Origin of the sequence: Cytobacillus solani, from assembly GCF_001420595.1 — a bacterium.
Lineage (GTDB): Bacteria > Bacillota > Bacilli > Bacillales > Cytobacillaceae > Cytobacillus > Cytobacillus solani.
In genome coordinates this window covers 765731-806860 of sequence record NZ_LJIX01000006.1, presented here as the reverse complement: position 1 = coordinate 806860, position 41130 = coordinate 765731, and the positions used below count along the sequence as shown (strand labels likewise).

General features: G+C 40.3%; 42 protein-coding genes, 2 tRNA genes and 2 rRNA genes (2 of these 46 only partly in view). 12 read left to right on the top strand and 34 right to left on the bottom strand.

What is annotated here, in order from left to right:
- From AN957_RS05720 to AN957_RS05700, 5 genes are all read right to left on the bottom strand, one after another.
- Positions 1-881 (bottom strand): 23S ribosomal RNA (locus AN957_RS05720) (it extends 2052 nt beyond the left edge of the window).
- Between the two features lie 255 nt (positions 882-1136).
- A tRNA-Ala gene (locus AN957_RS05715) sits at positions 1137-1212 on the bottom strand.
- Positions 1213-1221: 9 nt separating this feature from the next.
- A tRNA-Ile gene (locus AN957_RS05710) sits at positions 1222-1298 on the bottom strand.
- 170 nt (positions 1299-1468) lie between these two features.
- A 16S ribosomal RNA gene (locus AN957_RS05705) occupies positions 1469-3019 on the bottom strand.
- The 16S and 23S rRNA genes sit together here with 2 tRNA genes alongside, the layout of an rRNA operon.
- Positions 3020-3266: 247 nt before the next feature.
- Entirely contained in the window at positions 3267-4142 is an 876-nt protein-coding gene (locus tag AN957_RS05700) for a nucleotidyltransferase-like protein (protein WP_053478869.1), read from the bottom strand.
- A 146-nt stretch (positions 4143-4288) separates the two neighbouring features.
- On the opposite strand from AN957_RS05700, the gene AN957_RS05695 reads away from it, so the two are divergent.
- Positions 4289-4642, top strand: coding sequence for a YgzB family protein (locus AN957_RS05695; RefSeq protein WP_053478870.1), 354 nt, complete (start codon positions 4289-4291; stop codon positions 4640-4642).
- Between the two features lie 97 nt (positions 4643-4739).
- On the opposite strand, the gene perR is transcribed toward AN957_RS05695, so the two are convergent.
- The 3 genes from perR to AN957_RS05680 all read right to left on the bottom strand — a co-directional run bounded on the left by perR (position 4740) and on the right by AN957_RS05680 (position 6501).
- Positions 4740-5177 carry a peroxide-responsive transcriptional repressor PerR gene (gene perR, locus AN957_RS05690; RefSeq protein ID WP_165571533.1) on the bottom strand — a complete coding sequence of 146 codons (438 nt, stop codon included), beginning with the start codon at positions 5175-5177 and terminating at the stop codon, positions 4740-4742.
- A 353-nt stretch (positions 5178-5530) separates the two neighbouring features.
- The gene (gene bcp / locus AN957_RS05685) at positions 5531-6001 is read right to left on the bottom strand and encodes a thioredoxin-dependent thiol peroxidase (protein ID WP_053478872.1); all 471 of its coding nucleotides are present in this window, start codon (positions 5999-6001) and stop codon (positions 5531-5533) included.
- 92 nt (positions 6002-6093) lie between these two features.
- Positions 6094-6501: a potassium channel family protein gene (locus AN957_RS05680; RefSeq protein WP_053478873.1), complete on the bottom strand. Its 408-nt coding sequence runs from the start codon at positions 6499-6501 to the stop codon at positions 6094-6096.
- Between the two features lie 185 nt (positions 6502-6686).
- Between AN957_RS05680 and AN957_RS05675 the strand changes: the two genes are divergently transcribed.
- Both AN957_RS05675 and AN957_RS05670 read left to right on the top strand, forming a co-directional pair.
- The gene (locus AN957_RS05675; protein ID WP_056682792.1) at positions 6687-7985 is read left to right on the top strand and encodes a glutamate-1-semialdehyde 2,1-aminomutase; all 1299 of its coding nucleotides are present in this window, start codon (positions 6687-6689) and stop codon (positions 7983-7985) included.
- Positions 7986-8232: 247 nt separating this feature from the next.
- On the top strand, positions 8233-9303 hold the full coding sequence (locus tag AN957_RS05670) for an FUSC family protein (protein WP_053478875.1): 1071 nt from the start codon (positions 8233-8235) through the stop codon (positions 9301-9303).
- A 41-nt stretch (positions 9304-9344) separates the two neighbouring features.
- Here the strand turns inward: AN957_RS05670 and AN957_RS05665 are convergent, their stop codons facing one another.
- The 10 genes from AN957_RS05665 to fabL all read right to left on the bottom strand — a co-directional run bounded on the left by AN957_RS05665 (position 9345) and on the right by fabL (position 20136).
- On the bottom strand, positions 9345-10244 hold the full coding sequence (locus tag AN957_RS05665) for an ABC transporter permease (RefSeq protein ID WP_056682789.1): 900 nt from the start codon (positions 10242-10244) through the stop codon (positions 9345-9347).
- A gap of 14 nt (positions 10245-10258) precedes the next feature.
- The gene (locus tag AN957_RS05660) at positions 10259-11263 is read right to left on the bottom strand and encodes an ABC transporter permease (protein ID WP_056687062.1); all 1005 of its coding nucleotides are present in this window, start codon (positions 11261-11263) and stop codon (positions 10259-10261) included.
- 87 nt (positions 11264-11350) lie between these two features.
- On the bottom strand, positions 11351-12976 hold the full coding sequence (locus AN957_RS05655) for an ABC transporter substrate-binding protein (RefSeq protein ID WP_056682786.1): 1626 nt from the start codon (positions 12974-12976) through the stop codon (positions 11351-11353).
- An 86-nt stretch (positions 12977-13062) separates the two neighbouring features.
- On the bottom strand, positions 13063-14037 hold the full coding sequence (locus AN957_RS05650) for an ABC transporter ATP-binding protein (RefSeq protein WP_056682783.1): 975 nt from the start codon (positions 14035-14037) through the stop codon (positions 13063-13065).
- Complete coding sequence (locus tag AN957_RS05645; RefSeq protein WP_056682780.1) at positions 14030-15028, bottom strand: ABC transporter ATP-binding protein; 999 nt, start codon at positions 15026-15028, stop codon at positions 14030-14032. The genes AN957_RS05650 and AN957_RS05645 overlap by 8 nt, the downstream gene beginning before the upstream one ends.
- Positions 15029-15312: 284 nt before the next feature.
- Entirely contained in the window at positions 15313-17061 is a 1749-nt protein-coding gene (locus AN957_RS05640) for an ABC transporter ATP-binding protein (RefSeq protein ID WP_053478881.1), read from the bottom strand.
- A 134-nt stretch (positions 17062-17195) separates the two neighbouring features.
- On the bottom strand, positions 17196-17726 hold the full coding sequence (gene ntdP / locus AN957_RS05635; protein ID WP_053478882.1) for a nucleoside tri-diphosphate phosphatase: 531 nt from the start codon (positions 17724-17726) through the stop codon (positions 17196-17198).
- Positions 17727-17933: 207 nt separating this feature from the next.
- On the bottom strand, positions 17934-18185 hold the full coding sequence (locus tag AN957_RS05630; protein WP_053479300.1) for a YgaB family protein: 252 nt from the start codon (positions 18183-18185) through the stop codon (positions 17934-17936).
- Between the two features lie 558 nt (positions 18186-18743).
- Positions 18744-18941, bottom strand: coding sequence for a gamma-type small acid-soluble spore protein (locus AN957_RS05625; protein ID WP_053478883.1), 198 nt, complete (start codon positions 18939-18941; stop codon positions 18744-18746).
- Positions 18942-19386: 445 nt separating this feature from the next.
- Entirely contained in the window at positions 19387-20136 is a 750-nt protein-coding gene (gene fabL, locus AN957_RS05615) for an enoyl-[acyl-carrier-protein] reductase FabL (protein ID WP_053479301.1), read from the bottom strand.
- Between the two features lie 135 nt (positions 20137-20271).
- On the opposite strand from fabL, the gene AN957_RS05610 reads away from it, so the two are divergent.
- Positions 20272-20466, top strand: coding sequence for a hypothetical protein (locus AN957_RS05610; protein ID WP_053478885.1), 195 nt, complete (start codon positions 20272-20274; stop codon positions 20464-20466).
- An 18-nt stretch (positions 20467-20484) separates the two neighbouring features.
- On the opposite strand, the gene mutY is transcribed toward AN957_RS05610, so the two are convergent.
- Entirely contained in the window at positions 20485-21606 is a 1122-nt protein-coding gene (mutY, locus tag AN957_RS05605; RefSeq protein WP_082446491.1) for an A/G-specific adenine glycosylase, read from the bottom strand.
- Between the two features lie 198 nt (positions 21607-21804).
- Here mutY and AN957_RS05600 point away from each other — a divergent pair, with 198 nt between their 5' ends.
- On the top strand, positions 21805-22785 hold the full coding sequence (locus AN957_RS05600) for a metal-dependent hydrolase (RefSeq protein ID WP_053478887.1): 981 nt from the start codon (positions 21805-21807) through the stop codon (positions 22783-22785).
- Positions 22786-22819: 34 nt separating this feature from the next.
- Here AN957_RS05600 and AN957_RS05595 read toward each other — a convergent pair whose 3' ends face one another.
- Complete coding sequence (locus AN957_RS05595) at positions 22820-23089, bottom strand: YfhJ family protein (RefSeq protein ID WP_053478888.1); 270 nt, start codon at positions 23087-23089, stop codon at positions 22820-22822.
- A 120-nt stretch (positions 23090-23209) separates the two neighbouring features.
- Between AN957_RS05595 and AN957_RS05590 the strand changes: the two genes are divergently transcribed.
- Complete coding sequence (locus AN957_RS05590) at positions 23210-23380, top strand: small, acid-soluble spore protein K (RefSeq protein WP_053478889.1); 171 nt, start codon at positions 23210-23212, stop codon at positions 23378-23380.
- 36 nt (positions 23381-23416) lie between these two features.
- Complete coding sequence (locus tag AN957_RS26660) at positions 23417-23560, top strand: YpzG family protein (RefSeq protein ID WP_075209089.1); 144 nt, start codon at positions 23417-23419, stop codon at positions 23558-23560.
- 186 nt (positions 23561-23746) lie between these two features.
- Here AN957_RS26660 and AN957_RS05585 read toward each other — a convergent pair whose 3' ends face one another.
- Positions 23747-24061: a YfhH family protein gene (locus tag AN957_RS05585; RefSeq protein ID WP_053478890.1), complete on the bottom strand. Its 315-nt coding sequence runs from the start codon at positions 24059-24061 to the stop codon at positions 23747-23749.
- A 141-nt stretch (positions 24062-24202) separates the two neighbouring features.
- Here AN957_RS05585 and AN957_RS05580 point away from each other — a divergent pair, with 141 nt between their 5' ends.
- Positions 24203-24877 carry an SDR family NAD(P)-dependent oxidoreductase gene (locus AN957_RS05580; protein ID WP_053478891.1) on the top strand — a complete coding sequence of 225 codons (675 nt, stop codon included), beginning with the start codon at positions 24203-24205 and terminating at the stop codon, positions 24875-24877.
- Between the two features lie 252 nt (positions 24878-25129).
- Here AN957_RS05580 and recX read toward each other — a convergent pair whose 3' ends face one another.
- Entirely contained in the window at positions 25130-25927 is a 798-nt protein-coding gene (recX, locus tag AN957_RS05570; protein WP_056682777.1) for a recombination regulator RecX, read from the bottom strand.
- Positions 25928-26032: 105 nt separating this feature from the next.
- Here recX and AN957_RS05565 point away from each other — a divergent pair, with 105 nt between their 5' ends.
- From AN957_RS05565 to AN957_RS05560, 3 genes are all read left to right on the top strand, one after another.
- On the top strand, positions 26033-26935 hold the full coding sequence (locus tag AN957_RS05565) for a TIGR01777 family oxidoreductase (protein WP_053478894.1): 903 nt from the start codon (positions 26033-26035) through the stop codon (positions 26933-26935).
- Positions 26936-27027: 92 nt separating this feature from the next.
- A complete protein-coding gene (locus AN957_RS26655; RefSeq protein WP_425388869.1) occupies positions 27028-27153 on the top strand; it encodes a YfhE family protein in 126 nt (41 codons plus the stop codon).
- 89 nt (positions 27154-27242) lie between these two features.
- Positions 27243-27434 carry a YfhD family protein gene (locus AN957_RS05560; RefSeq protein ID WP_053478895.1) on the top strand — a complete coding sequence of 64 codons (192 nt, stop codon included), beginning with the start codon at positions 27243-27245 and terminating at the stop codon, positions 27432-27434.
- A gap of 56 nt (positions 27435-27490) precedes the next feature.
- On the opposite strand, the gene AN957_RS05555 is transcribed toward AN957_RS05560, so the two are convergent.
- Complete coding sequence (locus tag AN957_RS05555) at positions 27491-27994, bottom strand: DoxX family protein (protein ID WP_056682773.1); 504 nt, start codon at positions 27992-27994, stop codon at positions 27491-27493.
- 432 nt (positions 27995-28426) lie between these two features.
- Between AN957_RS05555 and AN957_RS05550 the strand changes: the two genes are divergently transcribed.
- Positions 28427-29095, top strand: coding sequence for a vWA domain-containing protein (locus tag AN957_RS05550; protein ID WP_053478897.1), 669 nt, complete (start codon positions 28427-28429; stop codon positions 29093-29095).
- A 219-nt stretch (positions 29096-29314) separates the two neighbouring features.
- Here the strand turns inward: AN957_RS05550 and AN957_RS05545 are convergent, their stop codons facing one another.
- From AN957_RS05545 to AN957_RS05495, 11 genes are all read right to left on the bottom strand, one after another.
- On the bottom strand, positions 29315-31141 hold the full coding sequence (locus tag AN957_RS05545; RefSeq protein ID WP_053478898.1) for an ABC transporter ATP-binding protein: 1827 nt from the start codon (positions 31139-31141) through the stop codon (positions 29315-29317).
- Entirely contained in the window at positions 31134-32864 is a 1731-nt protein-coding gene (locus AN957_RS05540; RefSeq protein WP_056682771.1) for an ABC transporter ATP-binding protein, read from the bottom strand. Before AN957_RS05540 ends, AN957_RS05545 begins: the two co-directional genes overlap by 8 nt.
- Before the next feature lie 197 nt (positions 32865-33061).
- Positions 33062-33454, bottom strand: a complete 393-nt coding sequence (locus tag AN957_RS05535; protein ID WP_053478899.1) for a DUF2178 domain-containing protein — start codon at positions 33452-33454, stop codon at positions 33062-33064.
- Positions 33447-33662: a helix-turn-helix transcriptional regulator gene (locus tag AN957_RS05530; protein ID WP_053479302.1), complete on the bottom strand. Its 216-nt coding sequence runs from the start codon at positions 33660-33662 to the stop codon at positions 33447-33449. Before AN957_RS05530 ends, AN957_RS05535 begins: the two co-directional genes overlap by 8 nt.
- Positions 33663-33776: 114 nt before the next feature.
- Complete coding sequence (locus AN957_RS05525; protein ID WP_053478900.1) at positions 33777-34487, bottom strand: ABC transporter ATP-binding protein; 711 nt, start codon at positions 34485-34487, stop codon at positions 33777-33779.
- Complete coding sequence (locus tag AN957_RS05520) at positions 34480-35253, bottom strand: ABC transporter ATP-binding protein (protein ID WP_053478901.1); 774 nt, start codon at positions 35251-35253, stop codon at positions 34480-34482. The genes AN957_RS05525 and AN957_RS05520 overlap by 8 nt, the downstream gene beginning before the upstream one ends.
- On the bottom strand, positions 35225-36202 hold the full coding sequence (locus AN957_RS05515; protein ID WP_053478902.1) for a branched-chain amino acid ABC transporter permease: 978 nt from the start codon (positions 36200-36202) through the stop codon (positions 35225-35227). The genes AN957_RS05520 and AN957_RS05515 overlap by 29 nt, the downstream gene beginning before the upstream one ends.
- 12 nt (positions 36203-36214) lie before the next feature.
- A complete protein-coding gene (locus AN957_RS05510) occupies positions 36215-37090 on the bottom strand; it encodes a branched-chain amino acid ABC transporter permease (RefSeq protein WP_053478903.1) in 876 nt (291 codons plus the stop codon).
- Positions 37091-37196: 106 nt separating this feature from the next.
- Positions 37197-38354, bottom strand: coding sequence for an ABC transporter substrate-binding protein (locus tag AN957_RS05505; protein WP_053478904.1), 1158 nt, complete (start codon positions 38352-38354; stop codon positions 37197-37199).
- Positions 38355-38602: 248 nt separating this feature from the next.
- Positions 38603-40054 (bottom strand): PstS family phosphate ABC transporter substrate-binding protein, encoded by a 1452-nt coding sequence (locus tag AN957_RS05500; RefSeq protein ID WP_053478905.1) that lies wholly within the window; start codon positions 40052-40054, stop codon positions 38603-38605.
- A gap of 158 nt (positions 40055-40212) precedes the next feature.
- A protein-coding gene (locus AN957_RS05495) for a diaminopimelate dehydrogenase (protein WP_056682768.1) crosses the window boundary here: on the bottom strand, positions 40213-41130 show its 3' portion. The gene runs 69 nt beyond the window's last position; only the last 918 of its 987 coding nucleotides appear in the window; the start codon falls outside the window, past its right edge; the stop codon is at positions 40213-40215.

Genomic DNA, 41130 nt, shown 5'->3' with positions numbered 1-41130 from the left:
TAGCCCTAAAGCTATTTCGGAGAGAACCAGCTATCTCCAAGTTCGATTGGAATTTCTCCGCTACCCACACCTCATCCCCGCACTTTTCAACGTGCGTGGGTTCGGTCCTCCATTCAGTGTTACCTGAACTTCAACCTGGACATGGGTAGATCACCTGGTTTCGGGTCTACGACCACATACTCATTCGCCCTATTCAGACTCGCTTTCGCTGCGGCTCCGTCTATTCAACTTAACCTCGCATGTAATCGTAACTCGCCGGTTCATTCTACAAAAGGCACGCCATCACCCATAAACGGGCTCTGACTACTTGTAGGCACACGGTTTCAGGATCTCTTTCACTCCCCTTCCGGGGTGCTTTTCACCTTTCCCTCACGGTACTGGTTCACTATCGGTCACTAGGGAGTATTTAGCCTTGGGAGATGGTCCTCCCTGCTTCCGACGGGATTTCTCGTGTCCCGCCGTACTCAGGATCCACTCTGGAGGGAACGAAGTTTCAACTACAGGGCTTTTACCTTCTCTGGCCGGCCTTTCCAGACCTGTTCATTTACCTCGTTCCTTTGTAACTCCGTGTAGAGTGTCCTACAACCCCAAGAGGCAAGCCTCTTGGTTTGGGCTAATCCCGTTTCGCTCGCCGCTACTCAGGGAATCGCGTTTGCTTTCTCTTCCTCCGGGTACTTAGATGTTTCAGTTCCCCGGGTCTGCCTTCAATACCCTATGTATTCAGGTAAAGATTCTATCCCATTACGGATAGAGGGTTCCCCCATTCGGAAATCTCCGGATCAAAGCTTACTTACAGCTCCCCGAAGCATATCGGTGTTAGTCCCGTCCTTCATCGGCTCCTAGTGCCTAGGCATTCACCGTGCGCCCTTTCTAACTTAACCTACTTCGGTCAATGATCAACTGCGCATCTCGGCGTCAGCTCTCTCGCTGTGCTCCTCACGTACTGAGTACGTTCCGGTGCTCGCTCGGTCGCTTCCTTGATCTGCTTGTTGCTCATTGCCCTCATGGTTTACACTCTTATTTTGTTTCTAAAACATTATAAGAGAAAAAACTAAGATGGCGATTACTCGGTTATCTTCTTTAATTGCATTATCTAGTTTTCAAGGAACAAAAAATAACGAACGGATTCGTTATGTTGGTGGAGCCTAGCGGGATCGAACCGCTGACCTCCTGCGTGCAAGGCAGGCGCTCTCCCAGCTGAGCTAAGGCCCCGTTATGAAATGGTGGGCCTAAATGGACTCGAACCATCGACCTCACGCTTATCAGGCGTGCGCTCTAACCAGCTGAGCTATAGGCCCATATAACGGAATTCGGTAAATGATAAGCGATGATTATTCGGTCACTATCTTGACCTGTTTGCTTCTCATTTCCCTCATTTTGATATTAAGTTAATAAAGAGATTGCTCTCTCAAAACTGAACGAACAATGAAACGTCTTTTAATGAAGTTAGACTTCATTTCATCCTTAGAAAGGAGGTGATCCAGCCGCACCTTCCGATACGGCTACCTTGTTACGACTTCACCCCAATCATCTGTCCCACCTTAGGCGGCTGGCTCCTTGCGGTTACCCCACCGACTTCGGGTGTTACAAACTCTCGTGGTGTGACGGGCGGTGTGTACAAGGCCCGGGAACGTATTCACCGCGGCATGCTGATCCGCGATTACTAGCGATTCCGGCTTCATGCAGGCGAGTTGCAGCCTGCAATCCGAACTGAGAATGGTTTTATGGGATTGGCTAAACCTCGCGGTCTTGCAGCCCTTTGTACCATCCATTGTAGCACGTGTGTAGCCCAGGTCATAAGGGGCATGATGATTTGACGTCATCCCCACCTTCCTCCGGTTTGTCACCGGCAGTCACCTTAGAGTGCCCAACTGAATGCTGGCAACTAAGATCAAGGGTTGCGCTCGTTGCGGGACTTAACCCAACATCTCACGACACGAGCTGACGACAACCATGCACCACCTGTCACTCTGTCCCCCGAAGGGGAACGTCCTATCTCTAGGATTGTCAGAGGATGTCAAGACCTGGTAAGGTTCTTCGCGTTGCTTCGAATTAAACCACATGCTCCACCGCTTGTGCGGGCCCCCGTCAATTCCTTTGAGTTTCAGCCTTGCGGCCGTACTCCCCAGGCGGAGTGCTTAATGCGTTTGCTGCAGCACTAAAGGGCGGAAACCCTCTAACACTTAGCACTCATCGTTTACGGCGTGGACTACCAGGGTATCTAATCCTGTTCGCTCCCCACGCTTTCGCGCCTCAGTGTCAGTTACAGACCAGAAAGTCGCCTTCGCCACTGGTGTTCCTCCAAATCTCTACGCATTTCACCGCTACACTTGGAATTCCACTTTCCTCTTCTGCACTCAAGTCTCCCAGTTTCCAATGACCCTCCCCGGTTGAGCCGGGGGCTTTCACATCAGACTTAAGAAACCACCTGCGCGCGCTTTACGCCCAATAATTCCGGACAACGCTTGCCACCTACGTATTACCGCGGCTGCTGGCACGTAGTTAGCCGTGGCTTTCTGGTTAGGTACCGTCAAGGTACCGCCCTATTCGAACGGTACTTGTTCTTCCCTAACAACAGAGTTTTACGATCCGAAAACCTTCATCACTCACGCGGCGTTGCTCCGTCAGACTTTCGTCCATTGCGGAAGATTCCCTACTGCTGCCTCCCGTAGGAGTCTGGGCCGTGTCTCAGTCCCAGTGTGGCCGATCACCCTCTCAGGTCGGCTACGCATCGTCGCCTTGGTGAGCCGTTACCTCACCAACTAGCTAATGCGCCGCGGGCCCATCTGTAAGTGATAGCCGAAGCCATCTTTCAGCTTTTCTACATGAGTAGAAAAGGATTATCCGGTATTAGCTCCGGTTTCCCGAAGTTATCCCAGTCTTACAGGCAGGTTGCCCACGTGTTACTCACCCGTCCGCCGCTAATCTTTAGGAGCAAGCTCCCTCAGATTCGCTCGACTTGCATGTATTAGGCACGCCGCCAGCGTTCGTCCTGAGCCAGGATCAAACTCTCCAATAAAGAGTAAGATTAGCTCTTAAGTTTTAAAACTCGAATTAACGTTGACGTTTTTTGTTCGTTCAGTTTTCAAAGAGCAATTTGTTTATGCCGCCCGGAAGCGACTTTTTAAATATATCATGTGTTAACTTTCAAGTCAATGCTTTTTTGAAAATATCCGTCTCTGTGAAAATGTTTTTCTCACACATCGCAGCGACGGATATTAATATACCAAGTATTATTATAAAGGTCAATAACTTTTATTATTTTTTTAAGATAATTTTTTCCCAAGCTTATAGTACCGATGAAAGACACCTTGCCCTTTTGTCTCCTTCATAACTACTTCAATGATGCCTTTATCAATTAAATACTCAAGAAGCATCGTGAGATCTACACTATATAGCTGGACTTCCTTATGACAAATCATTTCATTAATGGTCCAATACTCTTTTTCAGCTAGCACATCGATTAAATGCTGAATCCCGCTTTTCATTTTGGAATGGATCAAAAACTCACTTGCTAAGAATAGCAGCTCGAGCCTTTTATCCAGCGGCTCATGACTCGTAACCAGTTCTTCATATAACTTAGTTATTTCTGGATCTATTTGCTTCACCTGCTGCCAAACAGTCACTTCAGGATGAAATCCCTGCTCAATCACTGCTAGTCTTGCCAGATGATGAAGTGAATGGACAATATGATTATAGGCATCAAGATATTGGTCATTTTCAAAAAAAGCCTTGCCATTCATATAGCGGCGAATAAGCTTGGCAAATTCCAGTCCCATCTTCAGCTTTCTCCCATAGAACGGAAACTCCATTAATTCAGTTTTAATGTTCTGGATATATTCATTGCGGTCAAACAGAATCTTTCCTTCGTAAAGCCAATCAAAGATTTTCTTATTTGAGCCAAGTAAAAGCCATTCATTCAACTGGTTTTCAGTCACAATATACAAGGCGGCTTTTTTATCATGGTACGTATAATGCTTAATTGACACAGGTGAATCGGCTTCAGTTACTAAAACAAGCAAAACTGCATCAAATGTGTCTGTAACGGGAATATCCTTTAGTCGTTTCTTTATCATTAGTACCCCAAGCGTATTCGCCTGACTTGCACGTTCTTGATAAATAGGACGGAGAATGTCTTCCATCATCATTCCTCCAAATTTATTAATAGAATATATCTTCGACAATTTTTTATTATTTTCCTCCCTCTAGTAACTTAAAATCTCTCGCTTTCTTTTTATTTATCTTCTATTAAGCAATATGATATAGTTATTCTTTAGGAGGGACATGGATGGCTAAATATACAATGTATTCAAGTAAAATTAATAAGATCCGTACATTTGCCCTGGCATTGATATTTGTTGGATTTATCGTCATGTACATAGGCATTTTCTTTAAAAATTCCCCTCTACTCATGACAATCTTTATGTTTTTAGGTTTCGTATTCATGATTGCAAGTGTCGTAGTATATTTTTGGATTGGGATGCTCTCAACAAAAACAGTCCAGGTAGTTTGTCCGAATTGCGGAAAACATACCAAAATACTTGGACGCGTAGACATGTGCATGTATTGCAATGAACCATTAACACTTGATCCAAATCTTGAGGGCAAAGAGTTCGACGAAAAATATAACAAGAAAAGGTAAAAGCTTGGCATTCACGCCAAGCTTTTCCTTTTTTCAAACGGCAAATAGAAAAGCTGACAGCCCTTTTCGGCTAGCAGCTTCATTGCGGCAATATTTATTAATGGGCTTCTTTACTAGCACAATCCGGACAAGTACCGTATATCTCCATCCGATGGTGACTGATTTTAAAACCTGTCACATGTGATGCTAAATGCTCTACTTCATCAAGTCCAGGATAATGAAAGTCAACAATTTTTCCACACTGTTCACAAATTACATGATAGTGGTGGGTTGTGACAAAATCAAAACGGCTTGATGCATCCCCATAGGTTAACTCCTTTACAAGTCCAACCTCACGGAATACTCTCAAATTATTGTAAACAGTTGCAACACTCATATTTGGGAATTTTCCTTCAAGAGCTTTATAAATATCGTCGGCAGTTGGGTGTGACATTGAGTTAATTAAATACTCAAGTATCGCATGACGCTGTGGTGTTATGCGCACTCCAGTATCCTTTAAGGTATCTAATGCTTCCTTTAATTCAATATGTGCCACCGCCATGCACCTCTTTTCTAAAAAGAATTCTTATTTTATAATCTTTATAAATAGTGTACTAATTTATTATCACTTTTGTCAACATAACAAACCAGCTAACAGCAAGTTTATTCCATTACTAACTTTTACACTCACATCCCTTTACCTATTCATTCTTCTTATTAATATATGTATGTGGTTAATGTTTAAAAACCACTTTCTTTTTTTAGCAAAAAAAAAGCAAATCTGTGAAGATTCGCTTTAAAAGTATCTGAGGAGGTATGCCCTAATAAAATGATATTCAAAAACCACTTAAACGCATGGACATACGCCTTGAAACCAAAAAATAGGCTGGAATCGAGGACTTCTTCTTATTAGGAAAGGTTGTCTTCGATAAATTGAAGGGCTTCTTCCACATGCCCCTTCACCTTTACTTTTCTCCATTCCTTTACCAATTTACCCTCTTTATTAATAATAAAAGTCGCTCGTTCAATTCCCATATATTCTTTTCCAAAGTTCTTCTTCAATTTCCAAACATCGTAAGCCTCGGCTACCTGATGATCTTCATCTGCCAACAAAACAAAAGGCAGATCGTATTTCTCAATAAATTTCTCATGGCGGTTAAGCGGATCAGGGCTTACGCCTAAAATAACAGCATTTAGACCAGAAAAACTTTCATATTGATCTCTAAAGTCACAAGCTTCGGTTGTACATCCCGGCGTCATATCCTTAGGATAGAAATAAAGGACCACGTTTTTGCCACGATAATTGGATAATTTAACGATTTCCCCGTTGCTTCCTGCTAATGTAAAATCTGGAGCAAGCTCTCCTACTACAGCTGTCATTCTTTATTCCCTCCTTATTCTTTGCGATAGCTGCTTATTATGCTACTGCTTTTTTATAAGCCTATCCAATTTCTAAAATAAAAACAACTAATCTACTTTGTCTCCAAATCAAATACGGCTTTAAAAACAAAAGCAGCTGGGATTGTATAGCCGATTAACGCTTCAAGAACAGCGATCATTCTTCCAATTCCAACGGGAGAAATATCCCCATACCCAACCGAAAACAAAGTGACTGCACTAAAATAAAAGCCCGTTTCAAGACGATTAAAAAAATTTTCATACCACGCATCCGTCTCTTCTAAAAACACATTAAACCCATTCAATTCCAGAAGTATATATATGAGACCGAACCCGAGCATCACAGTTATATAAATACAAGCCAAATACAAAAAGTTTTCAAAGGATACTTTCTTCCCTTTTATTTTATGCGGCAAGAATAAAGTGCGCAAACTCATAACCATGCAAAATACTATTAAAACCAGGGACAAATAAAACACCATATGGCTCCCTCTTTTCCCTTATGTTCTATCTATTTATACGCGCTTTCATTATTTTGTATGACAAGCTAGATGGAAGGAAAAAAAATTGTCACAATTATAAGTTACAGCATTCTTAACTTGAAAAATGGTAAGATAATAAAGGCGAAAGACTTATTGTGATTTTTCATTTTGTAAGGAGGATTTATATGCAATTCACAAATTCAGAACGCATACATAAAAAAGCACTTGAACATATCGTAGGAGGAGTAAACAGTCCTTCCCGCTCCTATAAAGCAGTTGGCGGTGGCGCACCAGTTGTAATGGAGAGAGCAAAAGGCGCTTACTTCTGGGATGTGGACGGCAATCAATATATCGATTATTTAGCTGCTTATGGACCAATCATAACTGGACATGCTCATCCGCATATTACAGAAGCTATCAAAAAAGCGGCAGAAACAGGTGTCCTTTACGGAACACCTACCCCACATGAAGTAAGGTTTGCGGAAATGTTAAAGGAAGCCATGCCAAATCTTGAAAAGGTTCGATTCGTTAATTCAGGAACGGAGGCAGTAATGACAACCATCCGTGTCGCACGGGCTTACACAGGCAGAGATAAAATCATTAAATTTGCAGGCTGTTACCATGGTCACTCTGATCTTGTGCTCGTTGCAGCGGGTTCAGGCCCATCTACACTTGGCACACCTGATTCAGCAGGCGTACCAAAAAGCATCGCTCAGGAAGTCATTACCGTTCCATTCAATGACATCGAACCATATAAAGAAGCATTAGAAAAATGGGGCGACCAAATTGCTGCCGTTCTAGTTGAGCCGATTGTTGGAAACTTCGGGATTGTTGAACCAAATCCTGGCTTTTTGGAGCAAGTGAATGAGTTTACACATCAAGCAGGTGCACTTGTTATTTATGATGAAGTGATTACCGCGTTCCGATTCATGTATGGAGGAGCACAGGATCTGCTAGGAGTTACTCCTGATTTAACAGCGATGGGGAAAATTATTGGCGGTGGCCTGCCAATTGGTGCTTATGGCGGCAAGAAGGAAATTATGGAGACTGTTGCCCCATTAGGACCAGCGTACCAGGCAGGAACAATGGCAGGGAACCCAGCATCCATTCTTTCAGGAATTGCTTGTCTTGAAGTATTAAAACAAAAAGGCGTGTATGAATACCTTGATCAATTAGGTGCGATGCTAGAAGAAGGAATTACAGCGGCAGCGAAGGAATTCAATATTCCAATAACGATCAACCGCTTAAAGGGCGCATTAACCGTTTACTTCACAGATGAAAAAGTTGTTAATTATGAGCAAGCTGAGAATACGGATGGCGAAATGTTTGCCAAGTTCTTTAAACTCATGCTGATGCAAGGCATCAATCTTGCCCCTTCCAAATATGAAGCCTGGTTCGTTACAATCGCTCATACTGAAGAAGATATCCAAGCAACCCTTCATGCAGTCAATCAAGCATTTGAAGCATTGCAAAACGAAAGATAAATGTAATCCTATTTTAGAAATATTAGTCAGCAAAGGAGCGATATATCGCTCCTTTTTCCTATGTCTTTAAACTTAAAATCCATCTTCAATGAAAAGTTCAAAAAAATGCCCATTGTGCTTCTTCGGATATCCATGTATAGTACATTAATGTCATAGACTTAACAAAAGCTAGAGGCACAATCAAAAAACTTTATTCGATTCTGTCGGATAGGGTAGTATTATTTAAAAAGAAAGGAAATATGTACGTATGAAGCTTGGCGCCCGCATATTAAAAACGGGAATCGCAATCATTTTATCATTATTATTATCGGAATTATTTCAGCTGCCTTCCCCTGTCTTTGCAGCAATTGCAGCGATTTTCGCTGTGCAGCCGACCATTTACCGGTCATTTTTGTCCATAATTGAGCAAATTCAAGGGAATTTTATTGGTGCAATCATTGCTGTAATTTTCGTTTTATTACTAGGAAATCATATCGTCATTATTGGGCTTGCGGCGATTATTGTGATTACGATTAACCTGAAGCTGAAAATCGAAAATACAATCTCACTCTCTCTCGTTACCATGATTGTTATTATGGAAACACCAGGTGATGAGTTTATCCAGTTTGCACTTATTCGTTTTTCAACCATCATGCTTGGGGTATTATCTGCTTTTATCGTTAATTTAGTTTTCTTGCCTCCAAAGTATGAAAAGAAACTATACTATAAGATTTCTGATGTAACAGAAGAAACGACCAAATGGATTCGCCTCACGATTAGGCATGCATCAGAACACCGTCTGCTTAAGAACGATATTGGAAAAATGAAGGAATCCGTTCGAAGCCTCGATCATTTATATGTGATGTATAAGGAAGAACGCAACTACTTCAAAAAAAATACATTAGTGAAATCTCGGAAGCTTGTCATCTACAGGCAGATGATTTCTACTGTAAAAAGATCGCTAGAAATGCTGAGGAGATTGCATCGATTTGAAAATGATCTTCAAGAGATGCCCGCAGAATTCCAGCATGCGGTTCAGCAGCAATTAGATTGTCTTATCCATTATCATGAACATGTCATGCTTAAATTCATAGGAAAAGTAAAGCCTAACGTGACCTTTGAAGAGGGAGACATCATTCTAAACAGCAAGGAACTGCTCAATCTCTTTTTTGCCAATCAAAAGGAAGCAAAAATTGAAGATGAAGCGACACTTTCACATACAGTGCAAATTCTATCAGCAATTATCAATTATGATGAACAAGTCGTCCATCTCGATAAGCTAATCACGAGTTTCCAAACCTATCATAAGAAGACGAGTGAAATTATGATAGAAGAGTAAAAGCAGCTGATTTTCAGCTGCTTTTTCTTTTTTCATGCCTATTAATTTTTCATCCTAGGGTCAAGCGCATCTCTCAGACCATCCCCCATTAAGTTAAAGCCTAATACGGTCAGCATAATCGCAATTCCAGGGAAGAACATCGTCCAAGGAGCTTGCATTAATAGCGGCCTTGCGTCTGAAAGCATTTTCCCCCACTCTGGATTAGGTGCAGTCGCGCCTAATCCAAGAAAGCCTAGTGCAGCTGCTTCAATAATCGCTGTCGCAATAGCCAATGTCCCTTGTACTATAATTGGAGCCATGCTATTTGGAAGCACATGCCGGAATAAAATCCGGCTATCTTTCATTCCGACAGCTTTAGCAGCCATAATATACTCTTCCTGCTTTACACTTAGCACACGGGATCGGATTAACCTTCCAAAATTCGGAATATTAATGACAGCAATCGCTATTAGGGCATTTTTCAAAGATGGGCCTAATACAGCAACAATCGCAATTGCTAATAGAATACTCGGAAATGCAAGCATAATATCAAATAGACGTGAAATAATAGTATCTACCCATTTACCATAATAACCGGCCACGATTCCTAGAAAACAGCCAACGATAATCGATCCCATAACAGCAAGAAAGCCTACCCATAATGAGATTCTTGTCCCATAAATAACCCTCGAAAAAATATCTCTTCCAAAGTCATCCGTACCAAACCAATGCTCACCTGATGGAGCCTGCAATCGTTTTGAAAGCATTTGCTCATTAATTCCTTGGGGAGCAATCACCGGTGCAAATACCGCAATGACGATAAAAAATAGAACAATTAATGTGCCAATCAGTGCTAATTTATTCTTTCGAAAGCTTCTCCATGCCTCAAGCCAAGGGGAAACAACCTTGTCTTCTTCAGGTACAAGCTGTGGCTGTAAGTCTTTTTGAGTTGAAAGTTCCAAGTGTGTTCCCCCCCCTAATTATATTTAATCCGTGGATCAATTACTGCATAGAGCAAGTCCACAACTAAGTTAATCATGACGAAAATAAAGGCAATGATTAATATCCCAGATTGAATAACTGGATAGTCACGGGCATTAATCGCATCATAAATATAGCGTCCCATCCCCGGCCAGCTAAAGATCGTTTCTGTTAGGATTGCTCCTCCCAGCAATAGACCGGTTTGAAGACCGATAATCGTAAGAACTGGAATAATCGCATTTTTTAATGAATGCTTATAAACGACCCAGAACATCCGTAATCCCTTCGCTCTTGCTGTACGAATGAAATCAGATCTCATCACTTCAAGCATGGACGATCGTGTAATCCTTGCAATAATGGCCATTGGAATGGTCGCTAATGCAAATGCTGGGAGAATCAAATGTTTCACAACGTCCCAAAATTGATCCATTCTCCCTTGCAGCAATGTATCAACCATATAAATATTCGTGATGGATGTGACAGGATTTCTAACTTCTTCTCTTCCCGATGTAGGAAGCCAGTCAAGATTAATCGCAAACACCCATTGTTCCATTAATCCAAGCCAAAAGATTGGCATAGAAACCCCAATTAGTGCAAGTACCATCGCAATATAGTCAAACCATGAGTTCTGGTACCATGCACTTATGATGCCGGCATTTACGCCAATAACAATTGCGATCACAATCGCACAAAAGGATAGCTCGATTGTCGCTGCTAAATACGGCCAGACTTCTTGGCTGATCGCAGTCTTCGTCTTTATCGATTCACCTAAATCCCCGGTTAATAATCCCCCGAGATATGTAAAGTACTGAATATACCAAGGCTGATCAAGCCCCAGCTGCTTTGTTAAATCTGCTACTGCCTCTTTTGTTGCTAATTGTCCAAGGATAATCTGTGCTGGATCTCCAGGTATAGCCCGAATCATAAAAAAGACAATCAAGGATAGACCTAGCAAAACTGGCACTAAGGACAATACTCGTTTTATCGTATAGGAAAACATCTTTTTCACCTCACTGGAAGGTTGTCCAATATTCAATGGAGTTGGAATAGAAAAGGGAGTCACTGCTGAACTCCCTTTTCATAAGGCTTATTTTAATTCAACATGAGAAAGTAAGTCAGAGCCTGTTGGATGTGGCTTAAAGTTAGAAATACCAGCTTTACCCGCTAGGATTGGTCTTGAGTGAACAAGCGGAATCCATGGAGCATCATCTTTAATAATGACTTGTGCTTGTTTATAAAGCTCTTCACGTTCTGCTTGATCAGAACTAGCTTGAGCCTTTAATAATAACTCATGAACCTCTGGATTTTTGTAGTACGTATAGTTATTTGAGCCAATTGCATCTTCATCTAGAAGAACATAAAGGAAGTTGTCGGCATCCCCGTTGTCACCAGTCCAGCCAAGCAAGAACGAATCTGCTTCCCCTTTATTTGCCTTTTCTAAATACGTACCCCACTCATAGGAAACGATTTTTGCTTTTACCCCAATGGCTTCAAAGTTTGCTTGTAATGCTTCAGCTACCTTCTGGCCATCAGGCATATACGGACGAGCAACAGGCATAGCCCATAGTTCCATTTCAAAACCGTTTTCATAGCCAGCTTCTTTTAATAATTCCTTCGCTTTTTCTGGATCATACGGATAATCTTCCACTGCATCATTATAGCCTGCTACAACTGGAGGCATTGGGTTAATAGCCGGATCAGCTGCTCCAGCATAGAACGCTTCGATTAACGCTTTTTTGTCTACTGCATGATTAAGTGCTTGACGGACAAGCTTATCCTTAAGCGGTCCGCGCGTATTTGTTAAACCAAGGTAAGCCACGTTCAGTGTTGGACGCTCGAAAACTTGTAAATCTGGATTTCCTTCGATTGTCTCTACATCGCTGAAGTTCACGCCATCGATTAAATCAACCTCGCCTGAAGCTAATGCATTTAGACGAGCAGAGTTTTCTGGAATCGCACGGAAAATGACTTGATCTAACTTTGGAAGACCTTCTTGCCAATAATCAGCATACTTTTCAATCGTAATCCGGTCATTTCGCTTCCACTCTTTAAATACGAATGGACCTGTTCCAACTGGATTTTCCATAAACTTTTCCCCATGCTTTTCAATCGCAGCAGGGCTGGCAATACCGAACGGTGACATCGCTAGGTTTTTGAAGAATGGTGCAATTGGTTTATTTAAAGTAAATTCGACTGTATATGCATCTACCGCCTTTACACTATCAATTTTATCGCCGAATTGAGAATTATAGTAATAGAACTGCTCCGCATTCCCTGCTTTCCAGCGCTCAAAGTTAAAAACGACAGCTTCTGCATTAAAGTCAGTTCCATCATGGAATTTAACGCCTTCACGAAGCTTTAATGTATGTTTTAACCCATCTTCACTTGTGGTCCATTCTGTCGCAAGTCCTGGTTCAATTTCAGTATCTTGCTCCCCAAAGTTAATTAATGTTTCAAATAAATTATCTGTAACCTTAAATGCTTCCCCTTCGGTTGTAATTGCTGGGTCAAGAGAAGTGGAATCTCCGCCGCGGCCAAATACTAATGTACCGCCACCTGCTCCTTCTTCCGTATCTTTTGTTCCTTCTGTCCCAGTATCTTTCTCTCCCTCTTCCTTCGTACCCCCAGTTGAGCTGTTACCGCTGCAGCCAACCAATGCGAGAGATAGAAGCAAAGCAAAAACTAGAAATAAAATCCCTTTGCGCTTATTCATTGTTTTCCCCCTTTTTCATTTGCCAAAGGCATAATACATTTCTTACTTGCTATCTATCATTCATGCAGCATCACCAAAAGAATCGTTTATTTCTTCTTATACAAATGGCATGCCGCAAAATGACCCGGTTCAATTTCCTCTAATTGAGGCCTTTCTGTTTTACAAATGTCCATACATTCCCTGCATCTCGTATGAAATGCACACCCAGACGGCGGATTTGAAGGACTCGGAATATCACCTGTTAAAAGCTCCCTCTCCTTTTTCAATGTAGGATCAGGAACTGGAACAGCACCTAATAAAGCCTTTGTATATGGATGGAGCGGATTCTCGTATAATTTCTCAGCTTCAGTAATTTCTACTAATCTTCCAAGATACATCACACCCACCCGATCGCTAATATGCTTAACAACCCCTAGATCATGGGCAATAAATATATAGGTGAGCTGGAATTCCTCTTGCAGATCTTCAAGCAGATTCAACACTTGCGATTGAATAGAAACATCCAATGCAGATACAGGCTCATCAGCAATAATGAGCTTTGGCTTTGTCATTAAGGCACGCGCTATTCCTATCCGCTGTCTTTGTCCTCCGCTGAATTGATGCGGATAGCGTTTCGCATGGTAACTGCTTAGACCTACAACCTCCAGCATTTCTTTTACTCTTTTTTTCCGCTCCACTTTATCACCAATCCCGTGGACAATGAGCGGTTCTTCCAAAATCTTTTCTACTGTATGGCGGGGATTTAAGGAGGCAAAGGGATCTTGAAAAACCATTTGCATTTCCTTGCGCATTTTTCTCATATCCCCGTCCGATAGGTTTGTTAACTCTTTTCCTTCAAAGAGCACTTTCCCTTCCGTTGGTTCGATCAAGCGCATTAACATTCGGCCTGTCGTTGATTTTCCGCAGCCCGACTCACCAACAATACCGAGCGTCTCCCCTTTGTTAACAAAGAAGCTAATGTCGTCTACCGCCTTTACTTCTCCAACCCTTTTACCAAATATTCCCCCATTTATTGGAAAGTACTTCTTTAATTGATTGACTTCTAATAAGATCTCAGCCACTTATCGCACCTCCTGATTCATGCAGGAAACATCTTACCGTATGCTGATCAGCACCTTCTACCTTGTACAATGGAGGGGTATCTGAAAGACAACGTTCATGAACGAATTCACATCTGGCAGCAAAACGGCAGCCCTTCCTTATGGACCCCGGTTTTGGAACATTGCCAGGAATCGAATAGAGGCGTTCTTTTTTTTCTCGGACATCAGGCACCGACTGCAGCAATCCAAGTGTATATGGATGCTTCGGATTTTTAAAAATTTCCATTACTGGCGCCTCTTCCACGACCTTCCCTGCATACATAACAATCACACGTTCACAAACTTCGGCTACTACACCTAAATCGTGGGTAATTAATACGATGGCTGTATCCAGCTTTTCATTCAAATCTTTCATTAAGGCTAGAATTTGAGCTTGAATGGTTACATCTAATGCAGTGGTAGGCTCATCTGCAATAAGCAGCTTCGGATGACAGGAAAGCGCCATGGCAATCATGACCCTTTGCCTCATTCCTCCAGAAAGCTGATGAGGATATTCATGCATAATTTGTTCTGCACGCGGCAGCCCAACTAGCTTTAGCATTTCAACTGCTCGCTGAAAGGCCTCTTTCTTTCCAGCTTTTGTATGTATTTTGATGCCTTCAATCAGCTGATTGCCGATTGTAAACAGCGGGTTTAATGAAGTCATTGGTTCCTGAAAAATCATTGCTACTTCATTACCCCTAATTTCACGCATTCTTTTCTCTGAGGAATAGACGATATTCTCGCCATTAAGCAAGATTTCACCACCGACAATTTTCCCTGGCGGCTGAGGGATCAGCTTCATGATTGATAATGAAGTGACACTTTTTCCACAGCCAGACTCTCCTACAATTCCCAGAATTTCTCCTTTATTTACCGAAAAACTCACTTCATCAACTGCAGGTATTTCTCCATCCGCTGAAAAAAAAGATGTCTTTAACTGCTTTACATCTAATACTGGAGCTTGTGTCACAGTGATACTCCTTTCTAGGTGTCCACCCATTATTAAATTCCGAAAAATCGGAATTCGTTTATCGCTTGCTTTTTATTCTATTAAAAAAGTTTCTCTAAGTCTACTGATTTATTTAAATTATATGAATATATCAATAATTTTATATTTTTCGACAAAAATGAATAAAAATAGACATGTTTACTTCATCATCTCTATTATCTTATGTAGGAGTTAGGCAATAATGACTATTCGTTTCACTACTGGACAAAAAGAAAACTGACCCTATTCATAGGGTCAGCTCAAAGTTAATGCTCTAATTGCTGTACTTGGAAAAGCTTATAATAATTTCCTTGCTTTTTCATTAATTCATCATGGCTGCCGATTTCTACAATTTCGCCATGCTCTATGAGGATGATGCGATCCGCATGTGTGATGGTCGATAAGCGGTGAGCAACAATAAAGGTTGTCCGATCTTTAGCCAATTGCTCAAGTGCCTCCTGAATCAAATGCTCACTTTCTAAATCTAGTGCAGATGTCGCTTCATCCAAAACCAGGATAGGCGGATTCTTTAAAAAGATCCTGGCAATCGCTACCCGCTGCTTTTGCCCACCTGAAAGTTTCACACCCCGTTCTCCTACTTTCGTCTCATAGCCATCTGGCAAATTCATAATAAATTCATGAGCATTGGCAGCCTTTGCAGCTTCAATAACCTCTTCATCCGTTGCATCCGGTTTGCCTAATAAAATATTTGTTTTCACCGATTCACTAAATAAAATATTATCCTGCAGTACCATTCCAATTTTATCTCTTAATGAGCGGACCTTAAATGAGCGAATGTCTTCCCCATCGAGAAGAATCCTTCCGTCTGTGACATCATAAAATCGGGGAATAAGTCCGACTAATGAGGATTTTCCACCTCCACTCATGCCAACTAGAGCGATTGTCTCTCCCTTTTGCACATGGAGTGAAATATTTTTTAAGACATGCTCTTCCTTTTCACTGTAGGAAAAGCTTACCTGTTCAAAATCGATATCTCCCTTCACATGATTACATTCAATCGCATTTGGCGAATCATCGATATCGTATTTCTCATCGATTAAATCGAAAACCCTGTCCATGGATGCAATCGCCTGTGTCATCGTTGTTGAGGAATTCACAAGCCTTCTAAGCGGATTGTATAATCGATCTATATAGGCAATAAACGCCATCATCGTCCCAATCGACAGGTCTCCTTGTATCACCTGGTACCCTGAATAACCGATGACGATTAATGGGGCGATATCTGTAATCGTATTCACAACAGCAAAGGCTTTCGCATTCCATTTCGTATGGTCAATTGCCTTTGTTAAGAAGTTACTGTTTTGCTTATCAAATTGTGTTTGTTCATAATCCTCGATCGCAAAGCTTTTAATCACAGCCATCCCTTGTACTCGTTCATGGAGATAGCCTTGCACCTCAGCGAGTGCCTGTGACCGTCTTCTTGTAAGCTTTCTTAAATTGCCGAAGAAATATTTCACTGAAAATCCGTAGAAAGGGAATAAAATTAATGAAACAATTGTCAGAGTTACATCCATCTGCATCATAATGACCACTGCGATAATGATTGTTGCGATATCCAGCCAAAGGTTCATTAATCCTGTGATGACAAATGTTTTTGTTTGCTCAACATCATTGATGACTCTTGAAATAACTTCCCCTGCTCTTATATTTGCGTAATATTTAAAGCTCAGCTTCTGAATATGCGTAAAAAGCCTATCCCGAATATCGTATAAAATTTTACTTGCAACCCATTGAGCATAGTATTGACGGTAATATTCAATGGGCGGCCGAACGACAACAAATATAATAATCATAATGCCCATAATCATAAACAGCTTGCTCGTTTGTTCCGCACTGCTTAAAGCAGTATTGCCTGCTATATCATCAATCACATATTTGATTAAAAGCGGAATCATCAGCGGGATGGCAAACTTAATAATTCCAATGATGATGGTTACAATAATTTGAAGTCGATATGGTTTCACAAACTGCATGTAACGCTTGATGCTATCCAACTTTTTCCCCCTCTTATCCGTAACTGGCCCCATGGAATCTTGTTAATAGATGCGCATAATTACTATTATTTTCCCACATAAAAACCTGTTGATCTAAGGCTCAACAGGCGTTACGTTTTCGCACATTCATCCATTTAGCGTCTGTATGTTAAATATCTTTCATACCACGTATCAATAAAATCAGGAGCAAATGGGCCTTTTCTTTGTCTAATCCAATGAATCAATTGGTCCACATTATACTTCAGAATCCGGTCGATTGGCTCTGGATAATTCATTTCTTGGCGATGACGTTCATACTCATCTTCATCTAGCAGATTGAAGGTCATGTCTGGAAACACTTTAATATCAAGATCATAATCAATATACTTTACAGCCTCTCCGTCAAAAATAAATGGAGAGCTAAGATTGCAATAATAATAAATGCCATCTTCACGAATCATGCCAATTACATTAAACCAATACTGCGAATGAAAATAACAAATAGCTGGCTCTCTAGTAACCCATGTCCTGCCATCTGATTCCGTAACAATCGTCCGATCATTTCCACCAATTACTAGATTTTGCGTTCCTTTTAATATGGTTGTTTCATCCCAGACGCGATGGATGTGCCCATTGTGTTTATAACTATGAATTTGAATCGGTTCTCCTTCTATGGGTACGGCCATTCTTTCTCCCCTACTTTCATATACCCGGGCTTTGAAACCTAACTGAAATGCTTCTACTCTTAAAAATTTCTAAATCAACTGAAGGCAACAAAGTACGAATCCTTTTTCTATTTATTATAACGGTTTCAGTAGAAATTTAAAACAAAGAGCCATTGAAAATCCTCAATGGCTAATAGAAAAAATATAAACAGTTTCGAAACGAACCTTTTATACCGAAACTTTCACCTCTTGATAAGAACGAATGACTTCCTCTGTTTGGCATTCAAATACACGATGAATCTCTCTTAACTCTTTTTTCATATGAGCAATTTCAGTTTGAAGACTTTCTAGCTCTGTCTCCTGCTGAAGCGATTTTAGCTCTTCTTCAATTTCTTCACAACGCTCAAGCTCACTTTGAAGATATAATAGTTTTTCCATTGTTTGCATTTGTTCTGTTACTAAAAGATCAAAGTTTTTCATCATTCGAGTATCACCGTCCTGTTTGTTTTTTCTGTATTATGTATTCTCTCATTCCTCCGCGATTCCTTTGACTACTTCTGTTGAGCCGAGGGAAGTTTTGTCGAAAGGAACGTGGATTTTTCACATACTCATTATTGCCTTAATTGATAAAACTAAACTAAGAAAAGTACAAGCTCCTTGATTACCACTGATAAGCACAAGAATAGACTCACTGCATCCTTTTTGGGAAGGCTTGATTGAATTGCGGAGGCGACTGTTCAGAGACGACTGCATATGGCAAGACCTGTAAGCAGGTGTATTTTGCCTTCTGAAATGGATTGGCTTATGACACGAGTCAGTGGGTGCCGCAACTAGACAAGCTTGTGACCTCGAGGTCGACAAAAACGCGACGTCCTCCTAAAAGCTTCACTTTTAGTCGTGCGATGCGTTACTGACGAAGCTTTCCTTGTCCTGTCGTATTGTCAACACTAGTACGTCCTGTCAGACAGGGATGGGCCGCTTGCGCTAGACAAAAAAGAAAAAGGCACCCTTCCGAATGAAGAGCGCCTTTCTTTGCTATTACTGACCTTGAGAGCCTGAGTTTTTCGCTTTACGAGCTTCTGCTTGTTGGTTTTGTTGTCTTACTTCTTGTGCATTTGTTTCGCTAGCAAATTCTGTTCCGAATTGACCAGCACCTGCACCAGCTGATTGAGCATTTTGTTGTCTTACTTCTTGAATGTTCGTTCCAGCTTGAGATTGATTTGGTTGTTTTGCCATAGTTATCACCTCCACGCCTATTAATTTGTCCAAGCGCAGAGGAAATATCCACATATTTTTAAAAATAAATTTCGGATGGGTAGTATCAATTTATGCTAGGCAGTGGTTCTTCTATTTCTCTTGAATTTTTTAAAATAACTACTCTGAAGTCGGTTCAGGTTCAGACTCCTTCGCTCTGGATATCGACCTTCTTGTCCGAAATTGGTCCTGGTTCGGACTCCTTTTCTACAGAATCCGAATTTCTTGTCTGAAGTCACCACTGGTTCGGACTCCTTTGCTCTGGAAACCGGCTTTCTTGTCCGAAGTCGCCTCTGGTTCGGACTCCTTTGCTCTGGAAACCTGATTTCTTGTCTGAAGTCGCCTCTGGTTCGGACTCCTTTGCTACAGAACCCGATTTTCTCGTCCAAAGTCCCCCTCTAACTAGAACTCCTTTGCTTTGGGAAGCTTAAACGAGCAGTGATATTCCCCCATCAACAATGATCGTCTGGCCGCGAATCATGCTTGACTCATCTGCTAATAGGAACATGACTGCATTGACCATATCATCAATTTCAACCATTCGTCCTGCTGGTGTTTTCTGTCTTGCCTCAGCAAGCAATTCTTCACGATTAGGGAAATGCTTTAGGGCTTCAGTATCAACCGCTCCCCCTGAAACTGCATTAACTATTATGTTCTTAGGAGCTAGTTCCACAGCTAAATATCTTGTTAATGCTTCTAACGCTGCTTTTGAAACCCCAACAACTGTGTAATTTTCTAAATATCTGATCGAACCTAAAGAGCTGATGCTGACAATTTTCCCGCCATTATTTTTTTCCATTAGCTTTGCCGCTTCCTGCGCACAAAATAATAATGCTTTGCTGTTAATATTCATTGTCCAGTTCCAGTGAGATTCTTCAAGCTCCATCACAGGTCTTTGGACTCCTGATGCGGCGTTATTAACAAATACATCAAGTCTGCCAAACTCATGATCAATTTCCTCAAATAAGTATTTAATTTTTTCCACATCGCCCACATTCGCTTTTACTGGTAAAGCTTTTCTGCCGAGTGCTTCAATTTCTGCAGCTGTTTCTAACGCTGCCGTTTTGCTTCTAGCATAATTAATAACGATGTCATAGCCTTCTTTTGCCAGCCTTAATGCTGTTGCTTTTCCAATACCTCTGCTGCTGCCTGTTACTAATGCTACTTTTTGTGTCATTTGAAAAATCCTTTCTTTTATAGCGATCTCAGTATTTAAATTCTTTCTTGTGCCCATTTTAACTTTTCCATGTATATCAAGCAATCCAGTTCATAACAATAAAGATACTACTATGATTTTGAAAGGAAGTTGCTTATGTATGATGGGCGAGATATGACTGAATTATCGATGATGGCAAAGACAGATTGGAAAAATGATGAACTTGCTTTCTTTCATCACTCTTTCCAGCAAATTGTCCCCTATTTGAATGCAGAAGGTCAAGTGATTCAAAAAGAAATCGTTGAAGAGATCCAAAATCGGGGAGGATTAAAAAATCTTAAGACCGAATGAAAAGGGACACCCCCCTTTTCATTCTTCTTCACTTTCAATAAACTGCTGAAGTATTTTTTGATGTGATACCGAAAAGGAAAATTCCTTCATTTCCTCCGCAGTTACTAACCTTAAGTCCTCCGCTTCCTTTTCCATAAAGTGAACTTGTCCTTTATATGCATTTATATTCCACGTTAAATGTGAGAACACATGCTCAATTTGGCCAATCATTTCATCAATCTCTATATCTGTTTTGAATAATTCTTTTACTGCATCCTTTAATTGTTCTTTTTCATTTATGTGAGGCAGAAGCACCTCTACATTTGGAAATTCCCACAGGTTTGCTAGCAGCCCTTTACTCGGTCTTTTATGAATAAGAAATTTTCCTTCATTATTTCTGAGCACAGCCGCTACAATCTGAACATGCCGATGCTTTTTCGTTTTTGTCTTAATAGGCAAATCTTTTTCGGTTCCTTCATGAAAAGCATGGCAATGTTCCCGAACTGGACATAGTAAGCAGCTAGGTGATGTAGGAGTACAAATTAATGCCCCTAACTCCATTAATGCCTGATTAAAAAAGGAAGGATTGCTGTGAGAAATCAGCTTTCTTACTGCCTCTTCAAATACCTTTCTTGAGGATGCTTTTGCAATATCCTCCCAAATGGATAAAATTCTTGAAAGAACACGCATCACATTTCCATCAACGGCTGGTTCGGGAATGCCGTATGCAATGCTTAAAATAGCCCCTGCAGTATAAGGACCCACACCTTTTAAAGATGAAATCTCCTTGGGATCATTCGGCACTTTTCCATCATATTTCTCATGAACTTCTCTTACGGCTGATTGAAGATTTCGAGCCCTTGAATAATAGCCAAGTCCTTCCCAAGCCTTCAATACTTTCTCTTCATCTGCATTCGAAAGGGCTTCAATCGTTGGAAATTGTTCAATAAAATTGTGAAAATAGGGTATAACAGTATCAACACGTGTTTGCTGCAGCATGATTTCAGATACCCATACTTTATAGGGGTCCTGATCCTTTCTCCATGGAAGATCCCTTTGTTCAGCTTCAAACCAGCCGATTAAGTCTTGCTGAAATTTTGCTGCATCTATCTTGTTCAACTGGCTTATTTCATTATTTATCAAGATTTGTTCCTCCATCATCCTTTGGATATCAAAATGGTTTATTGGGAAAATAACTACAGTTCCTTTTTCAGTTTTTCTTTAAAAATTACTCTTTTCTTCACTAGTGTTTCAAGAGCAATAAGGCTAAAATTATAAATGAAGGCTTTGCAATTTAATATCACAAATAATTTTTCGGTCCCTTTTAGAACATCCTCTAAATGAAGGAGGTCATTCCCCTTGGACACAGGTACACATATCGTTATGGGACTTGCACTAGCAGGCATTGCAACGTTAGATCCGGTTGTTACAGAAAGCACTGCTGCAACAACTAGCGTCATGATTGGAACGATTATCGGTTCACAAATACCCGATATTGATACGGTTTTAAAATTAAAGAGTAATGCGGTTTATATTCGAAATCATCGTGGGATTACCCACTCCATACCCGCTGTTTTACTTTGGCCAATTGCCTTAACAGCGGTCATATATCCGTTTTTCCCTGAGACAAATGTACTTCATCTATGGATATGGACCTTTATTGCGGTTTTTCTTCATGTATTTGTTGATATCTTTAATGCTTATGGAACACAGGCGTTACGGCCTTTTTCTTCCAAATGGGTCGCACTAGGCGTCATTAACACATTTGATCCGTATATTTTCGGGATTCATATTGTCGGTCTTCTAATATGGGCACTTGGTGCAAATCCCGGATATACATTTATTTCAATTTACGCCATTTTATTCATCTACTATATCCTGCGTTTTGTCGCACAGCGTAAAGTAATGAAGGAAGTCAAAACGATGATTCCTGATGCAACTGAAATCATTATTGCTCCGACAATGAAATTTAAGCAGTGGCGTATTGCTGTGATGAATAAGCATCAATTTTTTGTCGGACGTGCGATCGATAGCAAGGTTTGTATTTTAGATCAATTTAATCGCGTACCCATACCGGAGACACCCGTATTAGAGGCTGCCAAAAAAGACAAAAACTTATCTGCCTTTTTATCATTTTCACCAGTCTATCGCTGGGAAATTGACGAATATGATGATTATTATGAAGTTCGTTTCATTGATCTTCGCTATCGAAGCAATGATTATTACCCATTTGTTGCGGTTGTCCAATTAAATCATCAATTAGACATTTTAACATCATATACTGGATGGATTTTTAGTGAAGAAAAGCTGCGGAAAAAACTAGAAATCATTCCGGGTTAAATTGAGCAGGCCGTCTCGCATGAGACAGCCTGTTTTAATGCAGCTTGCTTTGATCCTCAGTAAGCAAATGCTTATACTTCGGATTGTGGGCCACAAATTCATGGAGCTTGTCCCCATAATACTCAATCCATTGACTGACTACCTTTTCAGTCATCTCGCTCCCTTTATACTCTCTGCCTGCTTTTGCATAAGTCGCTTCGAAATCCTCCCATAATAGCTCAACCCAAGTTTGTGCTTGATTTGCTGAGAGCTGATCGTTTAATTCAAGCAATCGTTCAAATAATCTTTTCTGGTTGTCATTCATTTCTTTCACCCCATTTCCATTAACTATCCATCATACCTTTTTTAAGAATAACAAATACTAAATTTACGTGAGATGCATGAATGCTTTCACGGTTTTAAATGAGGGTCTAGGAGGCTGTACATGCGAAACAAAGCAAAGAACTTCCCAAACCAAAACAATAATAAATTCGAGGGCGAGCCTCGTGCAAAGGCTGAGTACAACTCCCTGAGGGCAAATGGAACAATCAATACCCATCCTCAGGAAAGAATGCAGGCTTCATCTAACCGCGACAGTGATACACCTGATTTTTAGTACATGATACATGCTTAAAACGAGGAGGGCTTGATAATGGGAAAACCAAAAAACTTCTTCCATACGAAATTCAACGCACCAAATTTTAGGCCAAAGCATGCACATTCACAGATTAATGGAGAAACACAGCTATCCCAAAATCTTGTGATATTAGAAGCACAAACGAGAAAAAGATCGTAAGAAAAGCGGAAGCGCCTTGGTCATCGCCGCACAAACTGGAGGGGCTCCGACAGAGATAAAGGAAACAAGGTGAGCGTGAGCGAACCGATGTTGACTTATCGTAGGGAGGAGACCTGAAGTTTGATAGGCGATAGGCGCTGGAGCTAGACATTTCCGGAAGAAAGAGGAATTCCCCCCCTCTTTCTTCTATTTTTTCAACATCGAAATCGGTATTGCCTCTTCCGCTTTATCCCCGTTTAAGCGGAATCCCCATGCAAATACTCCATTCATATAATCAATCTTAAAGTATGAGCCCGGATCGCCTTCAATTTCATAAAGCTCTCCTGGTTGGTAATCATCTGGATCTAATAAATAGGATTTTGCCATGACTGCCTTTCTTTCCATAACACCAAACTCATTAACCATCCCCATTTGTTCTGCTTTCCTCGCCTTTTCATTTAAACGGGAAATCTCCTGCTGCAGCTCATATTTTGACATTTCACTATATCTTTTTTCTGGCATGATCCTTCACCCTTCCCATCTTTTCCTTATAGGTGTAACATTAGAAGTAAACACTCACTATAGACTTTAAATGGACATATTAAGTATATTGAATTGTGAGCGCTTAGAAAAGCCTAAAGATTTTACATAAGGAGCAAACATATGAAATCGATTATCATCACAGGTGCAGGATCTGGATTAGGAAAAGAGCTTGCCATCCGTTATAGCAGGCAGGGTTATCATTTGCTTTTGATTGGGAGAACTTTTGAAAAGCTGAAGGAAGTTGAAGAACAAATCCAGGCTGAAAATGGACATGCCGATTCCTTTGCTGTAGATATTAGCAGCCCATCAGAAATCCAAGCATTCATAAGCCAAGCTGCAAAACAATTCACCATTTACGGTCTAATCAACAATGCTGGAATCGGTCATTTTGGACCTTTTGAACAAATGCCTCATGCTGAAATAGAAGAAATGCTTCACGTAAATGTACTAGGAACCATCTATATATCACAAGCAGTCCTGCCATATCTTGTTGAAAAAAATGAAGGATTAGTAATGAATATTATTTCAACTGCTGGCCTTAGAGGAAAGATAAATGAATCCGGTTATGCTGCAAGTAAATTTGCTGTTCGAGGATTTACAGAAAGCTTACAGATCGAGTATGGGCATACAGGTATAATGATAAAAGCGGTCTACATGGGTGGAATGGACACTCCATTTTGGGACCATAACCATTTTATAAAGGACAAATCCAGACTTCGTTCCCCTGCTGAAATTGCAGATAAGATTTTGGCGAATATCGAAAAAGATGCAATTATTATTGAATCAGAAAAGTAGTTTATTTAAAATATAAAAATCACATGGTGGCCATGTGATTTTTAAGTTTCCCTATATTCGGATAAAGTGAAACTTCCATCAGTAGAGGTTTTCTGACCATAGGACGTGCTAGTACCGACGTTGCCACAGGAAGTAGCGTTCTAAGTCGGCTATCATCCCCACTGATGGCTAGTTGAACCAATCGGGCATTTACGGGCAGTTGATCCCCCACTTACAATTTTTCGTTTCCTCGACTTCCTTGAATTGGGGGTCTTACTGCTCGTTAATCTGCGATAAAACCTGTTCAATCAATTCAAAGGCAAAGCCTTTTCGGAAAAGTGCCTGTTTCATTTTCTTTTCATACTCGAAGCCTTCAAGCTTTTCATATTTCCTATGCGCTTTTTCCGCGTGTATTCTCAATGCTGCCATTTCCTCATCCTCAGCTTTTTCCATCTCCATTTCTGATAGAGCAGTCTGAATGATACCTAAAGAATATCCCTTTCGGAAAAGCATTTGTTCAAGCTTTTGTTTCATGACCCTTGAGGAATCTCGTGTGTTTTTTTGGACAAACTTCTCGCAAAGCTTAATCGCTGTATCTAGTTCCTGTTCAAACGGATATTCTTTCAGAGCACGTTCTAAGATATTATCCGAAATCCCCTTTTCCTTTAATTCCCTGCGAATCACATCTGTACCTTTATCAGTCGTATTCATTGCTGTTCGTACAAAGGCAATCGCAAATTCCTCGTCATTTAAAAAGCTGTACTCGTATAATCGATGAATCACCTCTTGAACGATGCTTTCATCGACTTCTTTATCCTTGAGAGCTTTTCGAACCTCAGCTTCAGAGCGCATTCTTCTTGCTAAATACTGAATCGCTAAGTTGTATGATTTTCTAATATCGTCTTGATAGGCAATTTCAGAAAGTGAAAATTCATCCAGCTCCATTCCTTTTTTGAGCTGATGCTTAATCAACACATCCTCATCCACACTAAATGCATATTTTTCATCTAAAAAAATATTATATCGGTCCGTCTTTTTCTGCTGCACTGTAATTCTTGTTATCGTAGGCATTTTCTTCACCTCCCTTTTAATGTATCACATTTGAAAAAGGGTTTCTGACTAATCTATCGAAAATATATAAACAAATTAGCCAAAAAGCAGCTAGGGGGAATGGGCATGAAAATAGCAGTGACTGGTGGTACCGGTTTTGTCGGTCATGCGTTGACAAAGGAATTTGTACAAAAGGGACATGAGGTATTTATTTTAACGAGAAAAATGGATGTAAAGGAAAATAAAAAACAAGTTACCTATGTTCAATGGCTAAATGAAGGAGACCGACCATGGGAAATCTTAGAAGATGTAGATGTATTCATTAATCTTGCAGGCGAATCGATTAATAGCGGCAGATGGTCGAAAAATCGAAAGAAAAGAATTTTGAAGAGCAGGATTTCAGCAACTAACGAAGTTGAGAAAATACTTAGCAGGCTTCAAAAAAAGCCTGAAGTACTCATACAGGCAAGTGCTGTCGGATTTTACGGCATATCAGATTCGGAAACCTTCACAGAAGACTCAAGGGAAGCAGGTGATGATTTTCTTGCAAGAACGGTTCAGCAATGGGAAGCAACTGCTCATAATGCTGAAGATTTAGGCATTCGAACCGTTTATTGCCGATTTGGCATTATTCTCGATGACACAGATGGTGCCTTACCGCGAATAGCCCTGCCTTATAAAGCTTTTGCTGGCGGCACAGTCGGATCCGGAGATCAATGGGTTTCATGGATTCATCTCAAGGATGTCGTCAATGGCATTCTGTTTGTTGCTGCAAATAAACATGTAAAAGGACCTGTTAACTTCACGGCGCCGAATCCAGTGAAGATGAAAGAGTTTGGACAGACACTCGGAAAGGTTTTACATCGGCCACATTGGATCCCAGCACCTCGGTTTGCTTTAAAAATCGCACTAGGGGAAATGAGTATTCTTGTACTTGAAGGACAAAAAGTGCTGCCTCAAAAGCTTCTAGCACATGGATACACTTTTTTATATAGAGACTTAAAAAATGCCTTAGAAGATATATATTAGTTCAAAAATTTCAATTGGCTGTATCAATCCTATTTGATAAGGGAAAAATAAGGAAGATGTGAAAATGACCTTATGTGGAAAGGATGATCGCAGTGGATAAAAAAACAAAGAATAAAAAGAAACGAACATTATCAAGCATGCAAGAGGTGCTTTATGTACGTGAATTTCAGCGGGCGGATCGTGCAGGCGGTTATGTCGACAATAAATCAAAACATTAATTTCCATTCATAGAGAGATTATTAATGGCAAAAATAAAAGTACGGAACCATGGTGTTCCGTACTTTTATTTTTGAAAGGAGTTTTTATTATGGGTCGTTCACGCGGACAAAGATCTCGAGATAAAAACAAAGCATCACTTCCACAAGTTCCACAAAATATGAAATCTGATGGAATTGACGAAGAGTATTCAGCAGAGCTAGCAGACCAAGCTGATCTAGAAGCACAAGCTCGTGCAAATGCTGCCAATCAAAGAGTTAAAGGAAAGCAAAGAAAAAGTTAGATATATGAATAAAAAAGAAGCAAGCTTCCCATGTCAGGAGCTTGCTTCCTATATTATTAGTGATTATGTGCTGTATTGTTTTCTTCATTTCCTCGTTTTCCAATGAGGTTCTTTACATATGGGATGGCAAAGCGGTCAACGCCCCAGAAGTATGCTCCGCTACCTGTAAAGAGTAAGATAATGGCTGCTGTATAAAGGATTGGATTAGTGCTGACAGTTCCTGCTAATAAGAAGTTAAGGTTCATAAATGCACCTGCAATTAATGCTGGGATTGTTGCTGCTCCAAGAATTAAACCAAGTCCAACAAGAACTTCACCGTATGCAACTAATGTGCTAAATAGATCAGCATTCGGTAATGCGAAGTTTTCTAGAAAGCCTGCATACCAACCTTGCACTGCGGGATTTTCACCAGATGCCTTCGCAATCGCTCCTTGCATAAATCCACTGGCATCAAATCCATCAACGACCTTATGCCATCCGCCTTGGATCCATTGAATCCCTAGCCAAATTCGTAAAATTGTCCATGCTACCGCTGCTTGAGGAGTTTTCCACCATTTCATAGTAATCATCTCCAATAAATTGATTATATTGTGATCTTATTCACAATATGATGTAAATTTTTTTACCCTCTAAGGGTTCAAGCCGGCCAGCTTATTTTGTAGAAAGGTCTGATTCAGCTTACTTCTTTGTGAAGTGTTTCACTTTCTTTCTACACCTTTAATATACGCTATTCTTACACAATTAACAATCCACTTCACCAATTCTTCACAAAACATCATACGAATTTGTATAACTTGTGAACACAAGGTTATTAACATCTTGTGGGTAACCTAACCAACTGCTGATTAAAACGCCATTTTTAATGTTCATAACTTTGTGGATAACAGACACTCGCATACCTATCATCCTTCTTTAATTTTCATAATACTTATTATCAGCATTATGGTACATTTAAAGCAGTACTTGTCCAAAACTAATCAAGGAGGAAGCTTATGAGCACAATCAGCCTATTAAAAAAATCGGCACGTATCGTTCTTGAGAAAAGGAATTTAACAAATGTAACAGCAAGAGTCGCACTCGTATTAGATATTTCTGGATCCATGCGGCGTTTATATAAAAACGGAACTGTTCAGAAGGTAGTCGAGCGGATTCTTGCTGTCGCAAGCCAATTTGATGATGATGGATCATTAGATGTGTGGGTATATGATAATGAGTTTTCTAGATTGAAACCTGTTACAGAAATTGACTTTGAAGGATATGTGGATCAATATATTTTGAACAACTCTTTAATCCATAAGTTTGGCAGAAATGATGAGCCGCCGGTTATGGAGGATGTCATTCATAAATATACGGTAGAAGACCCAAGTTCAGATCCTGCATTTATTGTATTTATTAATGATGGAGGCTGTAAAAGCACGATCAAAAAGCCAGTTGTTTCTTCCTCTGATAAACCGCTCTTCTGGCAGTTTGTTGGCATTGGAGATTCTAATTTTGATGTCCTTAAAAAACTAGATGAAATGGATGGGCGCTTCATCGATAATGCAAACTTCTTCCATATTCAAAATATTGAAACCATTTCTGATGAGGAATTATACAATCTGCTTCTAAATGAGTTTCCAGAATGGCTAAAAGAAGCGAAAGCTAAAAGAGTGATTCAATAGAAATAGAAAAACCTGTGAAAACGATCAATTTCACAGGTTTTTCTATTTCTATCGGAATGCTCTGCATTTTTTTAGCAACTTTTATAATATTTCAAGCATTTGTTTCCTTTTATCTAGCAATTGCAGCTATTTATCTAGCAGTTCAATCAATATATCTAGCATTCTAACTATTTTATCTAGCAATTGTAGCAGTTTATCTAGCATTCCAGAAACATTAGATTATATCCCTGAAGCAGCTGCCTTCCCATGCAATTGATAGTAAAACCCTTTTTTCTTCAGCAAGGTATCATGATTGCCTTCCTCTATAATTCTTCCTTCATCAAGGACAAATATCCGATCTGCGTTTTGAATCGTATTTAACCGATGGGCAATTACAAAGCTTGTTCTTCCGTTCATTAATTTCTGCAATGCCGCTTGTATCTTCAATTCTGTGACTGTGTCAATACTGCTTGTTGCTTCATCTAATATTAAGATGGATGGATTGGCAAGAAATGCCCTCGCTATTGATAACAGCTGCTTTTGTCCTTGGCTAATACCGCTACCCTCCTGACTCAAAACGGTGTCATAGCCATCCGGAAGCTTTACAATAAAGGAATGGGCATTGGCCAGCTTAGCTGCTTCAACCACTGCATCATCGCTTGCCGCAAGTCTTCCATAGCGAATATTTTCGCGAACCGTTCCTTGAAACATGAACGAATCCTGTAATACAAAGCCCATATACTTACGTAAGCTTTCTTTTTTTACTTTAGAAAGATCATATCCATCGATAAAAATCCCCCCGCTATCCACTTCATAAAAACGGGAAAGCAAGTTAATTAGGGTTGTTTTCCCAGCGCCTGTAGGTCCAACAAACGCGGCGGTCTCACCAGGATACACATGGAAGTCAATATTCTTAACCGTCTTGCTTTCCTCTTCATAGGAAAAGGTAACGTTTTTAAATTCTACTTCTCCCTTTACCTGCGGCAGCTCATGGAGCGAGCGTTCATTTTTAAATTCTTCCTCTTCATCTAAAATTTCAAATACCCTTTCTGCACCTGCAACGGCAGATAATAGTGTATTAAATTGATTCGCAAGATCATTTAATGGACGGGTAAATTGACGGGAATACTCGACAAAGATAACGATCACACCGATAGAAATCATATTATTTAATGCGAGGATCCCTCCGATCCCAGCAATAATCGCAAAGCTCAAATTGTTCAAGACATTCATTAGCTTCGGAATAAGGCCAGAATAAGTCTGTGCCCAAAAGCCTGCCGCTTTTAACCGTTCACCCTTTTCCAAAAATTCTGCCGTGACCTTCTTTTCTTGTGAAAACGTCTTAATAATTCGCTGCCCTGAAATCGTTTCTTCAATAAAACCATTTAATTCCCCAAGATTTCGCTGCTGTTCTTTAAATAATGGTCCAGTCCGTTTCGTAATCCACTTCATTCCGAAAAACATGAGAGGAACGATAATCAAGGTTAATAGAGTCAACAACGGGCTTAGCCAAAGCATTACAGCCACTGTCCCAATAAGGGTAAGTAAGCTTGAAAAAATTTGGATGACAGAGCTGTTTAGTGTGGAGCTTACATTTTCAATATCATTTGTGATCCTGCTCATTAATTCGCCATGCTGGCGTTTATCAAAGAATGGAATCGGCAGCTTATGCAAATGCTGAAATAGCCTCATCCTCATCGTATAAACAGTATCCTGCGCAATCCCGATCATCCAGTAGTTCTGGAACCAGATCGTTAAGGAATAGAAAACATAAATCACTCCAAGACTTACTAAGAGAGTCACGAACCCATCCATTTTTCTAGTAACAATATAATCGTCTATCGCCATTCCAACTAAATACGGGCCAAGCAATCCTAGGGCAGAGCTAAGGAATACCATGAATAAGACAAGAAATAAGAGCCCTTTATTCGAAGAAAGAAAATACCAGATTCTTTTTAAAGTAGCAAAATAATTCTTTGATTTTTGTTTATTCTTGCTTTGTGAGTCCTCTATTTTCAAATGCTTCATTTTCTTATATTGAAAAGGTCTAATTATCTCTTTAAGCATAATTTCTGCTCTCCTCTCTCGATTGGGAGCTGAAAATTTCATTATAAAGCTTCGAGGTTTCAAGCAAAGAGTCATGCGTCCCTTTAGCTAATAATTTCCCATTCTCTAGAAGAAGAATCTGATCCGCTTCCATTGCCGTACTAATTTTCTGTGTGATGATTAAGGTTGTGCATGTGTATGCTTTTAGCGCCAGAAGCAATTTTGCCTCTGTTCTTCGATCTAATGCACTTGTGCTATCATCCAGCAGGAGTATTTTTGGCTGTCTAACCAACGCCCTTGCGATGGAAAGCCGCTGTTTTTGCCCTCCAGAAAGATTCACCCCTTTTTGTCCTAGCTTTGTTTCAAATTGATTTGGCAATTTCTTAATTGTTTCATAAATTTGCGCATCTTTTGCTGCTTCCATCATTTCCTCCATGGAAACATTCTCTTTCCCCCACCCAATGTTTTCTTTTACACTCCCGGAAAACAACAAAGCTTCCTGCGGGACAAATCCGATTTGCTTTCGCAAACTCTCCATCTTCATCTCGCGAACATCCATGCCATCTATTAATACTTGCCCGCTATTCACATCATATAGCCGTGGGATCAGTTGAAATAGCGAAGTTTTCCCTGAACCTGTCGCACCCAGAATAGCGACCGTTTGCCCTGGCTGAACTGTAAAGCTAATATCATCAATTGCAGAAGTTTCCGTTTCAGGATATTGAAACATGACATTCTTAAACTCAATCTTCCCTTCTTTCACAGCGAATACGGAGTCAGCATCTTTTCGATCAAGAAGATCAACCGGCGTTTCCATTACCTCCACAATTCGGCTGGAAGAAGCCCTTGCACGTGAAAAAGCCATAATGATAAAAGAAAAGATTGAGAAGGCAGCCGTTATCCGTGTGGCATAGTTAACAATCGCTACTACTTCCCCTACCTTTACTTCGCCTGTATTCAGCTGCATATTCCCAAACCAAAGAACGCCAATAATGCTTACATTCATAATAAATAACAATACTGGCATCGCTACTTCCATGACCCGTAATGCCGTGACCGTTCGATCCTTTAATTCCTTGTTTGCCGTAGCAAACCGGCTGACCTCATATTTTCGTCTGATAAAAGCCTTTATGAGACGAATGCCTGTCAGCGTTTCCCTCATGACGCCATTCACTGAGTCTAATCTTTCCTGCACATTCTTAAATAATACTCTCCCTTTATTCATCACCCAAATAAGAAAAATAAACAAAAAGGGAATTACCGCAGATAAGATCAAGGCAAGCTTTACATTAACAACGAACGCCATCATTAACCCGCCAATAATCAGCAGCGGTGCGCGAAGCATGATCCTCAAGCTCATAAAAACAGTGTTTTGAATTTGCGTAATATCATTCGTCATCCTTGTAATTAAAGAGGATGCAGGGAATTGATTGAAATTCGCAAATGAAAAGGATTGAACCTTTTCAAATAAAGCCTTCCTTACATCGAAACCAAAGTTTTGACTTACATGGGCTGCATAAAAGGAGTTAATCACTCCTGCTGCAAAAGAGATAATTGAAAACACGACCATTATACCGCCCCATTTCATTACCGCGGACAAATTGTTCACTTGGATGCCCTCATCAATAATCTTTGCCATGAAAAACGGCTGAACAAGCTCTACTCCAAGCTCTGTCAGCATTAATATAAGTGCAATGACGACTGCAATCCGGTATGGCTTTAAATAGGTAATGACCTTTAACATATGTTATCCCCCAAGCAGTTTTCCTTCGAATCCCTAAATAAATGATTAGTATTATCATATCTCCTTTTACGGAATTTTTAAATAATTTATTCAAAAAAGACAGGTGAATAATATGAAGGACTGCTTATTTCGATTCTTGATGGGTTCTCTTTTCAGTTAATAATGTTTCCATAACCTTTTAGACTATTTGATTTATATTATTTAAACTTCCTTGAATAGATAAACTCTGTAATCGGAAGTGTAACAAATGTAAGGCCCACTACAATAAGCAAAGGATAATTCTTAATATCATTTAAATTAGATACACCTTCTGAAATAAACAAAATAATACCAGCCAAAATCATTAATACAAAATACCCTATTTTTGCGCTCTGTGTTTCAATATGCCTGTCTAATTCATCTTTCTCTCCACCGCCATCATGTCTGCCCCAATTAAGCCAATTAAAAAAATACGATAATGCAAGAAAACTAAAAAATATAGAACCTCCATCTATCGTACCAAATCGCACCCATTTGTATAACGTGAAGCCTGTGAGAGTACAAAAAACAACAAAAGCTAAAACTGCAATGATTTTTCTAGACTTATCCATTCTTTTTTCCCCCATTCTCTGAATACAGAAATATATCTTCTATCGTTACTTGTAAGTTCCTTGCCAGTTCAAATGCTAACTGTAAACTGGGGTCATACTTGTTGTTCTCGATCGCATTAATTGTTTGCCGGCTTACATTACACAATTCGGCTAATTCCCCTTGTGAAAGATCGTTTTTTTCTCTGTACTCCTTAATTCTATTCTCCATTCCATATGCCTCCACATTCGCAAGGTGTAAAAAACCTTTTACATCTATATGATAAAAAAAGCCAAAGTGGATGTCAAACAAATTTGACACCCACCTTAGCTTTTACACCTATTACTAACTAGACTTCCGCCCAAGGTACGCTTCCATAATCCGTGGATCATTCAACAAATCCTTTGCTTTCCCATCTGCAACAATTTTTCCGATTTCCATCACATACCCGTAATCTGATATTTTTAACGCTTGCCTTGCATTTTGTTCAACAAGCAGAACGGTTGTACCTGCTTCATTAATTTCTTTGATAATTTTAAAAATATCTGCGACAATGAGCGGTGCAAGTCCCATCGACGGTTCATCGAGCAGCAATAGCTTTGGCCGGCTTAGGATGGCTCTCGCTATCGCCAGCATCTGCTGCTGCCCCCCTGACAAAGTTCCCCCAAGCTGTTTTTCTCTTTCTTTTAAAATGGGGAATCTCTCAAGTACTTTTTCTAGATCCTGTCCAATTTCATTATCTTTCCGATGATAAGCCCCCATCTCCAGATTTTCCATGACTGTCATGCCTGCTAATATTTGCCGTCCTTCTGGCACAAGGGCAATGCCTTTTCGTAATAGCTGATCCGGTCTTAATCCAGTTACATCTTCCCCAAGAAATTCAATCTTTCCTTGCTGGGGTTTTAATAGTCCAGCAACGGTCTTCATCATCGTTGTTTTCCCTGCTCCATTCGCTCCAAGAATAGTTACTATACTTCCCTCTTCCACTTGCAGATCAATATTTTTTAGTACCTGTATATTTCCGTAAAACGCATGAATGCCGCTTACCTTAAGCATATAGCTCATCCTCCTCACTTCCGAGGTATGCTTCAATTACAACAGGATTATTCTGTATTTCAGCAGGCGTTCCTTCAGCGATTTTCTTTCCAAAATTAAGAACGGCTATCCGGTCACATAGCTTCATCACAAGCGGCATATCATGTTCAATCAGCAGCACGGTGATCCCCTTGGATTGAATTTTTTTGATGAGCTGGAATAAATCACTTGTTTCTGTTTCATTCATCCCTGCTGCAGGTTCATCAAGCAGAAGCAGCTGCGGATCGCTTGCCATCGCTCTTGCGATTTCCAATCTTCTTTGCTGCCCGTATGCCAGATTTTCAGCAGCAACATCTCCATAATCCATCAAGCCAACAAATTCGAGCAGTTCATTTGCTTTACTGCGGATTTTCGCTTCTTCCTTCCGCTGAAATTTCGTCCCAAAAACACTTCTGAACACACCGGATTTTGTCCGGCAATGCTCCCCAACCATGACATTTTCTTGAGCTGTCATTTGTGGGAACAGCCTGATATTTTGAAATGTCCGGCAAATTCCCTTTTTCGTGATTTGATGAGATTTAAGCCCATTAATCGTTTGACCCGAAAAGATAATGTCGCCTGAAGTTAATGGAAACATGGATGTAATTAAATTGAACATCGTCGTTTTTCCCGCACCGTTCGGTCCAATGAGCCCAAAAATTTCCCCTTTATTGATTGTAAAAGAGACATTAGACACTGCACTAAGACCGCCGAAGTTTTTACATACTTTTTGTATTTCCAGTACCATGCTTTTGCCCCCTTTTCTTCCCTTTTGTCTTAACCCAATTTAGAAGATTTACATCAATCAAACCTTGAGGACGAACTGCCATCAGAATAATAATAATTAGACCATAGATCATATAGCGATATTCACTAATAAATCGCAGAACCTCTGGCATTAAAGTTAAGAAGAACGCACCGAATATTGGTCCCCAAATCACTTCACTGCCACCAAAAACAACAAAGATTAAAATTTCTACAGCCCTGTGATAGGCAAAATCAGCAGGACTTATGTAAGCAAGTACATGTGCATAGAGTGCACCAGCAAACCCTGAAAGCAATGCTCCCTGTGCAAAAGCAAGAACCTTATAATACGTAATATTTATTCCCATCGATTCTGCCGCTTTTTCGTCCAGCTTAATTGCCGCAAAGGCCCTTCCAACTCTTGATCGATGCTGTCTCCTAAAGAACCAAATGACGCCAATTGTGATGATGAATAAAAGAAGAAAAATCGATAGAAAAATAAATTGGTTATTCTGTAAACCGATAACCTTTGGATCAAACCCAAAGCCTTTTAGCACTCGCAATATTTCCCGACCAATATGCGGAATGCCTGAGATCCCCACAGACCCTTTCGTTAATGATTCCCAGTTGATAAAAACAACCCGGATGACCTCTCCAAATCCAAGGGTCACTATTGCCAAATAAACCCCTTGCAGTCTAAGGGTTGGGATTCCGATTAATATCCCTAATAATGCCGCTACCAGTGCACCAGCAATAATTCCTAATACTATGGGCAAATCAAAGTGTATGGTCAAAAGAGCCGATGTGTACGCCCCTATCCCCATAAACCCTGCATTCGCAAGTGATAGCTGCCCGGTTGACAAAGTGATATATACACTGATTCCTAGAATGATATTAATCAGAATAAAGGAAGCAACTTGAAAATGATATGGATTAATTAGTTCTGCCAGCATAGGCTCACCTTCTTACGTTGAAATTTTTTGGCCAAACAATCCTTGAGGCCGAATCAGGAGTATGACGATAATGGCCAAGAAGGCAATTGCATCTCGGTAGCCCGAATCTCCGTAAACAACAATGAAGGTTTCTGCCAAGCCAAGGATTAATCCACCTGCCATCGCTCCTTTCACATTGCCCATGCCACCGAGGATGATGATCGCAAGTCCCTTTAATCCCATTGATAATCCCATTTGTGGAGTAACAGAGTTAAAAGCCATCCCAACAAGAATGCCGGCAATGCCCCCCATTGCTGATGCAATGATGACAGTCATCGTAATCATTCTTTTCGTATCAACGCCAAGAAGGCTTGCTGTCTCAAGGTTTTCTGCAGTCGCTCGCAAAGCCTTGCCAGCTTTCGTTTTCCCTAGCCAGAACGAAAGGCCCATCATCAAAATAACTGAGATAACAAAAATGACAATTTGAACTAAGTAGATGGTAATCGAACCAATTTGAAAATTGATTTCTGCAAATGAAGCCCGAAATGGATGATTCCCTGCGCCAAATAGATGGTGGGAAAGGTTTTCTAGCAATATTGATACACCGATCGTGCTTATTAAAGGGGCAAGATGCGAAACCCCCTGCTTACTGCGTAGCGGTCTTAAAGCAAAGCGTTCCAGCATATAGCCCATGATGGCTGTGATAAGGATTGCTGCCAGAAATCCCAGCCAAAGCGGCAATTGCAGGGAGGTTGTAACAATGACACCGATAAAAGCACCAAACATAAAGATTTCGCCATGTGCCATATTAATAATGCCAAGTACCCCGAAAACAAGGGTAAATCCTAAGGCAACGATCGCATAAATGCTGCCAAGGGTTATTCCATTGATTAATTGTTCTATTAGCATGCTGTCTCACCTTCTTACACTATTTTTATCAATCCCTCGAATATGGAAAAATGACCATCAGCGAGGACTTTTTAAGACTCGCTGATGGTATCTTTATGAGAAATAACTATTCAAAAATTTTAAATGCACCATCTTCAATTACTAATACTGTAGGATCCATTACAACATCTCCCTCTTCATCGAAGGAGAAATTCCCTAGGATTCCCTTAAAATCTTTTACTTCTGCTAATGCATCACGAAGAGCATCACGATCTGCTTCACCAGCATTTTTCAGCGCCTCTGCCATAATATATAGCGCATCATAGGCTTGCGCAGCGAACTGGTCAGGCTTTTTGCCGTATTCTTTTTCGAAATTACTAACAAATTCCTTTACTTTAGGATCCTCTTTTTCTCCATACCATGGTGTTGCAACGATTAATCCATCAGCCGCATCCCCCGCAATTTCGATGACTTCTGGAGAGTTAAAGCCATTTCCGCCTACAAACGGTACATCAATGCCCATTTTACGGGCTTGATCCATAATAACTGCCCCTTCATTATAAAGAGCCGAACAAAGAATCAAATCAGGGTTTAAGCCTTTAATTTTCGTTAATTGTGCATTATAGTCAGATTGGCCTTTTTGGAACTGTTCGATTGTTAGAACTTCTAATCCCATGTCTTCTGCAGCTTCTTTCATCGTGTCAAAGCCTGACTTTGTAAATACATCATCATTCCCATACAAGATCGCTACTTTTTTCGCATCGTATTTCTCAATCGCCTTCTTCATGGATGCAGGGATCGCCAATGCTTCTGGAATGGAGTTCCGGAAGACATAATCACCAATTTGCGGTATTCCATCAGCTGTTGTTGATGTTCCCATAATTGGCACGCCGCTTAAATCTGCCTCAGGTCCGACCACATTCATTTCCGTGCTAAGGGTTGGTCCAATAATTGCCGTTACATTTTCGGAGTTTATTAGCTTTTGAGCAGCTGTTAATGCTTGATCCTGCTTACCTGCAGAGTCCTCGATCACGAGATTAATATCCACTTCTCCCTTTGCATTTATCTCTTTCTGTGCTAATTTAAGCCCGCTTGTTATCGCTTCCCCATATGCTGCACCAGGGCCGCTGATATAAGAAACGACTCCGATATCGGCTTTTACTGCTCCGCCGCTTCCGTCTTTTCCCTCTTTCTCCCCAGCTGCCTGTTCTCCCCCGCCGCTGCATGCTGACAAAATGAGCATGCTGGACAATACAGAGAACTGAAACAATTTCTTCATTTTCATTGTCAAACCCCCTAGTTTCACAAATAGTATAAATTTTCAAAATCATATAACTATTAAAGTACAAAACTATTGAAAAGTAAACAAATTCTTCTATTATTTTCCTAAAGCTATTTCCCGATAATATTAACTCTTGTCCATCCTGGAAAAATAAAAAACCCTAAACTGTCTGCGATTGGTGTCTCGCAAGCGACAATTTAGGATCTAGTATCCTTACTGGTACGATAGATGTAACGATGGTGTTCATTGTTTTATTGTTGTTTAATATATCCGATTTCTTCAACGATCCGCTGTCCTTCGGGACCTGTCATCCACTCAAGAAAGGGGGTGATCACTGGATTTGGATTGTCCTTCAAGGTAATGGCATACAAGGAAGCAGTAAACGGATATTTTCCACTTGATATATTTTCAGGACTAGGTTCTATGCCATCGATGGCAAGTAGTTTAATATCAGGATTAGGATTCATTCCTGTTGCAAAAAAGCGGAAGGAAAAACCAATCGCATGATCATAATTTCGATAATCAGCTACCTGTTCCATTATTCCCCCCATTCCAGCCGGAACTTCTTCCTTTAGCGGCTCCATTATGGCATTATCACCCATAATTTTTTCCAAAAGCGTTTGACTCCCAGAATTTTTAGGCCGTTGAAAAGCGATTATTCTTTCATTTTCCCCTTTAAGTTCTGACCAATTCTTAATTTTCCCAGAATAAATGCCTTGAATCTCAGTAACACTTAGATTATCTATTTTATTATCAGGGTTTACAAAGAACACAAACGCTTCTTTTCCAATCGGTGTCATTACTAGTTCTTTTCCTTCCCTTTCCGCCATTTTCAGCTGCTCCGCAGATGGCTCCGCGCCGAAGTATATATCTACATCTTTTGATAACAGGCGTTCGTATGCATAGATCGTATTTGTAAAGGTGACTTTTTCTCCGCTTACATTACTTTTGCTGATATTTTCATAGGTTACATTTGCAAATGCGGAATAAACTGGAAACGCAGCTTCTGCACCATCTAAAACGGGCATATCCTTTTGATTCATTATCGTAAATGCAGAAGGTGAATCAAGATTAGGCAGCTTATTATTTGGATTTGTTACTTCATAAGGTGTTAAATCTGTACTTGAATATCCCCCACCATAGTCAAAGCCATATGATGGCAATACCGTTTGACTCCGCTGCCATTGAATGGCTGCACCCGTTCCAAAACCCAAGAATGAGACGACTACAATCACCAACAATTGCTTCTTTTTGAATACTGGACGCTCTTTCCTTAAAACAATTGCCAAAAGGGCTCCCAATAAAAATGACAACTCGTATGCTGCTGGTGCCCATATAAATAAACTGCCTACTCCCATGAATGAGGCCATAAAATAGATTGGTGCAAAGGCTATATGGGAGATCGCAAAAATAAACCAGGCATCTGCTCCATAAAAACCACTGCTAATCACCATAAAAATAGCCCATAAAATAGCTGTATATGCAATGGGGATACAAAATATGTTTACCCATGCTCCCAGCTGATCCCTATGTTTCTGCTTATGTACAACAAAATAACCAATTACACTCCCACCAATAATAAGAGGTAACATTGAAGCAATCATTACTTTATCCAGCCCAACACTCATTAATGCAAATGTTAAAAACGATACGCCGAATGGAATGAAACCAAAATACAGCAGTAAAATCCAAGCTTTCTTCATTAGACAAGCACTTCCTCTTCTAGAGATAATTTAGTGTAATTTTACACAAAATAATCACTAATTACAATATTAAATGGAAGTTTCTTCAACGAAAGATAGATACTGGAGCAAAAAAATTGCCACAGATAACTGTGACAATTTCTTCGTTTTATTATAATTTATAGTAAGTTTTTTCTTAATTCCTCTGCTGATTGTGGCGACAGATACACAGGGAGCACTTCAAACACAGATTTCGCCCCAGCCTGACCTTCTTTATTTAAACGATAGGCCGCACGCGCATAAGCAACTAGCACACTTGATGTAAATTCCGGATTGCTGTCTAGGTTCAATGAGAATTCAATAATTTGCTTGTTGCCTTCCCCAGATTGCCCTCCACGAATAACAAATCCGCCATGCGGAAGCTTAGAATGCTTTTCCTTCAATTCCTCTTCGGAAATAAAATTCACTTCTGTTTCATAATCTGCAAAGTAATTTGGCATGGTTATAATTTCTTTTTCAATTTCTCCTTGATCATACCCTTCTTCTGTCACTACATAGCAAACACGAAGATGCTTTTCCGCTGTAGATAATTCAGGATTTATCCCGCTTCTTACTTTTTCAACAGCTTCTTTAATCGGAACGGTGTATTGCACAGCACCCTTTACGCCTTCAATTCTGCGAATGGCATCTGAGTGACCTTGGCTAACCCCATTTCCCCAAAAAGTATATGTTTCACCAGCTGGCAGAATAGCCTCGGCCATTAAGCGATTAATTGAGAATAGACCTGGGTCCCAGCCGACAGAAATAATACTTGTCTTGCCGTTTTCTCTCGCTGCTTTATCTACTGAATCGAAATATTCAGGTATTTTCGCATGCGTATCAAAACTATCCACAGTGTTGAAAGCTCTCGCAAATTGTGGACCTTGCTCTGGCAGATCTGTAGCTGAACCGCCGCATAATATCATTACATCAATCTCGTCCTTATACGCTTCTGCTTGGGAAATATGCAAAACTTTCAAATTAGGATTATTAACAGAGATACTTTCTGGTGCTCTTCTAGTAAAAATACCCTCTACTATCATGTCGCTGCTTTGTTC

What these genes read in the sequence shown, in the direction of transcription:
- AN957_RS05525 (WP_053478900.1), bottom strand. Translation starts at nt 34,487, where the DNA reads ATGCTTAAGGTAAGCGGCATTCATGCGTTTTACGGAAATATACAGGTA.
- AN957_RS05560 (WP_053478895.1), top strand. Translation starts at nt 27,243, where the DNA reads ATGGGTCGTTCACGCGGACAAAGATCTCGAGATAAAAACAAAGCATCA.
- AN957_RS05675 (WP_056682792.1), top strand. Translation starts at nt 6,687, where the DNA reads ATGCAATTCACAAATTCAGAACGCATACATAAAAAAGCACTTGAACAT.
- AN957_RS05625 (WP_053478883.1), bottom strand. Translation starts at nt 18,941, where the DNA reads ATGGCAAAACAACCAAATCAATCTCAAGCTGGAACGAACATTCAAGAA.
- AN957_RS05595 (WP_053478888.1), bottom strand. Translation starts at nt 23,089, where the DNA reads ATGAATGACAACCAGAAAAGATTATTTGAACGATTGCTTGAATTAAAC.
- bcp (WP_053478872.1), bottom strand. Translation starts at nt 6,001, where the DNA reads ATGACAGCTGTAGTAGGAGAGCTTGCTCCAGATTTTACATTAGCAGGA.
- AN957_RS05565 (WP_053478894.1), top strand. Translation starts at nt 26,033, where the DNA reads ATGAAAATAGCAGTGACTGGTGGTACCGGTTTTGTCGGTCATGCGTTG.
- AN957_RS05630 (WP_053479300.1), bottom strand. Translation starts at nt 18,185, where the DNA reads ATGAAAAACTTTGATCTTTTAGTAACAGAACAAATGCAAACAATGGAA.
- AN957_RS05510 (WP_053478903.1), bottom strand. Translation starts at nt 37,090, where the DNA reads ATGCTAATAGAACAATTAATCAATGGAATAACCCTTGGCAGCATTTAT.
- AN957_RS05530 (WP_053479302.1), bottom strand. Translation starts at nt 33,662, where the DNA reads ATGGAGAATAGAATTAAGGAGTACAGAGAAAAAAACGATCTTTCACAA.
- AN957_RS05670 (WP_053478875.1), top strand. Translation starts at nt 8,233, where the DNA reads ATGAAGCTTGGCGCCCGCATATTAAAAACGGGAATCGCAATCATTTTA.
- AN957_RS05695 (WP_053478870.1), top strand. Translation starts at nt 4,289, where the DNA reads ATGGCTAAATATACAATGTATTCAAGTAAAATTAATAAGATCCGTACA.
- AN957_RS05555 (WP_056682773.1), bottom strand. Translation starts at nt 27,994, where the DNA reads ATGAAATGGTGGAAAACTCCTCAAGCAGCGGTAGCATGGACAATTTTA.
- AN957_RS05610 (WP_053478885.1), top strand. Translation starts at nt 20,272, where the DNA reads ATGTATGATGGGCGAGATATGACTGAATTATCGATGATGGCAAAGACA.
- AN957_RS05515 (WP_053478902.1), bottom strand. Translation starts at nt 36,202, where the DNA reads ATGCTGGCAGAACTAATTAATCCATATCATTTTCAAGTTGCTTCCTTT.
- AN957_RS05520 (WP_053478901.1), bottom strand. Translation starts at nt 35,253, where the DNA reads ATGGTACTGGAAATACAAAAAGTATGTAAAAACTTCGGCGGTCTTAGT.
- AN957_RS05535 (WP_053478899.1), bottom strand. Translation starts at nt 33,454, where the DNA reads ATGGATAAGTCTAGAAAAATCATTGCAGTTTTAGCTTTTGTTGTTTTT.
- AN957_RS05545 (WP_053478898.1), bottom strand. Translation starts at nt 31,141, where the DNA reads ATGCTTAAAGAGATAATTAGACCTTTTCAATATAAGAAAATGAAGCAT.
- AN957_RS05505 (WP_053478904.1), bottom strand. Translation starts at nt 38,354, where the DNA reads ATGAAAATGAAGAAATTGTTTCAGTTCTCTGTATTGTCCAGCATGCTC.
- recX (WP_056682777.1), bottom strand. Translation starts at nt 25,927, where the DNA reads ATGCCTACGATAACAAGAATTACAGTGCAGCAGAAAAAGACGGACCGA.
- AN957_RS05550 (WP_053478897.1), top strand. Translation starts at nt 28,427, where the DNA reads ATGAGCACAATCAGCCTATTAAAAAAATCGGCACGTATCGTTCTTGAG.
- AN957_RS05590 (WP_053478889.1), top strand. Translation starts at nt 23,210, where the DNA reads ATGCGAAACAAAGCAAAGAACTTCCCAAACCAAAACAATAATAAATTC.
- mutY (WP_082446491.1), bottom strand. Translation starts at nt 21,606, where the DNA reads ATGATGGAGGAACAAATCTTGATAAATAATGAAATAAGCCAGTTGAAC.
- ntdP (WP_053478882.1), bottom strand. Translation starts at nt 17,726, where the DNA reads ATGGCCGTACCCATAGAAGGAGAACCGATTCAAATTCATAGTTATAAA.
- AN957_RS05700 (WP_053478869.1), bottom strand. Translation starts at nt 4,142, where the DNA reads ATGGAAGACATTCTCCGTCCTATTTATCAAGAACGTGCAAGTCAGGCG.
- AN957_RS05580 (WP_053478891.1), top strand. Translation starts at nt 24,203, where the DNA reads ATGAAATCGATTATCATCACAGGTGCAGGATCTGGATTAGGAAAAGAG.
- AN957_RS05500 (WP_053478905.1), bottom strand. Translation starts at nt 40,054, where the DNA reads ATGAAGAAAGCTTGGATTTTACTGCTGTATTTTGGTTTCATTCCATTC.
- fabL (WP_053479301.1), bottom strand. Translation starts at nt 20,136, where the DNA reads ATGACACAAAAAGTAGCATTAGTAACAGGCAGCAGCAGAGGTATTGGA.
- AN957_RS05680 (WP_053478873.1), bottom strand. Translation starts at nt 6,501, where the DNA reads ATGGTGTTTTATTTGTCCCTGGTTTTAATAGTATTTTGCATGGTTATG.
- AN957_RS05585 (WP_053478890.1), bottom strand. Translation starts at nt 24,061, where the DNA reads ATGCCAGAAAAAAGATATAGTGAAATGTCAAAATATGAGCTGCAGCAG.
- AN957_RS26660 (WP_075209089.1), top strand. Translation starts at nt 23,417, where the DNA reads ATGGGAAAACCAAAAAACTTCTTCCATACGAAATTCAACGCACCAAAT.
- AN957_RS05660 (WP_056687062.1), bottom strand. Translation starts at nt 11,263, where the DNA reads ATGTTTTCCTATACGATAAAACGAGTATTGTCCTTAGTGCCAGTTTTG.
- AN957_RS05540 (WP_056682771.1), bottom strand. Translation starts at nt 32,864, where the DNA reads ATGTTAAAGGTCATTACCTATTTAAAGCCATACCGGATTGCAGTCGTC.
- AN957_RS05655 (WP_056682786.1), bottom strand. Translation starts at nt 12,976, where the DNA reads ATGAATAAGCGCAAAGGGATTTTATTTCTAGTTTTTGCTTTGCTTCTA.